Annotated in this window: 61 protein-coding genes and 1 tRNA gene (1 of these 62 only partly in view); 32 read left to right on the top strand and 30 right to left on the bottom strand. The window is 53.0% G+C overall.

All coding sequences use genetic code 11. The features are described from left to right. The 4 genes in view from grpE to rsgA are tightly spaced (at most 36 nt apart) and all read left to right on the top strand, a layout consistent with a single transcriptional unit that may run on beyond the window. On the top strand, positions 1-119 hold the 3' portion of the coding sequence (grpE, locus tag C7K08_RS02460; RefSeq protein WP_423218673.1) for a nucleotide exchange factor GrpE. 535 nt of this gene lie to the left of the window's left edge; 119 of the gene's 654 nt are visible here — the last part of the coding sequence; its start codon lies beyond the left edge, outside the window; its stop codon occupies positions 117-119. Then, positions 119-1,222, top strand: a complete 1,104-nt coding sequence (gene dnaJ, locus C7K08_RS02455) for a molecular chaperone DnaJ (RefSeq protein WP_106499061.1) — start codon at positions 119-121, stop codon at positions 1,220-1,222. Before grpE ends, dnaJ begins: the two co-directional genes overlap by 1 nt. 36 nt (positions 1,223-1,258) lie before the next feature. Next, entirely contained in the window at positions 1,259-1,483 is a 225-nt protein-coding gene (locus C7K08_RS02450; RefSeq protein WP_106499060.1) for a sulfurtransferase TusA family protein, read from the top strand. Further along, positions 1,476-2,351: a ribosome small subunit-dependent GTPase A gene (gene rsgA, locus C7K08_RS02445; RefSeq protein ID WP_241536974.1), complete on the top strand. Its 876-nt coding sequence runs from the start codon at positions 1,476-1,478 to the stop codon at positions 2,349-2,351. Before C7K08_RS02450 ends, rsgA begins: the two co-directional genes overlap by 8 nt. Here rsgA and C7K08_RS02440 read toward each other — a convergent pair whose 3' ends face one another. The 3 genes from C7K08_RS02440 to murC are packed head-to-tail and all read right to left on the bottom strand — an operon-like array spanning position 2,352 to position 4,990. Then, positions 2,352-2,693 (bottom strand): YbaB/EbfC family nucleoid-associated protein, encoded by a 342-nt coding sequence (locus C7K08_RS02440; RefSeq protein WP_106499059.1) that lies wholly within the window; start codon positions 2,691-2,693, stop codon positions 2,352-2,354. A 26-nt stretch (positions 2,694-2,719) separates the two neighbouring features. After that, on the bottom strand, positions 2,720-3,616 hold the full coding sequence (murB, locus tag C7K08_RS02435) for a UDP-N-acetylmuramate dehydrogenase (protein WP_106499058.1): 897 nt from the start codon (positions 3,614-3,616) through the stop codon (positions 2,720-2,722). 3 nt (positions 3,617-3,619) lie between these two features. Next, on the bottom strand, positions 3,620-4,990 hold the full coding sequence (murC, locus tag C7K08_RS02430) for a UDP-N-acetylmuramate--L-alanine ligase (protein WP_241536980.1): 1,371 nt from the start codon (positions 4,988-4,990) through the stop codon (positions 3,620-3,622). A 202-nt stretch (positions 4,991-5,192) separates the two neighbouring features. On the opposite strand from murC, the gene C7K08_RS02425 reads away from it, so the two are divergent. Further along, the gene (locus C7K08_RS02425) at positions 5,193-6,215 is read left to right on the top strand and encodes a type I glyceraldehyde-3-phosphate dehydrogenase (protein WP_106499056.1); all 1,023 of its coding nucleotides are present in this window, start codon (positions 5,193-5,195) and stop codon (positions 6,213-6,215) included. 1 nt (position 6,216) lies between these two features. On the opposite strand, the gene thiL is transcribed toward C7K08_RS02425, so the two are convergent. Both thiL and C7K08_RS02415 read right to left on the bottom strand, forming a co-directional pair. Beyond that, complete coding sequence (gene thiL, locus C7K08_RS02420; RefSeq protein ID WP_106499055.1) at positions 6,217-7,179, bottom strand: thiamine-phosphate kinase; 963 nt, start codon at positions 7,177-7,179, stop codon at positions 6,217-6,219. Further along, on the bottom strand, positions 7,172-8,227 hold the full coding sequence (locus C7K08_RS02415; RefSeq protein ID WP_106499054.1) for a peptidylprolyl isomerase: 1,056 nt from the start codon (positions 8,225-8,227) through the stop codon (positions 7,172-7,174). The genes thiL and C7K08_RS02415 overlap by 8 nt, the downstream gene beginning before the upstream one ends. Before the next feature lie 79 nt (positions 8,228-8,306). Here C7K08_RS02415 and efp point away from each other — a divergent pair, with 79 nt between their 5' ends. Both efp and accB read left to right on the top strand, forming a co-directional pair. Further along, positions 8,307-8,867 (top strand): elongation factor P, encoded by a 561-nt coding sequence (gene efp, locus C7K08_RS02410; protein ID WP_106499097.1) that lies wholly within the window; start codon positions 8,307-8,309, stop codon positions 8,865-8,867. A gap of 5 nt (positions 8,868-8,872) precedes the next feature. Further along, complete coding sequence (gene accB / locus C7K08_RS02405; RefSeq protein WP_106499053.1) at positions 8,873-9,340, top strand: acetyl-CoA carboxylase biotin carboxyl carrier protein; 468 nt, start codon at positions 8,873-8,875, stop codon at positions 9,338-9,340. Positions 9,341-9,374: 34 nt separating this feature from the next. On the opposite strand, the gene pdxA is transcribed toward accB, so the two are convergent. The 3 genes from pdxA to C7K08_RS02390 form a co-directional block, all read right to left on the bottom strand. Continuing rightward, complete coding sequence (gene pdxA / locus C7K08_RS02400) at positions 9,375-10,394, bottom strand: 4-hydroxythreonine-4-phosphate dehydrogenase PdxA (protein WP_106499052.1); 1,020 nt, start codon at positions 10,392-10,394, stop codon at positions 9,375-9,377. Next, entirely contained in the window at positions 10,376-10,705 is a 330-nt protein-coding gene (locus C7K08_RS02395) for a hypothetical protein (protein WP_106499051.1), read from the bottom strand. The genes pdxA and C7K08_RS02395 overlap by 19 nt, the downstream gene beginning before the upstream one ends. Before the next feature lie 199 nt (positions 10,706-10,904). Further along, on the bottom strand, positions 10,905-11,852 hold the full coding sequence (locus C7K08_RS02390; protein ID WP_106499050.1) for an SDR family oxidoreductase: 948 nt from the start codon (positions 11,850-11,852) through the stop codon (positions 10,905-10,907). 15 nt (positions 11,853-11,867) lie between these two features. Between C7K08_RS02390 and C7K08_RS02385 the strand changes: the two genes are divergently transcribed. Beyond that, the gene (locus C7K08_RS02385; RefSeq protein ID WP_106499049.1) at positions 11,868-12,056 is read left to right on the top strand and encodes a hypothetical protein; all 189 of its coding nucleotides are present in this window, start codon (positions 11,868-11,870) and stop codon (positions 12,054-12,056) included. 5 nt (positions 12,057-12,061) lie between these two features. Here C7K08_RS02385 and C7K08_RS02380 read toward each other — a convergent pair whose 3' ends face one another. Beyond that, positions 12,062-12,460 (bottom strand): HNH endonuclease, encoded by a 399-nt coding sequence (locus C7K08_RS02380; RefSeq protein ID WP_106499048.1) that lies wholly within the window; start codon positions 12,458-12,460, stop codon positions 12,062-12,064. A gap of 150 nt (positions 12,461-12,610) precedes the next feature. Between C7K08_RS02380 and C7K08_RS02375 the strand changes: the two genes are divergently transcribed. After that, positions 12,611-14,194, top strand: a complete 1,584-nt coding sequence (locus C7K08_RS02375) for an SNF2-related protein (protein WP_241536979.1) — start codon at positions 12,611-12,613, stop codon at positions 14,192-14,194. A gap of 27 nt (positions 14,195-14,221) precedes the next feature. Here C7K08_RS02375 and C7K08_RS02370 read toward each other — a convergent pair whose 3' ends face one another. Both C7K08_RS02370 and C7K08_RS02365 read right to left on the bottom strand, forming a co-directional pair. Beyond that, on the bottom strand, positions 14,222-14,626 hold the full coding sequence (locus C7K08_RS02370; protein WP_161955797.1) for a hypothetical protein: 405 nt from the start codon (positions 14,624-14,626) through the stop codon (positions 14,222-14,224). Further along, positions 14,559-14,954: a DUF6554 family protein gene (locus tag C7K08_RS02365; protein WP_106499046.1), complete on the bottom strand. Its 396-nt coding sequence runs from the start codon at positions 14,952-14,954 to the stop codon at positions 14,559-14,561. Before C7K08_RS02365 ends, C7K08_RS02370 begins: the two co-directional genes overlap by 68 nt. Positions 14,955-15,070: 116 nt before the next feature. Here C7K08_RS02365 and C7K08_RS02360 point away from each other — a divergent pair, with 116 nt between their 5' ends. From C7K08_RS02360 to C7K08_RS15845, 5 genes are all read left to right on the top strand, one after another. Beyond that, positions 15,071-15,379, top strand: coding sequence for a hypothetical protein (locus C7K08_RS02360; RefSeq protein WP_241536973.1), 309 nt, complete (start codon positions 15,071-15,073; stop codon positions 15,377-15,379). A 24-nt stretch (positions 15,380-15,403) separates the two neighbouring features. Further along, a complete protein-coding gene (locus tag C7K08_RS02355; RefSeq protein ID WP_106499045.1) occupies positions 15,404-15,763 on the top strand; it encodes a LexA family protein in 360 nt (119 codons plus the stop codon). Between the two features lie 4 nt (positions 15,764-15,767). Then, positions 15,768-17,045: a Y-family DNA polymerase gene (locus C7K08_RS02350; RefSeq protein ID WP_106499044.1), complete on the top strand. Its 1,278-nt coding sequence runs from the start codon at positions 15,768-15,770 to the stop codon at positions 17,043-17,045. Between the two features lie 47 nt (positions 17,046-17,092). After that, positions 17,093-17,296: a hypothetical protein gene (locus C7K08_RS02345; RefSeq protein ID WP_106499043.1), complete on the top strand. Its 204-nt coding sequence runs from the start codon at positions 17,093-17,095 to the stop codon at positions 17,294-17,296. Between the two features lie 72 nt (positions 17,297-17,368). Beyond that, a complete protein-coding gene (locus C7K08_RS15845) occupies positions 17,369-17,617 on the top strand; it encodes a hypothetical protein (RefSeq protein ID WP_106499042.1) in 249 nt (82 codons plus the stop codon). Positions 17,618-17,698: 81 nt separating this feature from the next. On the opposite strand, the gene C7K08_RS02335 is transcribed toward C7K08_RS15845, so the two are convergent. The 3 genes from C7K08_RS02335 to C7K08_RS02325 all read right to left on the bottom strand — a co-directional run bounded on the left by C7K08_RS02335 (position 17,699) and on the right by C7K08_RS02325 (position 19,411). Continuing rightward, positions 17,699-17,770, bottom strand: a tRNA-Gly gene (locus C7K08_RS02335). A 20-nt stretch (positions 17,771-17,790) separates the two neighbouring features. Beyond that, positions 17,791-18,231 carry a hypothetical protein gene (locus C7K08_RS02330; RefSeq protein WP_106499041.1) on the bottom strand — a complete coding sequence of 147 codons (441 nt, stop codon included), beginning with the start codon at positions 18,229-18,231 and terminating at the stop codon, positions 17,791-17,793. A 25-nt stretch (positions 18,232-18,256) separates the two neighbouring features. After that, a complete protein-coding gene (locus C7K08_RS02325; RefSeq protein ID WP_106499040.1) occupies positions 18,257-19,411 on the bottom strand; it encodes a pyridoxal-phosphate-dependent aminotransferase family protein in 1,155 nt (384 codons plus the stop codon). 83 nt (positions 19,412-19,494) lie between these two features. Between C7K08_RS02325 and cbiD the strand changes: the two genes are divergently transcribed. The 5 genes from cbiD (at position 19,495) to mrdA (ending at position 24,760) form a co-directional block, all read left to right on the top strand. Continuing rightward, the gene (gene cbiD / locus C7K08_RS02320; RefSeq protein WP_106499039.1) at positions 19,495-20,607 is read left to right on the top strand and encodes a cobalt-precorrin-5B (C(1))-methyltransferase CbiD; all 1,113 of its coding nucleotides are present in this window, start codon (positions 19,495-19,497) and stop codon (positions 20,605-20,607) included. 24 nt (positions 20,608-20,631) lie between these two features. Next, positions 20,632-21,957 carry a glutamine-hydrolyzing GMP synthase gene (guaA, locus tag C7K08_RS02315; protein ID WP_106499038.1) on the top strand — a complete coding sequence of 442 codons (1,326 nt, stop codon included), beginning with the start codon at positions 20,632-20,634 and terminating at the stop codon, positions 21,955-21,957. Positions 21,958-22,113: 156 nt separating this feature from the next. Further along, a complete protein-coding gene (locus C7K08_RS02310; protein WP_106499095.1) occupies positions 22,114-22,728 on the top strand; it encodes a hypothetical protein in 615 nt (204 codons plus the stop codon). 8 nt (positions 22,729-22,736) lie between these two features. Next, the gene (locus tag C7K08_RS02305) at positions 22,737-22,967 is read left to right on the top strand and encodes a hypothetical protein (protein WP_106499037.1); all 231 of its coding nucleotides are present in this window, start codon (positions 22,737-22,739) and stop codon (positions 22,965-22,967) included. Beyond that, positions 22,964-24,760 carry a penicillin-binding protein 2 gene (mrdA, locus tag C7K08_RS02300; protein ID WP_106499036.1) on the top strand — a complete coding sequence of 599 codons (1,797 nt, stop codon included), beginning with the start codon at positions 22,964-22,966 and terminating at the stop codon, positions 24,758-24,760. The genes C7K08_RS02305 and mrdA overlap by 4 nt, the downstream gene beginning before the upstream one ends. Here the strand turns inward: mrdA and C7K08_RS02295 are convergent. The 3 genes from C7K08_RS02295 to C7K08_RS02285 all read right to left on the bottom strand — a co-directional run bounded on the left by C7K08_RS02295 (position 24,712) and on the right by C7K08_RS02285 (position 27,956). Continuing rightward, positions 24,712-25,863 (bottom strand): glycosyltransferase family 4 protein, encoded by a 1,152-nt coding sequence (locus tag C7K08_RS02295; RefSeq protein WP_106499035.1) that lies wholly within the window; start codon positions 25,861-25,863, stop codon positions 24,712-24,714. The genes mrdA and C7K08_RS02295 overlap by 49 nt on opposite strands. Before the next feature lie 4 nt (positions 25,864-25,867). After that, entirely contained in the window at positions 25,868-27,061 is a 1,194-nt protein-coding gene (locus C7K08_RS02290; RefSeq protein ID WP_106499034.1) for an NAD-dependent epimerase/dehydratase family protein, read from the bottom strand. A 91-nt stretch (positions 27,062-27,152) separates the two neighbouring features. Continuing rightward, the gene (locus tag C7K08_RS02285; RefSeq protein WP_106499094.1) at positions 27,153-27,956 is read right to left on the bottom strand and encodes a thiazole synthase; all 804 of its coding nucleotides are present in this window, start codon (positions 27,954-27,956) and stop codon (positions 27,153-27,155) included. Between the two features lie 106 nt (positions 27,957-28,062). Here C7K08_RS02285 and C7K08_RS02280 point away from each other — a divergent pair, with 106 nt between their 5' ends. Next, positions 28,063-28,608, top strand: coding sequence for a hypothetical protein (locus tag C7K08_RS02280; protein WP_133165142.1), 546 nt, complete (start codon positions 28,063-28,065; stop codon positions 28,606-28,608). 29 nt (positions 28,609-28,637) lie between these two features. Here the strand turns inward: C7K08_RS02280 and C7K08_RS02275 are convergent, their stop codons facing one another. From C7K08_RS02275 to rpmI, 3 genes are read right to left on the bottom strand one after another with little or no spacing between them, the layout of a single operon-like run. Continuing rightward, a complete protein-coding gene (locus C7K08_RS02275) occupies positions 28,638-29,171 on the bottom strand; it encodes a tetratricopeptide repeat protein (RefSeq protein WP_106499032.1) in 534 nt (177 codons plus the stop codon). Continuing rightward, complete coding sequence (rplT, locus tag C7K08_RS02270; protein ID WP_106499031.1) at positions 29,171-29,518, bottom strand: 50S ribosomal protein L20; 348 nt, start codon at positions 29,516-29,518, stop codon at positions 29,171-29,173. The genes C7K08_RS02275 and rplT overlap by 1 nt, the downstream gene beginning before the upstream one ends. A 48-nt stretch (positions 29,519-29,566) precedes the next feature. Next, positions 29,567-29,767: a 50S ribosomal protein L35 gene (gene rpmI / locus C7K08_RS02265; RefSeq protein WP_106499030.1), complete on the bottom strand. Its 201-nt coding sequence runs from the start codon at positions 29,765-29,767 to the stop codon at positions 29,567-29,569. 61 nt (positions 29,768-29,828) lie between these two features. Here rpmI and C7K08_RS02260 point away from each other — a divergent pair, with 61 nt between their 5' ends. From C7K08_RS02260 to C7K08_RS02240, 5 genes are all read left to right on the top strand, one after another. Continuing rightward, a complete protein-coding gene (locus C7K08_RS02260) occupies positions 29,829-31,319 on the top strand; it encodes a SpoIID/LytB domain-containing protein (protein ID WP_241536972.1) in 1,491 nt (496 codons plus the stop codon). A gap of 41 nt (positions 31,320-31,360) precedes the next feature. Beyond that, entirely contained in the window at positions 31,361-32,671 is a 1,311-nt protein-coding gene (locus C7K08_RS02255) for a glycosyltransferase family 2 protein (protein ID WP_106499029.1), read from the top strand. After that, positions 32,641-33,366 carry a DUF998 domain-containing protein gene (locus C7K08_RS02250; RefSeq protein ID WP_106499028.1) on the top strand — a complete coding sequence of 242 codons (726 nt, stop codon included), beginning with the start codon at positions 32,641-32,643 and terminating at the stop codon, positions 33,364-33,366. Before C7K08_RS02255 ends, C7K08_RS02250 begins: the two co-directional genes overlap by 31 nt. 4 nt (positions 33,367-33,370) lie before the next feature. Beyond that, positions 33,371-33,889, top strand: coding sequence for a hypothetical protein (locus tag C7K08_RS02245; RefSeq protein WP_106499027.1), 519 nt, complete (start codon positions 33,371-33,373; stop codon positions 33,887-33,889). 83 nt (positions 33,890-33,972) lie between these two features. Continuing rightward, complete coding sequence (locus C7K08_RS02240) at positions 33,973-34,953, top strand: hypothetical protein (protein WP_106499026.1); 981 nt, start codon at positions 33,973-33,975, stop codon at positions 34,951-34,953. Here the strand turns inward: C7K08_RS02240 and C7K08_RS02235 are convergent. The 5 genes from C7K08_RS02235 to tig all read right to left on the bottom strand — a co-directional run bounded on the left by C7K08_RS02235 (position 34,922) and on the right by tig (position 40,606). Then, on the bottom strand, positions 34,922-36,625 hold the full coding sequence (locus C7K08_RS02235; RefSeq protein ID WP_106499025.1) for a DNA polymerase III subunit gamma/tau: 1,704 nt from the start codon (positions 36,623-36,625) through the stop codon (positions 34,922-34,924). The two genes, C7K08_RS02240 and C7K08_RS02235, sit on opposite strands and share 32 nt — an antisense overlap. Before the next feature lie 13 nt (positions 36,626-36,638). Further along, positions 36,639-37,166 (bottom strand): lecithin retinol acyltransferase family protein, encoded by a 528-nt coding sequence (locus tag C7K08_RS02230; RefSeq protein WP_106499024.1) that lies wholly within the window; start codon positions 37,164-37,166, stop codon positions 36,639-36,641. A 4-nt stretch (positions 37,167-37,170) separates the two neighbouring features. Next, entirely contained in the window at positions 37,171-38,520 is a 1,350-nt protein-coding gene (clpX, locus tag C7K08_RS02225) for an ATP-dependent protease ATP-binding subunit ClpX (protein ID WP_106499023.1), read from the bottom strand. 62 nt (positions 38,521-38,582) lie between these two features. Then, a complete protein-coding gene (gene clpP, locus C7K08_RS02220) occupies positions 38,583-39,206 on the bottom strand; it encodes an ATP-dependent Clp endopeptidase proteolytic subunit ClpP (RefSeq protein ID WP_106499092.1) in 624 nt (207 codons plus the stop codon). A gap of 20 nt (positions 39,207-39,226) precedes the next feature. After that, on the bottom strand, positions 39,227-40,606 hold the full coding sequence (gene tig, locus C7K08_RS02215) for a trigger factor (protein WP_106499091.1): 1,380 nt from the start codon (positions 40,604-40,606) through the stop codon (positions 39,227-39,229). 107 nt (positions 40,607-40,713) lie between these two features. Between tig and C7K08_RS02210 the strand changes: the two genes are divergently transcribed. From C7K08_RS02210 to C7K08_RS02200, 3 genes are all read left to right on the top strand, one after another. Beyond that, the gene (locus C7K08_RS02210; RefSeq protein ID WP_106499022.1) at positions 40,714-41,742 is read left to right on the top strand and encodes an aspartate-semialdehyde dehydrogenase; all 1,029 of its coding nucleotides are present in this window, start codon (positions 40,714-40,716) and stop codon (positions 41,740-41,742) included. Then, a complete protein-coding gene (dapA, locus tag C7K08_RS02205) occupies positions 41,739-42,629 on the top strand; it encodes a 4-hydroxy-tetrahydrodipicolinate synthase (protein WP_106499021.1) in 891 nt (296 codons plus the stop codon). The genes C7K08_RS02210 and dapA overlap by 4 nt, the downstream gene beginning before the upstream one ends. A 62-nt stretch (positions 42,630-42,691) precedes the next feature. Next, entirely contained in the window at positions 42,692-44,584 is a 1,893-nt protein-coding gene (locus C7K08_RS02200) for a ribonuclease J (protein WP_106499020.1), read from the top strand. Here the strand turns inward: C7K08_RS02200 and tilS are convergent. Continuing rightward, on the bottom strand, positions 44,502-45,548 hold the full coding sequence (tilS, locus tag C7K08_RS02195; protein WP_106499090.1) for a tRNA lysidine(34) synthetase TilS: 1,047 nt from the start codon (positions 45,546-45,548) through the stop codon (positions 44,502-44,504). The genes C7K08_RS02200 and tilS overlap by 83 nt on opposite strands. 41 nt (positions 45,549-45,589) lie before the next feature. On the opposite strand from tilS, the gene C7K08_RS02190 reads away from it, so the two are divergent. From C7K08_RS02190 to uvrB, 3 genes are read left to right on the top strand one after another with little or no spacing between them, the layout of a single operon-like run. Further along, entirely contained in the window at positions 45,590-46,339 is a 750-nt protein-coding gene (locus tag C7K08_RS02190) for a DUF561 domain-containing protein (protein WP_106499019.1), read from the top strand. A gap of 8 nt (positions 46,340-46,347) precedes the next feature. Then, complete coding sequence (locus tag C7K08_RS02185) at positions 46,348-46,731, top strand: phage holin family protein (protein WP_106499018.1); 384 nt, start codon at positions 46,348-46,350, stop codon at positions 46,729-46,731. Positions 46,732-46,740: 9 nt separating this feature from the next. Continuing rightward, positions 46,741-48,750, top strand: a complete 2,010-nt coding sequence (gene uvrB / locus C7K08_RS02180; RefSeq protein WP_106499089.1) for an excinuclease ABC subunit UvrB — start codon at positions 46,741-46,743, stop codon at positions 48,748-48,750. 31 nt (positions 48,751-48,781) lie between these two features. On the opposite strand, the gene C7K08_RS02175 is transcribed toward uvrB, so the two are convergent. Together C7K08_RS02175 and psbQ are read right to left on the bottom strand one after the other, a co-directional pair. Further along, positions 48,782-49,852, bottom strand: coding sequence for an NAD(P)/FAD-dependent oxidoreductase (locus C7K08_RS02175; RefSeq protein ID WP_272867420.1), 1,071 nt, complete (start codon positions 49,850-49,852; stop codon positions 48,782-48,784). 32 nt (positions 49,853-49,884) lie between these two features. Continuing rightward, positions 49,885-50,343: a photosystem II protein PsbQ gene (psbQ, locus tag C7K08_RS02170; protein ID WP_106499016.1), complete on the bottom strand. Its 459-nt coding sequence runs from the start codon at positions 50,341-50,343 to the stop codon at positions 49,885-49,887. Between the two features lie 60 nt (positions 50,344-50,403). On the opposite strand from psbQ, the gene C7K08_RS02165 reads away from it, so the two are divergent. Further along, positions 50,404-51,987 (top strand): GMC oxidoreductase, encoded by a 1,584-nt coding sequence (locus C7K08_RS02165; protein ID WP_106499015.1) that lies wholly within the window; start codon positions 50,404-50,406, stop codon positions 51,985-51,987. On the opposite strand, the gene C7K08_RS02160 is transcribed toward C7K08_RS02165, so the two are convergent. Further along, positions 51,971-53,002, bottom strand: a complete 1,032-nt coding sequence (locus tag C7K08_RS02160; RefSeq protein WP_161955795.1) for an acetate/propionate family kinase — start codon at positions 53,000-53,002, stop codon at positions 51,971-51,973. The two genes, C7K08_RS02165 and C7K08_RS02160, sit on opposite strands and share 17 nt — an antisense overlap. After that, the coding region (locus tag C7K08_RS02155; protein WP_106499013.1) for a phosphoketolase family protein at positions 52,987-55,101 on the bottom strand (2,115 nt) is incomplete at its 5' end. The genes C7K08_RS02155 and C7K08_RS02160, both read right to left, overlap by 16 nt.

Raw genomic sequence — 55,101 nt, 5'->3', positions numbered from 1 at the left:
TGCGTCACGCCATGGTGAAGGTATCGATGGGTCCGGGCGCTGCTGATGGCAACCCAAATAATGGCAACCCAATTGAAAATACTTCCGTTGAAACCAATGTTGAGGCTGAAGGTAACTGATGGCTGATTATTACGAGCTCCTCGGAGTTCCCAGGGATGCTGATGCTGAAAGCTTAAAACGCGCCTACAGGCGTTTGGCCCGTCAGTATCACCCTGATGTAAATAAAGATCCCGGAGCTGAAGATAAGTTCAAGGAGGTGGGCCGTGCCTATGAGGTGTTGGGTGATCCCAAAACCAGGGCCCGCTACGACCAATTCGGTGAAGCCGGTGTATCAGGTGCTGCCGGCGCTCCCGACATGGGCGACATGGGCGGTTTTGCTGATTTATTTGAAACCTTTTTTAGTGGTTTTGGTGGTGCCGCCGGCCAAGGCCAACGGCAGCGGGGACCTCGCCAAGGCGACGACCTGCGTTTCGACCTAAATATCAGTTTTAAAGAGGCGGTTTTTGGCCAAGAAAAAGAAATCCAAATTCGCCATTTAGAAACCTGTAACACCTGTAAAGGCAGTGGCGCAAAGGCTGGCAGTGGCCCTGTTAATTGCAGCACCTGTGGGGGCAGCGGCCAGGTGCGTAGGGCCACCCGCACCCCCTTTGGCACCTTCACCCAAGTGGCACCATGCCCAGCCTGCGAAGGCAATGGCCAGGTGATTGCTGATCCCTGTTCCGATTGCGCTGGCCAAGGGGTGCAACAGGTGCGCAAGAAATTGAGAATTAATATTCCCGCTGGTGTTGATTCAGGTACAAGGCTACGCGTTAATAATGAGGGCAATGCCGGCATGAGGGGCGGCCCCTCCGGTGATCTTTATGTGGTGTTATTTGTGCAGGCTGATGCCAAATTGCGGCGTGATGGAATTCATATAAATTCCGAATTGCCGATCAGTTATCTACAGGCGATTTTAGGTGATCGCCTGCAGGTGGAAACCGTTGATGGGCCAGAAGAATTTCAAATACCCCCCGGCACCCAACCCGGAACGGTGCTCACCCTTAAAGATCGCGGTGTGCCCCGCCTGGGTAATCCCGTGGCCCGCGGTAATCACATGTTCACCATAAAAGTAGTGGTGCCGCAAAAGTTAGAAGCAAAAGAGCGGGAACTATTGGAAGAGTTAACCACTATCGCTAGAAGCCATCCCAAGGGGAAAGGTTTATTTGGCGGTTTATTCCAATGACATTTATTTCAATGATAATTAATTTCAAACTTTGCCATCACCGTGCTTGATTTGCGTGGCACACCCTGCCCCTTAAATTTTATCCGCACCCGCCTTGCCCTTGAAGCATTAGCGCCGGGCAGCACCCTGCAGGTGTGGCTTGATGCTGGTGAACCGGATCGCCTGGTGGTGGAATCCCTGCAGGGTTCAGATCAGGTAAAGCAGTTAGAACGCATACCTCAAATCGATGGTTCGGTGCAGTTAAAGATCATCCGTGGCTGAATTGCTGCGGGCTCAGGTGATGGCCCTAGAGGCAAATTTTTGCAGAGTTAAATTGCAACAACCCGGCCCAGCCGGCCAACAAATATTGCTTTGCACCCGTCGTTCGCGCCTTGCTCACCAAGGCGAACAGGTAATGGTGGGCGATTGGGTGGGCCTTGATGGTGTTGATTGGCTTGACGGCCGCGCCGCCATTGCCGCCCTTGAGCCCCGCAGCAGCAGCCTGCAGCGGCCAGCCCTTGCCAACGCAGATCGGGTGGTGGTGGTGGTGGCTTTGGCCCAACCCAGCCTTGATGCCCAAGGGCTCAGCAGATTTTTGCTCAGCGCTGAAGCCACTGGCCTTGAGGTGCTGCCTGTGCTCAGCAAGGCCGATTTAGTTAGCAGCGAGCAGTGTTTGGAATGGCTTGAGCGCCTGCGCAGTTGGGGTTATGAACCCCACAGCATCGCCCATGGCAACGTTCAGGCCCTCGAGGGCTTGCGTTTGCGGTTATGCCCTGGCATCTCAGTGCTCTGCGGCCCCAGTGGTGTGGGTAAAACCAGCTTGCTGAATGCTTTGCTGCCCGATTTGCAACTGCGAACCGCTGCAGTTTCTGGAAAGTTGCAACGGGGCCGCCATACCACCCGCCATGTGGAACTCTTTCCGCTAGCGCCAAACGCTTTGCTCGCTGATACTCCGGGTTTTAATCGACCTGAATTGCCCCCTAATCCAGGGGAATTTGCTTCTTTATTTCCTGAAATTCGCCAGCAGCTCAGGGCTGGTAGGCGCTGTCGTTTTAATGATTGCCGCCACCTACAGGAACCGGGCTGTGGGCTTGAGCGCAGCTGGGAGCGTTATGGGTTGTATCAAAGCCTGATGCAGGATCAGCTGTGATCAACCGTTAAACCCAGGCAGATTGAGGTTTAAACCGCCAGTGAGCTCCTCCATTTTTCCCTTCATGGTGGCGCTGGATTGGGCGTAGGCATTTTGCAAAGCTTCCAGGGTGGCCGCTTCCGTTGCTTCCTTACCTTCTGTGAGCAATTCGGCTGCTAACTGCACCCGCAAAGGCTGCTGGTTGCCCGATAACCAGATGCTGGCAAGGCCATTAACACTGGTGCCTTCAATTTCCATGGCATCCAGTTCTTCCTGGAGCTTTTGGGCATCTTGCTGAATCTGCTGCGCTTTCTTGAAGGCTTCGGTTAGTTGACCGAAGTTGGGTAGTCCGAAACCGGCCATGGCCCCTTTGAACAAGTGAAATCAGGTTAAGCCGCCGCCTGCAGGCTTTCACTAAACACCCCTAAACGAATCACTTCTGGATGCAGCCAGAAGCCATGGGATTTATGCACAACAGTTTGCACATGGCTAATCAGCGCCTGGATATCGGCGGCCTTAGCGCCTCCGTTATTAACAATGAAATTTGCATGGATTTCCGATACCTCAGCAGCGCCAATGCGATATCCCTTCAGGTTTAGGGCTTCGATCAAGCGGCCAGCTTTTTGTGGTTCAGGATTACGAAATACACTGCCGCAACTTGGCAGGTGGTATGGCTGGCTGCTGGTGCGGCTTTGCAGATTTGCACTGGTTTGAGCGCTCAGCAGGCTGGGGTTTTGACCCGGAGTTAACTGAAATCGGGCTGAAAGCACCACTAACTTTTCAGTTTGGAGGCGGCTATGGCGATAGCTGTAATCCATCTCTTGATTGCTTAAAACAAATGCTTCGCCGCCATGGGGATCAATCACGGTGGCATCGATTAAGCGTTCGGCCAGGCAGCCCCCTTGGGCGCCGGCATTCATAACAACTGCGCCACCAACGGTGCCTGGAATCCCCACCGACCATTCCAAACCGCTCAGGCCTGCCTTGGCGGCGCGGCGGGCCAGGGTGGGCAATGGTTCCCCCGCCAGGGCCTCCACCAGCCCACTGCTGCCATCTAGTTGGGCCCCCTGAAGCCGCCGGGTGCAAATCACTAAGCCAGGCAAACCCTGGTCGCTAATTAATAAATTGGAACCGGCCCCAATAATTTGTAGTGGCCTGCCTGTTTGTTTATGGGCTGCCAATATTTCCAGCAGGGCTGTTAGTGAATCCGGTTCGGCTAGATATTCAGCTGGGCCCCCCACTTTCCATGTTGTGTAGCCCCCTAGGGGTATGGACTGCTGCAGCACGGTTTAAGCGGCCGCGGCCAGGGTTTGGTTTTGCAAACGCCCCCAGATTTGATTCACATCACCTGCTCCCATCACCAGCACTAAATCCCCGGGACTTGTTTCAGTTTCAAGGGCGCTTGCCAGTTCATCAAGGCAGCCATAGGCATTCACATCAGCGCCCAGATTTTGCATCGCTTTCGCTAGGGCAGCGCTGCTGATGCCAGGGAGGGGGGATTCACCGGCGCCGTAGAGGGGCGCCAGCAGGGTTTTGGGCGCGGTGGTTAGGGCTTCGGCAAAACGGTTGAGAAATTCCGCTGTGCGCGTGTAGCGATGGGGCTGGAATACGGCCACCACCCGTTTGGGCACCCACGGCAGGGTGCTGCGCCCGGAGCTAACCATCAATTGGGCCATGCTCAGGGTGGCGGCCACCTCACTGGGGTGGTGGGCGTAGTCGTCTACCACTAAACGGCCCTGCCACTCGCCCCGCAGATCGAAGCGACGGCCAGGGGGCACCAAGCCGGTTAAGGCCTGTTGCAGGTCGTGGAAGGGGGCTCCCATCAGCCTGCAGGCACTGATGGCCGCGAGGGCATTGCTGAGGTTGTGGCGACCGGCTAAGGGAAGGCTGAGCTCCCCCAAGCGATGGCCGTTTTCGAGGTAATCCGCCCTGCTGCCGTCCCCCGCCATGCTGAGGGGTATGGCCCGGAAATAGGCTTCTTGGCCAGGGCCTTCTTCAGCCAGGCTCCAGCGGTGGTGGGCTTTGATGTGCTCTTGAAGCACTGGGCAATCGGCATTTGCGAGCACTTCGCTGCAATTGCCAGCAAAGCGCTGCATGGTTTGCACCAATGCTTCGAGGTTTGGATAAAAATCGGTGTGATCAAGCTCCAGATTTGTGATTACGCCAAGGGCAGGGTGAAATTGCACCAGGGAGCCATCGGATTCATCGGCTTCTGCCACCAACAGATTGCTGGCACCGGTGCGGGCATTGCTACCAAAAGCTGGCACCACACCACCGATGATTGCTGTGGGGTCCATGCCCACGGCGCTTAGCAAACTGGCGATCAGGCTGCTGGTGGTGGTTTTGCCATGGCTGCCGGCAACGGCAATGCTGCGTTGCTCAGCGATTAACCAAGCGAGAAGGGCGGCCCGGTGGCATATTTCAAGCCCCGCGGCTTTTGCGGCAAGCAACTCTGGATTGTTAGCTGGAATCGCGCTGCTGATTACCACCAATGGTGAGCAGGAAACACCACTGCGGATTGCATCAACCGTGGCCTTGTTTTGATCCCTAAAAATGCGGGCACCCCGTTTGCGCAACCCCTGGGATAAATCCGATTGACGCGGATCTGAACCGCTTACGGCATAGCCGCGGTCGGCCAGGATCCCAGCAAGGGCAGACATGCCAATGCCCCCAACACCAATGAAGTGCACAGGGCGCTCAGGGGGGAGGGAGAGTTGGCTGCTCAATGCTGAGGAAAGGGTGAGCAGAACTTAAACCCTCTGGGTGGAATGGCAAAAAACTTTGACTAGTTTCAAAACACGTTTGGGTCTGTATGATTCGCAGCCAAATTCCCTTTTTTACTGGGATTCCCTCTGAGCTGCCATGACCCTTCGTGTTGCCATTAACGGATTCGGCCGTATCGGGCGCAATTTCATGCGCTGCTGGCTGAGCCGCGGTGCCAACACGGGCATCGAAGTTGTTGGTTTAAACGACACTTCCGATCCCAAAACCAATGCCCACCTGCTCACCTACGACTCAATGCTGGGCAGGATTCGCGACACTGAAGTGGGCTACACCGACGACACCATCACGGTGAATGGCAGGCCGATCAAATGCTTTTCAGATCGCAACCCCCTCAACCTGCCTTGGAAGGAATGGGAAGTTGATTTAGTTATTGAAGCCACGGGTGTTTTTGTTGATAAAGCAGGAGCTGGTAAGCACATTCAGGCCGGTGCCAAAAAAGTATTGATCACAGCCCCTGGCAAAGGTGAAGGGGTGGGTACTTTTGTGGTGGGAGTAAACGCTGATCAATATCGCCATGAAGATTTCGACATCATCAGCAATGCCAGCTGCACCACCAATTGCATGGCGCCATTGGTGAAGGTGCTCGATCAAACCTTCGGCATCGTGAAGGGCACGATGACCACCACCCACAGCTACACAGGCGACCAACGCATCCTGGATGCCTCCCACCGCGACCTGCGCCGGGCCCGGGCAGCCGCCATCAACATCGTTCCCACCTCCACTGGTGCTGCAAGCGCCGTTGCCTTGGTTTACCCACCCATGAAGGGCAAATTGAGCGGCATTGCCATGCGGGTACCCACCCCAAATGTGTCGGTGGTGGACATGGTGCTTGAAGTGGCGCGCGCCACCAATAAAGACGAAGTGAATGCTGCCCTTAAGGCCGCCTCTGAGGGTTCGATGAAAGGGATCATTAAATATTCCGACCTGCCGCTTGTTTCCTCCGACCATGCCGGCACCGATGAATCAACCATCGTTGATTCAGAGCTCACCCTGGTGATGGGCGACAACATGGTGAAAGTTATTTCCTGGTACGACAACGAATGGGGTTACAGCCAGCGGGTGGTTGATCTAGCTGAAGTGGTGGCACGCAACTGGGCCTGAACTAATTGCCTTTGAAATGTTCATAACCCCTGCCCACCGGTAGGGGTTTTTTATTGCTTAACCAACAGGGTGGCCCGGGCTTATCCCCAAGCCAACCAATGCATTGGGCCCCAGGCAGCTGGGCAACAAAGTTATCTGCCCAAAGGGGATCAAGGGCTAAAACCAACTCAAAATCCTCACCACCATCAAGGCACCAGGGTTCCAATGGGCCCATGTTCAGATCCAGCATTGGTTGGTGGCCGCAGGCGTTGCCCAGCAATTCCAGGCTGCGGCGTAGGCCATCGCTGCTATCGGTGCCTGCCACCCGCCAGGGGCATGCTGCCGGCTGGCTCTGATGCAAAGCCGCCACCGCATCAAAGCGGGGTATTGGTTGTTGATGGGCCTTGATCGCTGCTTGTTTCAGGCTTTCACTTAGATGGCTTGTGGCTGGATCGTTGGGGTTTTGCAGCAGCTGTAGCCCTAGGCCACTCAGGCCATGGGGTCCACTAACCACCAAGCGATCACCAGCCCTGCCGGCCCCGCGCCGAATCAAGCGATCGGCAGCCACCTTGCCGATGGCAGTGATAGCAAGCATCACCACCGGTGCGCTGCTGCAATCACCACCCAATAGCTGGCAGTTATGGCGTTTTAGCAATGCTGAGAGGCCCCCATAAACCGCCTCAACCCAGGCCAGGGGTGTGTGGCCAGGGGCAGCGAGGGCAACGGTTATTCCCTCGGCCTCAAGGCAGCCCATCGCAGCTAAATCAGAGAGATTCGCAGCGGCAGCACGCCAACCAACACTGAAAGCTGGGGTGGTGTTAGCTGAAAAATGAACCCCTTCCACCATGGCATCGGTGCTAATTACCCGCTGCAGCTGTTGATCAGGCGCCAGAAGGGCCGCATCATCATCAAATTGACCCGCTGCAGCAAAACAACTGAGCTTGGCGATTAGTTCTGCTTCGCCAAGCTCAGCTAATTCAGCCATGGGCTTGCAGATTTTCAGCTCCACTAAGCAGGGTGATTGTTTCAATTTTGTCGTCTACGCCAAGATTTTCCAACACATCAAATCCATCCACCACATAGCCGAACACGGCGTAGCGACCATCCACCAAATTCAAGCCAGCAGGTGTTAATTCAGCTTCGTAGAGAAAAAAGAAAAATTGTGAGGATCCATCGCCTAGGGCTTCGTCTGAATGGGCCCAACCCATGGTGCCGAGGGTGGCAAAAGGTAGTACTGGGGTGGTTTTAAATAAACCCAGATCCTCAAATGTTTTGTTGTATTGCGGTTGCTTTTCGCCCGGCACCATGATTTCCAATGGCACCTGGCGTTCGCCCTTGCTGCCATCGGGGATGTAGCCCGTGGCAGCTCCTACGGGGTCACCGGTTTGCAGAACGTAGAAATCTTCAGCGCGGTTGAAGGGCAGGTTGTTGTAGAAGCCGCGCTGCACTAAATCCACAAATGCGCCTGCGGTTAGGGGGGCGTTGTAGCCATCAACCACGGCGGTGAGGTTGCCTTTATTGGTGCGAATTTCCACGCTTGCCCGGCCCAGCAGTCGCGGCAGGTTGTTGAACTCCTCAGGGATTTCATAGGGAAAACTTTCAATGGCAAGCTCTTCTAAACGGCCCACCGCCGCTAGCACCTCTCGCCTTTGCTCGAGGAATTCATCACGGTTTTGGCTTTCGCTGCTGCTGCATAGGTTGATTAGGTTTTGTTGCAAATTTTCTATTTCTTGCTTTGCCGTTTCCTGCTGCTGGGGTGGCAGATCGCCAATGATGCGCCCCTGCCTTTGATTGAGCAGTTTTGAGGAGCGTTCGCAGGCCTGTTGGATGCTGCTCCAGCGGCGGGCCCGCAGGTCGTTGCTGGTGCCTTCGAGGCGATGTTGCAATTCCCGCAGGTCGGGTTGCTGTACCGGCAGGGAATCCCTCAGGATCGCCGCAGGGTCGGTTATTGCGTTGCCGGGGGGCAGGGCAGCCAAAACCTCCCCAGGATTTGAGATGCTGAACCCCAAGGCCAAGGCGAGGGCCAACAGCATTGAATAAATGGTGCTGGGCACGGCCGCTGCTTCGGTAGCGCAGACCACCGTACAATCCGCCTCAATCCTTTCTGCCGGAATGATCTCTAGCAACGACTTCCGCACCGGCACCACAATCGAGCTTGATGGTCAGGTATGGCGCGTGGTGGAGTTCCTCCACGTGAAGCCGGGCAAGGGTTCTGCCTTTGTGCGCACGAAACTGAAATCAGCCCAAAGCGGCAGCGTGGTGGAAAAAACCTTCAGGGCCGGCGAGATGGTTGCCTCCGCCCTGTTGGAAAAATCCACCCTTCAGCACACCTACATGGAGGCTGAGGAATATGTGTTTATGGACATGGCCAGTTTTGAGGAAACCCGCCTCACCGCAAAGCAAATCGGTGATGGCAAGAAATACCTGAAAGAAGGCATGGAGGTGAGTGTGGTGGCTTGGAATGGCAAGCCGATCGAGGTGGAACTGCCAAATTCGGTGGTGCTTGAAGTAACCCAAACCGACCCTGGCGTTAAGGGCGACACCGCCACCGGTGGCACCAAGCCAGCGATTGTGGAAACCGGCGCCCAGGTGATGGTGCCCCTTTTCATCACCATTGGTGAGAAAATCAAAATTGATACCCGTTCCGACAGTTACCTAGGTCGGGAGTCCTGAGGGAGATGGAGATGGACCAAAAGGAATTGCGTTCGCTACTGGATTTCCTTTCCACCAGCGACATTCAGGAATTCAAGCTCGAAGGCGATGATTTTCGCCTTGAGGTGCGTCGCAATTTGCCGGCCCCACTGGCACCGCCGCCGGCAGCGCCAGTGGCTATCGCGCCTGCACCGGCTCAAGCCGCAGCAGCTCCGCCAACGCCCCCCCCTGCAGCTGCAGCCAGCCGCAGTGATTTAATTGAAATCAAGGCGCCAATGGTGGGTACTTTTTATAGCTCTCCAGCCCCTGGAGAGGATGCTTTTGTGCAAATAGGTAGCAAGGTAAGCATCGGCCAAACCATTTGCATCCTTGAAGCAATGAAGTTGATGAATGAACTAGAAGCTGAACAATCGGGTGAAGTTGTTGAGATTTTAGTTACAAATGGCACGCCAGTGGAATACAACCAAGTATTGATGCTTTTGAGGCCTGTTTAGGGCTCTATTAATTATTTAGCCAAGCTCAAGGGATTTAACCAAGCTCAATGGCAGTATTAATTGCAGCCACCATGCTTTCAGCCCTAGCAATACCTTTGCCTGCCAAATTAAAGGCGGTGCCGTGGTCGGGGGAGGTGCGTAAAAACGGTAGGCCAAGGGTTGTGTTAACAGCCTGATCAAAGGCTAATAACTTCGTTGGGATCAGGCCTTGGTCGTGATACAAGGCCAAATAACCATCCATCGCTTTTTGATTAGGGCCTGCGGCAGCAGGCTGGTGCCACGCTTCACTTGCCCCAAGCCAACAGCTATCTGGTGCTATTGGCCCCTCTAGATTGAGGCCAGCTTGCCCATTATTTGCGGGGCAGCGAAGCTTATTTAGCAATGGTGTGATCCATTCAATTTCCTCTGTTCCCAATTCCCCTTCTTCACCAGCATGGGGATTTAAACCGGCTATTGCTAGCTTTGGTGCAGGGTTAAAACGTAGGCAAAAGTTGTTTAGTTGTTCGATCCTTTTCTCTAATAGTGCGGGGGTGAGGCTTTCCGAAACCTTGCTGAGGGGAATGTGGGTGGTGGCAAGCAATGTATTAAAACGCCAGCCGTTATGGGGTGAGCAAGCGGTGAATAACATCGCCGCAGCTTTTGCGTTGCAAAGTTCAGCCAAGCGCTCTGTTTGTCCTGGATAGTGGTGGCCGGCGGCATGCCACCAATGTTTTGCAATCGGAGCTGTGCATAGGGCAGTGCAATCGCCTGCTAGCACTGCTTCGGTGGCGGCAGTGAGCCAAGCAAAACCAGCGCTGCCGCTAGCAGCGCTGCCCTGGCCGGGGCTAATCGAATGGTTTAGCGGCAAATGCAGCAGCTCAAGTTCAGCAGGCGAACAAAGGCCACCGATCCCTTGGGCTTGCAGCTGGGCGAAGCTAGTTTCCAGCCAGTGGCGACAACCCACCAATAGGGGATTGAAATTTGGCTGCAGTTCACGAATTTGTTGGATGGCTTTGAGTACCACCTCTGCCCCGATCCCGGCGGGATCACCAAGGGCTATTGCAATACGGGGCAATCCACCTCCACTCCCTGCAGGCTATTAAGTGTGTTGATTAGGGTTTGAAAAGCAGCGAGGCAAGGGTTGTGTTTGCTGGTGGCAATCGCTTCATTGCTCACAACGCATTGCAGTTCGTTGTTTGGGGTTTGGTCCATTTGAACCAGTACGCGGTCCCTCAGCCGCTGCACGGGAGCTGTTTCGATCAAACTGATTGAACCTTCAGCGCTCGAGCGCACCTTGAAACCGATCTGCTCAAGTGCTTTGGTGGCAGGGGTTATCAGAGAATCTCCTTCCTGCTTAGATCTGGTGAAGCACTCGTACCTTGCCATCTAATTATTGTTTACATTTCAGTTTAAGAACACCATAAGCCGCTTTAATTCACAGTCTTTTTAGGCACACTTTCCAAGCCGGCCGCCATGCTTCGTTTGCTGCTAATAGCTGGGTTGCTGCTGGGGCTAGGCATTGGCCTGCAGCGCGGTTGGCTTGAAATTCGCTGGGACCGCCTCGGCCATGATTTGCAGCGGCAAATCAATCCAGCTGATGGGGGTTCAAAAAACCCTCCTCGTTGAAACAGGCCCGTAAGCCCTCTCGGTAGGTGGGATATCTGAGTTGATAGGCGAGCTCAACGCACAAAAGCCGGTTGCTTACCCTGCGGTTTTCCTGCCAAAAACTTTTTGCCATCGGGCTTAATTCAGCCTCGATACTGGCGTAGCTTTGAAAAGCTGGCAGCTCACAACCCAAGAGATGGGCGGCATAGCTCCAGGTGTTGCTGCTGGGGGCTGGCAAGTTGTCGATCACGTTTAGCAAAGCAGGCCGTTGCGCTGGAGCCAGGGCAATGCAATGGAGCAGGGCGCCAACAATGTCGTCTACATGAATGCGGCCAAACACTTGGCCTGGTTTATGCACCAACCTGCCCAGCCCACGGCTCAGGGCCGCCAAAGGATTGCGACCTGGTCCATAAATTCCAGGCAGGCGAAATATTTGTAGGGGCAAGCCTTGATCTGCCCAGGCCCGCTCACAGGCGAGGCGGGCGGCGCTGCGTGCTTGTAGTGGTTCATTGGGGGCAGTTTGTTCATCCACCCAGCGCCCTTGGCTATCGCCATAAACGCCCGTGCTTGATAGGTAGCCCACCCAGCGCAGGGGTAATTCCTGCAGCAATGGCCCGAGGCAACGCAGGCAGGGATCAGTGCCGCTTAATTCCGGCGGGGCAGTGCTGAGCAGGTGGGTGGTGCCGGCTAGGGCCTCCAGGGGCGGCAGTTCACCGGTTTCACTGTTGAACAGCAGCTGGAAATCAGCGTTTTGGTGTTGCCGCTTGGTGATCAGCACCTTGCCACCGCGGCGTTGCACTTCAGCAGCCAGCCTTTTGCCGCTGTAGCCCCCACCGATTATCAGCAACTGAAAATCGGCTGGCAGGGGCTCCAGCAGCCCCGCCTTGACAAAATTCAACTCCGCGGGTACATCTGTACTCGTATTCATTGGTACGTGCGTTCCATGGCTCAGTCTTCCTTGCGGGTTCGTGCTTGGGTTCGCCCTTGCGCTCTTAGGGCTAAGCGCTGTGTTGCCCCTTCCATCCTCACTGCCGTGGTGGCCATGGCTGGACTAATCCTGCCGGAGCAACCACAGCTGCAAGAGCAGATCTGTTTGCAATACAGCAGTGCAACCGCTTGCAAAGTGTGGTGAGCTAACTAAGCGGCTTGCAAATTTAGGTTGGCTTGCGGCGTTGTTGCTTCGGAGTTTTGGTCTGGGGTAGCCCATTGCAAGAGGCGAATCGCCAATCTGAGGTCGCCATCAAGCCAGGCGCGGATCGCCATGGCCCGGCGTGGATCGTAGAAACGCTGGCGGCGATACCACTGAAAAGCATCGGAATCGCTTTTGTGGCCGTTGCAGGAAAGGCAAGAGGGCACGCAATTCTCGGTAACGCTTAAACCGCCGCGGCTGCGGGGCAACACATGATCTATGGATTCGGAGGGTTTACCGCAGTAGATGCAGCACCTTTGCGTGTGTTCGTGAAGCGATTGACGCCAATGGCGCACTCGGAGCTTGGGACACAGTTCCTCAAGGAACACCGCATCGCTTGCATGCATCCGAAACCCCCCGGATATGCCTCAAGTGTGGGGTCTGTAAGCCCAGTGTCAATGTGTTTAAGGCTGCACTTTTGGCTCTTTTTTCTGGTTTAGCTCCAACCCTTGTGCTGCGTTTAAAAAGCTTTAAATTTATTCTTGGCTCCGTTGGTTGTGGTTAACGGTTTTTCGCTTACCGCCGCCGGGGACGTTTTATTTCGTTGCCCTTTTGATCCCGTTACGGTGGCGCAATTGCGTCGGATTCGGCCCCGGGGTTTTTGGCATTCCCGCCATCAAGGTTGGTTATTTCCCTTTGAGGCAGCCCAGCTGCTCAAAAACCAGTTTGGTGCGCATTTCCCCATAGATCCAGCCCTGCAGCAATGGCTTGAGGCGGTAGATCATCCCCTTCCCCCCTTGCCAACCCACGCCAATTTGGTGGCAGCGGCCGATTTAAACGCGCCCCTTAGCGATGGCCGGCAGCTGTTGCGCCATCAAAGGGCAGGGGTGCGTTGGCTGTTGGCCCGGCGGGGGGCAGTGCTGGCCGATGAAATGGGCCTAGGCAAAACGATCACGGCCCTAGCCGCCGCCCGTTCCTTGCTGCGCTGCAGCGACTCGCGCCTGTTAGTGGTTGCCCCTGTGGCGTTGCATCAGCACTGGCAGCGGGAAGCTTTAAGCCTTGAATTAGCGCCCCAGTTGCTCAGTTGGGCCCGCTTGCCCCAGGAGCCCCCCCCTGCTGGGGTGGTGTTGCTGGTGGATGAGGCCCACTTCGCCCAAAACATTGATGCCAAGCGCACCCAGGCCCTGTTGCGTTTGGCCCGTCATCCACGGATGCGGGCCGTGTGGTTGCTGAGCGGCACACCGCTTAAAAATGGCCGGCCAGTGCAGTTGCTTCCCTTGTTGATGGCGATTGGCCATCCTTTGGCCCGCGATCGGCGCGCCTACGAGGAATTGTTTTGCAATGGCCATTGGCGCCAGGCCGGTGCCCGCATGGTGTGGGATTGCCAAGGCGCCAGCCGGCTGGAGGAACTACAGCGGTTGCTGCGGCCGCAACTGTTGTTTCGCCGCAAAGCCGATTGTTTGGATCTACCGCCAAAGCTGCGTTGTTTCCGGCCTGTGCTTCTGGCTGCTTCCCAGCAGAAACGCCTTGATCTCGCCCTGCAACAACGGCTGGAAAACTATCGCCAACGGGCTACTGCTGGTTTAGTGCGATCCGACGCAGAAACCCTTGCCCTGCTAACGGCAATGCGTCGTTTATGCGCTTTGCAGAAATTGCCAGCCGCCATCAGCCTTGTGCAGCAGCTGCGCGCCGCTGGCGAAGCGGTGGTGTTATTCAGCAGTTTTGTGGCACCACTGGCCCAACTGCAGCGTTTTTTAGGGGGCGAGTTGCTAACGGGACAGGTGCCCCTGCTGCAAAGGCAGCAACGGCTATTGCGCTTTCAAGCTGGCAGCAGCGATCTGTTGCTTGCCACCTATGGGGTTGGTGGCATTGGGCTCGGTTTAGAACGGGCTTCCCAGGTGGTGTTGCTGGAGCGCCCCTGGACCCCAGGTGATGCCGAACAGGCGGAAGATCGTTGCCATCGCCTCGGCAGCAAAAGCACGGTTACCAGCCATTGGTTGCAGCTTGGCAGCGCTGATGCTCTTATCGATGCACTGATTCTTAGTAAGGCCGATCGCATCGAAGTGGTGCTTGCCGGCAGGCGGCGTTTATTGCAGCGTCAGCCCCTCGCCAAGATGCTTAATGAAATACTGCAGGAATAAATTAACCACTACAGAAATAGTGATTTTTTAGGGAATTCGGCAACTATCGAGGCGCACTTCAATTTCATCTTTTAGATCGCCTTTTGTTTTCACCATCGCCGCTGCTTTGCTGATGTCTGCGCAGGCGGCCGCTTTATTTTGCAGCAGGGTATGCAATAGGAAACGATCGTTTAGGGGCCTGGGATCATTTAGGTGGGCTGCCACCACGCGATTACAGCGCTCTAGGGCTTGGGGCAGGGCATTGGCATCCACATCTTTTAGGCAACTATCAACCTCAGGTTTTACCTGCCGGCAAGCCGCCACCATGAGCAGCCCCAGGCCAACGGCAGCAACGTTGGCCCAAAAACCCTTTGCCATTACTAATTCAGTAGTTGTAGCGGCTGGTGTCTGAGCTTTTGCTGGGATTTGCACTTGCACCTGGAATACTGTCAACACCCACTTCCTCACGGCCTGAATAGAGGGCACCGAGGAATTTCGCACAGCTGCTGTATTTATCTTTATTGGTAACCACCGTTTCTGTGATCAGCACAGCGGCGTGTTCCGGTGAGGTTTTAAATAGGCCACTGCTTTGACGTTTGATGCGGGCATAGGCCGCGTCCCAGCTCACCCCATGGGGATTGCCCGCCTGACGCATGAAGCAATAGATCTCGGCCCCTTTATTGCCTGCTTCCTCTGCAGCAGCTGGTTTGCCGTAGCTAATGCTGCCAAGAGCGAGGGCCAATGCCAACAGTTTTAAAGCCGAACCTTGAAAATGCGCCATTGCTACGCCGATCAACTGGGCCCAAGGTATCGATTGCTTGGCGTCTGTCTAGGGTTTTTCTGTGGTTCTCGATACGGTTTATGGGGCTTCCCTTGAGTTGAGGGCTGCTTTGTGTTGTGATCGCAGCAACCATTGCCGATTCCGTGCCGGAACCAATTTCGTTTCGCATCAGTCGCAGCACTGAAGGGTTGGCGGAAACCCTCGCCACCCTTTCCCACCGGCTTGTGAAGTTGGAACAGCGGCTGGCGGCCATGGAGCTGCAGTTGCAGCATGAGATCTCGCCCCATCCCCAGGAATTGGCCTCCTTGCAAACGGTGGAAGCTCTTTTGGCCGATTGCCGCTCCCTATTGGCCCAGCCTGCAGCGGAAACCCCTGAGGTGGTTTGGGAAGACTGGTCCCAGGCAGAAACCCCAGAACAGGGCTAAGATCAGTACAGATGTATTGCTTCCATGGTGGTGGGTGGCTTTCCCAGCCCTGCCGACGACTACATCGAGGCGGGATTGGATCTCAACTCGCTGTTGATTCCCCATCCGATTAGCACCTTCCTTTGGCGGGTGAGTGGTGAAGCGATGCAGGGGGCTGGCATTTTTGATGGCGACCTGCTGCTGGTGGATCGCAGCCTGCAACCGCGGCCGGGGCGGGTGGTGGTGGCTGTGTTTGAAGGGGCCTTCACCTTGAAGCGGTTGGAGCGTTTCCGCGGTGGTTTGCGTTTACAGGCCGCCCATCCCGCCTATCCCCCGATCGATCTAACAAGTGCCATGGAGCTGCAGATCTGGGGGGTTGCCACCCATGTAATCCATCCGCTTTGAGCCAGTGGCTAGCACCTTGGCTTTGATTGATTGCAACAACTTCTATGCCGCCTGCGAGCAGGCCTTTGATCCCTTGTTGCAGGGGCGGCCGGTGGTGGTGTTGTCGAATAACGATGGTTGCATCGTTGCCCGCAGCCGTGAGGCGCGCCAGCTGGGCATTGGCATGGGCACCCCTTATTTCAAGGTGGCGCAACAGTTGCAAGGCCTTGGGGTGGTGGTGCGCAGTTCTAACTACGCCCTCTATGGCGACATGAGTGCACGGGTGATGGCTTGTTTAGGGGCGCGGGTGCCGGAGTTGGAGGTGTATTCCGTGGATGAAGCCTTTGCCCGCACACCAGCTTTGGAAGCTGGGGCTTTGTTGGCTTGGGGGGCGGAATTGCGGGTGCTGGTGAAGCAACAACTCGGCCTATCGATTGCGGTTGGCATGGCGCCATCCAAGGTGCTTGCAAAATTGGCTAACCGTTTGGCCAAGGTGGATCCGGCTCGAGCTGGGGTATTTCGCTTTCCAACGGCAGCTGCTTTGGAACCCTGGCTTGAGGCGGTGCCGGTGGAGGAGATTTGGGGAGTGGGGCAACGGTTGGCCCGTTGGTGCCGCTTGCGGGGATTAACTACGGCCTGGGCCTTGAGCCAAGCCAACCCTGCCCTAGTGAAGCGTCAATGGGGGGTGGTGGGTTTGCGGCTGCAGCAGGAGCTGCGCGGCATTAGTTGCTTGCCCCTGGTGCAGGGGCCCACCCCCAAGCGGGAAACCTGCGTGAGCCGTAGTTTCAGCCAACCAATTGAGGATCTACGGCAATTGCGTGAGGCGGTAGCCACCTATGTGGTGCGGGCGGCTGAGAAGTTGCGGCGCCAACGCCAACTAACCGCTTGCCTCACGGTATTTATTCGCACCAGCCCATTCCAATCGGGTTTCTATGGCAACAGTGCCACCGTTAAGTTGCCCCTAGCTACTAACGACACCACGGTGTTGTTGCAGGCGGCTTTACCCCTGGTGGCACAGCTATTTCGCAGGGGTTACCGCTTCCATAAGGCGGGGGTGCTGTTGCAGGAACTGCAGCCCCTAGGCCAATTGCAGCAGCATTTATTTGTGTCTTTATCTCCGCAGCAACAGCAAAGGCGGGAAGCTTTGATGCAATTGGTGGATCAGCTCAATGGTCGCTTTGGTGCCGGCACCTTGCAGTGGGCGGTAACGGGCTTGCAGCCCCCTTGGTTTATGCGCCGCGGCCATCTATCACCCAGCTACACCACCAGGTTGAAGGAGTTGCCCCTAGTTCAAGCCCGTTGAGCCTCCGAAAGCTTGCGCAACGTGTCAAAATGAAAAGAAAGCGAACCATGGGCACCTTCACCCAGGCTCAATACCAAAAATCCATCAATCCCGGTTGTGAGCAACGGGGCTATGTGGAGAGTGGTCATCTGCTTGAAAAACTTGAATTCGCCTTGGCCGTAGCTGTAGGTAGTGGTGATCAAACTCGTATTCAGGAATTGCGCACAAGGATTGAAGCTTTAGGAGATAACCGTGAGGAACCGGGTACCTGAAGATTTGGATTTGCTTTTGGCGCAGAAATTTGTCAATGTAGGTTTAATTGGAATAAGGGCAACATCACTGCCATGGTCACGGCAACAAAGCTAAAACTACCTCTAAAACCATCTTTAGTAGCTACGCCCGCAACAGATGGCGGTTTAGAAAGGCAAAAACTATTGCAGCAGGCTGAAACTTTGCACCAACAGGCGCAAGTTCTTGCGGCTAAAGGTGAATTGCAAGAGGCTGGTTTATTGATTCTTAAAGGGCTTGATTGCGAACGCAGGGCAAAAGCGCGTGGCCCCCAGGTGCTAGGGCTAATTAAAAAGCGCGAGTGAATTGAAGATTATCTAAACCCAGAAAAGCATTTTTATAGTTAATAAACGTCTAAATTATTAATTTATGTTATGAAAAGAGCAAGCGGGTGACCGGATTCGAACCGGCGACGTTCAGCTTGGGAAGCTGACATTCTACCACTGAATTACACCCGCATTGCTCAAAGTTAGCAAACCTATGGTTTGGTGGCTGGCTCCTCGATGCAATCCACTTCGGCCAGGGCCCGTTGACGGGCAGCAATCAAAGGCTGGGCTTTGGTGCGTAGTTCTTGGGCCGCTTGCTCAAGGGTGAGTTTTTTCTGTTTGGAAACCTTTTCCACATCAGCGTTAAAGGCTTTCAATTGATCGCGCAGATCGCGTACACGGGCTTTTTCTAGGGCATCCTCTGATTTTTCTAGGTTGGTAATTGCTGTGAATAGGCTTTTTTGTGCCTTCACCGCATCACCCACCGTGGAGGTGGGTGTTAGAGCTTGCACGTTTTCAACGGCATCACCAACGGCGGCGAGGTTCTCGCAAATCGCCACCTCCGCCTTTTTTTCTGCTTTTTCTGGATTTTGTTGGCAGGCAACAAGGCTTAGGGCCATGAGGCCGCTAGCAAAGATCAGTGCAAAACGCATTGGGAAAGGGTCTGGCGGTTGCAGGTTAAACAGATTGGAGTGCAGCGGCAGCAGCTGCTACACCAGCTCCCATTGGATTGGGGGCAGCATCTAGCTCCTGTAGGGCTGCTTCGATCGCAGCAACGGCGCAAAGAATGTCGCGATCGCAAACAAAACCGAGGTGGCCAATTCGAAATACATGGCCCTTGAGGTGGTCTTGGCCGCCAGCCAAAAGAATGTTGAAACGCTTTTTCACCACCTTGCGGATCAGCTCAGCATCGATGCCCTGGGGGGCAACCGCTGTGATCGCAGGGCTGCCACAGCCTGCAGCTGCATATAGGGGCAAGCCGATCGCCTGCATGGCAGCGGTGGTGGCATGGCGATGGCGATGGTGGCGCTTAAAGATCGCTTCTAGCCCTTCGGTTTGCATCATTTCCAAAGCAGCTTCAAGGGCGAAATAGAGATTTATCGCTGGGGTGAAGGGATTGCTGTTATCAGCCGCTGATTTGCGATATTTACCAAGATCTAAATAGAACTTGGGAAGGTTAGAAGTTTTATGGGCAGCCCAGGCCCTATCGCCCATGGCCACAAAACCAAGGCCAGGGGGAATCATGTAACCCTTTTGGGAGCCGGAACAAACCACATCTAAACCCCATTGATCAATGGGCACATCGGTGGCACCAAGGCTGGTAACAGCATCAACAATGATCAGTGCTTCAGCGTGGGCTTTCACATGCTTATTGATGCTTTCAAGGTCATTAATCACCCCTGTGGATGTTTCTGAATGGGTGATAATTACCGCCTTGATTTGTTTAGCGCCATCGGCTTCTAAAGCTTCGCGGAAATCCTCAGGATTTAGGGGTTGTCCCCATTCGGCTTTGATCACTTGCACATCAAGGCCGTAGGCCTGGGCCACCTTTACCCAGCGTTCGCCAAATTTGCCGTTATCACCGCAAAGCACCCGATCACCCTTGCTGAGCACATTGATGATTCCGGCTTCCATGGCTGCGGTGCCGCTGCCAGCCAGCACCAAAACGTTGTTTTTGGTTTGGTGCAACCACTGCAATTGTTCGGTGGTGCGGGCCACAATCGTTTGAAATTCAGCGCTGCGGTGGCCGATTGGGTGGCGTGCCATCGCTAGCAATACCCGCTCAGGCACAGGCGTTGGGCCGGGGATCATCAGGCTGAGCTTGTCCTGCATGGCTGCGGGGGGCGGAGGCAATAGATCAGGATAAAAAATGATCCTCCATAAGTCGATTTCCCCCCTGAAGCTTTCGTTTCTGTATGGCTGAGCTCGGTGCCTCTGGTTACACCCTGCCGGTGTGGGTGGCGGCCGCGGCTAGGGCAGCCCTGCAGCAATTGCTAGGTGAACCCTTCTGCGATGAACAGCCATTGCTGCTTGAGCGAGGTGCGCAGCAGCCTGAATTGTTGCCAGTGCAGGCGGTGGCACCCCTGGGGGAGGGTCGCTGTTTGGCGATGGCTGTGTGTGAAGGGGGTGCGGCCCTGGATCTCACCAGGGGCCTAATGATTTGGGTTGAGGCCCATTGGGGTGCTGGCGAGCAGAGGCTGCAGCTGATGGCCGGAGAAGGCCTTGGCGTATTTGCTGATTCTGGTGAGCTCTGTTTATCCAGCTATGCCCGTGAGTTGTTGGAAATCAACTTGCTGCCGCTGCTGCCAGCGCAAGCCAAGTTGGTTTTGCAATTGATTATTCCCAGGGGCAGGGTTCTGGCGGAACGCACCAGCAATGCCGCTTTCGGTGTGGTGGAAGGTTTGGCTTTGATTGGTAACCAGGCCAAGGTGCAGCAAAGTGCTGGCCCAGATGCTTTGCAACAGGCATTAGCTGAATTGCAACGCCGGCTGGAAACCCCTGAGGGTTGCAAAGAATTGGTGTTGGTGGTGGGTGAAAACGGCTTAAACCTGGCGCCCCAGCTGGGTATCTCAGAAGCGAAATTACTCAAGGTTGGCAATTGGCTTGGGCCCCTTTTGGCGGCGGCAGCGGCGGCTGGGGTGGAGCGGCTGTTGTTGTTTGGCTACCACGGCAAATTATTGAAATTAGCGGGGGGTATTTTTCACACCCATCACCATCTGGCCGATGGTCGTGCGGAGGTGCTTACAGCCCTTGCCGCCCTTGAGGGTTTGCAGGGGGAAGCGCTGCACAAATTATGGGAGGCCGCCACGGTGGAGCAGGCCATGGTGCAGTTGGAACTGCAGCAACCATTGCTTGCTCAGCGCCTGCGGCGGCGCATTGCCACCAGCATTGAACAGCGCTGCAGCACCTATCTGCGGGAAACGGTGGGTTCTAGCCTCAAGCCGGGGGCGGCCCTATTTGATCGCTCCAGACGGCTATGGGCCGTTGGTTCCCAGGCTGAATTTTGGTTTCCACCCCCTTGCCCCTAGGCTAGAGCGAATGCCTTTTTGCTGATGTCCGCTGCTCTGGCCGGCCTAGAGGGGGCGGAGGGGCGTCGCCCAGCCATCGTGATCCTCGATTTCGGCTCCCAGTATTCGGAGTTGATCGCCCGCAGGGTGAGGGAAACCGAGGTGTATTCCCTGGTGTTAAGCCACACCACCACATTGGAGCAGCTGCGGGAGTTGGCGCCAAAGGGGATCATCCTCAGCGGTGGCCCGAATTCCGTTTATGCAGATGGCGCACCAGTAAGCGATCCGGGCCTCTGGGAATTGGGAATACCAGTGCTTGGTGTGTGCTACGGCATGCAGTTGATGGTGCAGCAATTGGGGGGCCGGGTGGAGGCCTCGGAGCGGGGTGAATACGGCAAAGCACCGCTTTGGGTTGATGATCCCACCGATCTACTAACCAATGTGGACGATGGTTCCACCATGTGGATGAGCCATGGGGATTCGGTGGTGGCCCTGCCAGAGGGTTTTAGTCGATTAGCCCACACCGATAACACTCCAGAGGCAGTTGTTGCCAACCACCAGCGCAGGCTTTACGGCGTGCAATTTCACCCAGAGGTGGTGCATTCAAGTTGTGGCATGGCGCTATTGCGCAATTTTGTTTATCACATTTGTGGCTGTGCCCCCGATTGGACCACCGATGTATTTATTGATGAGGCAATCGCCTCAGTGCGAGCTCAGGTGGGAGATAAGCGAGTGCTACTAGGTAAAAAATTAGGGCCTTTTGATTACTTAGCCCAGGGCACTCTCTACCCTGATGTGATCGAAAGTGCTGGCACTAATGTTGATCCAAAAACCGGCGAAAGGGTGGCAGTAAAAATAAAAAGTCACCATAATGTTGGAGGCTTGCCAAAGGATTTGCAGTTTAAACTTGTTGAGCCTTTGCGGCGTTTATTTAAAGATGAAGTGCGTAAAGTTGGCCGTAGTTTAGGTTTACCAGAGGAGATAGTTAGGCGCCATCCTTTCCCCGGACCCGGCCTTGCTATTCGTATTTTGGGTGAGGTGAATGAGGAGAAATTACAAATCCTTAGGGATGCAGATCTAATCGTGCGGGAGGAGGTGCGTGATGCGGGGCTCTATCACGAAATTTGGCAGGCCTTTGCCGTGCTTTTGCCCGTGCGCAGTGTGGGGGTAATGGGTGATAAACGCACCTATGCCTACCCAATCGTGTTGCGTTGTGTTGGCAGTGAAGATGGCATGACCGCCGATTGGTCGCGCTTGCCCTACGAGGTGATGGAACGCATCTCAAACCGCATTGTTAATGAGGTGGAGGGTGTTAACCGAGTTGTATACGACATCACCAGTAAACCCCCAGGCACCATTGAATGGGAATAGTTGAGCTTGTAATAGTTGCCCGGTGGTCTTGTGTCACCGGGACTTGGCCATGGATGGCGTTGACAGGCAGGGGTGGCCCAGCCCAAGGTTCGCGGATCTGTCAAGACTGGTGCGCCCTTGCCAGCAGCGATAAAATTAGGCCCCTTACCTAAACCTGTGGGCGCCACCGCTTCGCTTCAGCAGGATCCCCAGCTGCAACGCAGGTTGCAGCAAGACAGCATCGAGATTGCTGGTAAAACCATCTATCTGAATCCATTCCTCTATTGGCGTCGCTTTGATGCCAACACCGACCGCTGGCTGCGGGAACCGGGCCAGATGGAAGAGGAGCAAATTCTAAAAAATCGACTGCGTTTCTATCCCGAGGTGGTGTGGGACGGCCTCAGTGAAGAAGAAAGGGCTATCAAGGCAGGGGCAGTGGAAATGTTCCTTAAAAGCCTTGAATTGATCAGTACCTTTAATCCTGAGCTCACCGCTGGCCAGTTGCTGGAACTGGAGCGCAAGATGGCGGTTACAAAAAAACGGGCCTTTGAGCGCTGGGTGGCTAAGTCGCTTAAGCGCCGCAGCCAAGCCCAACGGGCCGAGAAGCGGCGTTTCTCCCGCGACCGTTGGCTTAAGGAATGGCAGGAGTGGAGCCTTGACCCCGTTACCCGCAATGCCCTGCTGCCAATCAGTGGTTTGGTGTTGCTTGCTGGTTTAGGCGGTTGGTTTATGGGCGCCCAACAGTTTTGCCGTCCGTTAATCTTGCAACCCGGTGTGCAACAGCTGCGTTAACGCAACTCATGAGCCAATCCCCAACCTCGAATCCGCTTTTGAACTTGGGGTTGCAGGCGGCCCAACGGCTTGTGCAGGAGGCCTTGGCAAAGTTTCAAGGTGCACCTGTTGATAGCAACGATTTAGTAACGGTGCAGGTAACCGTTTCAGAACCACCTGCAGAAACAGTTGATTTAAGTGAGCGCTTAGCTGCTATTTCAAAGCGTTTAAGTGCATTGCAAAAACTATTGATTAAATGACCCCGTCCATGGGGCGCCGAGGCCAGCGTTTTAGCGGCATGGATCAACAGCCGGCTTTGCTGCTGATTTTTATTATTGCCCTATTAACTGCAATGGCAGGCCGATTGGCCTGGTTGCAATTGGCCCATGGCAGCGAAAATCGCGTATTGGCCGATGAAAACCGGGTGCGCCTAGTGCCCCGTTCGCCAATGCGGGGCAGGTTATTGGATCGCCGCGGCCGGTTGATGGCCGGTAATCGCCTCACCTATAACCTTTATTTATTACCTAAGGAGCTCAATGATGCCCGCTGGCAGCAACTGCAACCGCGTTTAGCTAATTTGCTGCAAATACCGGCTGATCGTTTAAATCATCAGCGCCAAAGTGGCCTTAACCCCGATGGTTATCGCATTGAATTAATCGCTGATTTAAAACCTGATCAGGTGCTGCGTTTAAAGGAACAACAGGCGAATTTACAGGGTTTACAAGTGGATCAGGATTATCGCCGCTCCTATACCTACGGCGCCCTCGGTGCCCATGTGTTGGGTTACACCAGCCCAATTACTGATGCTGAATATCAGTATTTAGAAGAGAAGGGTTACCGCATCCAAGATCGCATTGGCCGCATCGGCATAGAAGCTGTATATGAAAATCACCTAAGGGGCGAATGGGGAGGCCAGCAATTGGAGGTTAATGCTGCCGGTGAGGTGCAAAGGGTATTGGGTGATAAGCAGGCAAAAGCAGGAAAAGATCTCACCCTCACCTTGGATTTGGATCTACAACGGGCTGCAGATGAGGCCTTGGGAACCGTTGCAAAAGGAGCGATCGTTGCCTTAGATCCTCGCACCGGAGCGGTGCGAGCAATGGCAAGTAAACCTAATTATGATCCAAATATATTTTCGCGTAATATCAACACAGCCGAGTGGAAATTTCTTAATCGAACTGAGGCTCCATTATTAAATAGGGCGCTGCAGGGATTTCCACCGGCCAGCACCTTCAAGATTGTTACCACCGCCGCAGGTATTGAATCTGGCTTGATGAATGCTAAATCAACATTGCCAACCTTTAATTCATTTTGCTATGCGGGGATGTGCTACGGCGACCACGGTAGTTTTGGGGCGATTGGCTTTCCCTTGGCCCTAGCAGTTAGTAGTAATAGTTTCTATTACCAGGTTGGTTTAAAGGTGGGTGAGGCGGAATTATTTAAGGCGGCTAGGCGTTTTGGTTATGGCAGTTATACGGGTATTGAATTAAAAACGGAAGAATCACCTGGTTTGCTAGGTGATGCCGCCTGGAAAAAGCAGGTATTGAAAGAAGCTTGGACGCCCGTAGACACAATTACCTCTGCAATTGGCCAGGGAGCATTGCAGGTAACACCATTACAAATGGCTCGTTTATATGCAGCGGTAGCAAATGGTGGCAATTTGGTAACACCCCATTTGGTGGAGGGTAAGCATGTGCCAAAACCGCAAGGAATGGGTTTAAAAGCAGACACAATCAAGATGTTGCATCAAGGCCTGCGCCGCGCCGTAACGGAAGGTACGGCAAAGGTGCTAGCCGATCCAAATCTGCCGGCAGTGGCAGGTAAAACCGGCACTGGCGAGGATCCACCCAGGCCAGACCATGCCTGGTTTGGTGGCTATGCCCCAGCCGAAAAGCCGCAGCTTGTGATCGTTGCGTTTGCCGAAAATAGCGGTGGTTATGGCGGTACGGTTTCAGCGCCGATGGTGAAAAAACTAATGGAGGTATTTTTTAAAAAAATGCCAGCTCAAGCTGCTTTAACTAATTCAGGCGCTAAACCCACCACCTGGCCGTAGTAATTGCGCAGTTGAGCGGTGGCGCCAGCCCAACCCCAGCGTTCCGCTTCCGCCCTGGCCTGCTGCCGCAGTTGCTGCCGCTCATTGTGGTTACCCAGTAGCCGTTTAGTGGCAGCAATCAAGCTGGCAGCCCCATCGCTCGGGCCATCCGGTTCGTATAGGCAGCCATTAACACCATCGGTAACGATGTCGGGGATGCCGCCGCGGCGGGCGGCCACCACCGGGCTGCCGGCGGCCATAGCTTCCAGTAGCACCAGGCCTAGGGTTTCAGTGCTGGAGGGGAACAGGAAGGCATCAGCGCTGGCATAGGCGCCAGCCAGTTCCTCCCCCCCTAGGTAACCCACAAAGGTGGTGGCGGTGCCGGCAAATACTTTTTCCAACTGCTGCCGATGGGGTCCATCACCCACCAAAGCCAAACGGGCTTGGGGAAGGGCATCAAGCACGGGCCGAATCCGTTCAATTTGTTTTTCAGCTGATAGGCGGCCCACATAAAGCAAAAGGGCATCGCTGTTGCTGTGGTTGCCAAGCAAGCGGTTGCGAATTTCAGGCCGAGCCCGTTCCGGTTGAAATAGATCGGTATCAACACCCCGTTGCCAAAGGGCGGTGTGTTGAATGCCATGGCTGCGCAATTCAGCCACCATGGCCGTTGAAGTGCAGAGATTCAGCTGAGCTTGGTTGTGGGCCGCCTTGAGCAATTCCCAAAGCAGCGGCTCCAACATGCCCATGCCGTAGTGCTCGAGGTATTTGGGCAGATGGGTGTGATAGCTGGCCACCAGTGGTAATTCACGGGTTTTTGCCAGCCAAATGCCCCCTAAACCCAACACGGCTGGGTTAACAACATGCACCAGATCAGGTTGAAATTGATCGAGGGCATCAGATACCGCTGGCCGTGGCAGGGCCAATTTGAGCTCGGGGTATAGGGGCAGCGGCATCGCTGGCACCCCAACGATGCGGGCACCGGCAAAACTGCTGGGTGCCCCCTCTGGGCAAAAAACCAACACCTCATCGCCAGCAATTACCAGTTGCTCAACCGTGCGGGTGAGCCTGGTAACAATCCCATCCACCTTGGGCAGAAAGGTTTCGGTGAAGAAGGCAATTTTCAAAGCCTTAGCCCTGGTTTAAGGCCTGGGCCTGGGTTTGGGTCCAGGCAGACACACATGGGATCCGGCTGCGGTTGCAGCGATCGGCATAGCGTTTGGCCACATCCACCACCTCATTCATCAAACCGTTATCGAGGGTGGTGGGTTCAAGGCCAAGCTCGATAAAACAGCGGTTGTCAACGATCAGATCATTCTCAATCGCTTCTTTGCGGGGATTGGGCAGATAGTTGATGCTCGCTCCAGTGAGGGCAGCTACTTTTTCAGCTAGGGCACCAACCTGATGGCTTTCGGTCATCTGGTTGAAGATTTTTACCTTTTCAGCTGCGCTGGGGGGATGTTCAAGGGCAAGTTGCACGCAGCGCACGGAATCACGGATGTGGATAAAGGCGCGGGTTTGACCGCCGGTGCCGTGCACGGTGAGGGGATAGCCGATGGCCGCCTGCATTAAGAAGCGATTTAAAACGGTGCCGTAGTCGCCGTCGTAATCAAAACGGTTGGTTAAGCGCGGGTCGCGGCTGGTTTGTTCTGTATTGGTGCCCCACACGATGCCCTGGTGCAGGTCGGTGATGCGGATGCCGTCGTTTTTGTTGTAGTAATGAAAAAGCAGTTGATCAAGCGTTTTTGTCATGTGATAAACGCTGCCTGGATCCGATGGATGCAGGATTTTTTCCACAAAACGGCTGCCGTCTGGTTGGGGCACCTCAACGGTGAGGTAACCCTCGGGGATGGTGGCACCGCGATGGGAGCCATAGCCATAAACCCCCATGGTGCCCAGGTGCACTATGTGCACATCCAGGCCGCTTTCAACGATGGCGCAGAGCAGGTTGTGGGTGCCGTTTACGTTGTTATCAACGGTGTAGCGCTTTGTAACACTGCTTTTCATCGAGTAGGGAGCAGCCCGCTGTTCAGCGAAATGCACCACCGCTTGCGGTTGCTCCTGGCGCAGCAGTTCCACTAAGCGGTCGTAATCCTGGGCAATATCAAGGTTGATAAACCGCATTGGTTTACCGCCCACTTCCTCCCATACCCGCAACCTCTCGCCGATGCTGCTGATGGGGGTGAGGGACTCAACCTCCAGATCGATGTCGATCTTGCGGCGACTGAGGTTGTCTACCACCACCACATCGTGGCCACCATCTGCGAGGTTCACGGCACAGGGCCAGCCGCAGAAGCCGTCACCACCGAGCACCAAGACCTTCACGCATGTCTCCTGTCGATTGGAGCCCGGCTCCATCAGGGCAAGCTACTACAGGGATCCCGGTAGGAATTGCAAAGGGCCCCAGATGCTTGGATCAACTGCCCACCAAGCCGGTTGTTGGTGAGCTGGCACTTGCTTCCCTGCGGCGGGGCATTGCACCGGCCAGCAGGGCCTCGCGGCCTGCGGTGGTGGCCAAAGCCATGGCCCTGGCCATGCGGGCGGGGTTGGCGCTCAGGGCAATGGCGCTATTGATCAAAACGGCATCAGCGCCCATTTCCATCGCGAGGGCAGCGTCGCTGGGTATGCCGATGCCGGCATCAACCACCACGGGAACCTGGGCTGCTTCGATGATCAAACGGATATTGGCCAAGTTGGCTAGGCCTTGGCCACTGCCGATCGGTGAGGCCAGCGGCATCACCGTTACGCAACCAACCTGCTCCAGCCTTTGGGCAAGCACTGGGTCGGCATGGATATAAGGCAGCACGGCAAAGCCTTCCTTCACAAGGGTTTCAGCGGCCTCCAGGGTGCCGATTGGATCCGGCAGCAGGTGGGGCCCTGGGGGAATCACCTCAAGCTTCACAAAATTGTTATCCGATTGGCCGGCTAGGGCCGCTAGTTCCCGTCCTAGGTGGGCCACCCTGATCGCCTCTGCGGCGGTGGCACAACCTGCGGTGTTGGGCAGCATCCAGATTTTCGACCAATCGATTGCTTCCATCAGGCCGCCATGGCCTTGGGCATTGCTTTGCACACGCCTTACGGCAACCGTAACGATTTCACAGGCACTGGCGGTAATGCTTTGCTGCAAGGCATCGATGCTTGGATATTTGCCGGTGCCGGTGATCAAACGGCTGCTGAACTCTCGGCCGCCAATTAGCAGTGGATCTGCAGTGGTAATCATGTTGTTGTTTTGCATGGCTGGGGGGCAGAACGGATCAAGAGCTGGCGGGGCGAAAGCCATTTATGGGGGTTAACCCCCTACGGTTTGGGCAGAGCTCCATCCTGTGATGCCGCTGTTGCTTACCTTGCCCCTGCTAGCGGCAACACCGCCGGCTTTTGTGCCATTTAAACCACCCGCTGGGGTGGATTCTGGTTTGCTCAGATTGGAGCCCTTGGATCCCCTTAATGCAGATCGCATTCAAGTTGATAATTTCGATCCAGAGGCCTATGCCCAATATTTAGTTGGCACCATGCCGCGCCAGTGGCGCGGTGCCCTGAGTACAAAAAATGCCCCCCGTTCCATAGTTGCTGAATTAAATATCAATCGCCTTGTGGCAATTGGCCAGCGTTTAGATTTATTTGGTGTGCTCACTTTAGGCGGCCAATCGGTGCCGGTGCAGGCAAATATAAATGCTAAAAGCGATCAAATGGAGATGTTATTACTAGGTGATAAATTGCCAGTTGGCTTGGAGCCCGGTGGTGAATTCCAAGGTTTGGAAATGTTGAAATTAAGTAGTTGGGAGGGCCCGCGGCTCACCAGTGCTGGTGCAATCCTTGAGCTAGCACCTGTTGCAAATAGCGCCCCAGCCCCTGCGGTGCGCGGCCTTTGGTAAGTTGATTGTAGCTATTATATAACTTTTATTTACTTGTTTGGTATTGCCTCTGGCTTAAGTAATTTTAAGCGTTTGATTGCTGTTGGGTTCGTTGGCTCTAGTTCCAGCACTTGAACATAGGTATTGATTGCATCACTGAGTTTTTGCTGCTTCTCTAGGGAATAGGCCATATTATTTAGGGCCACAGGATATTCAGCCTTTGCCCTTAAGGCGAGCCGGTAATGACGAATCGCATCGTTATGGTTTTGCTGAGCAGCTAATGCAAAACCAAGGGCATTTTGCACAAGGGCCTGGGCTTCTTCCGGTTCATTGTCAAGTTGTTTAACCGCTTTTTTTAAAGTGGTAACAGCTTGAGCAAATAAGCGTTTATCCAATTGCACCGAACCAAGTTCATAGAGGCTGGCGGCTTCCGCCTTGGTGTTGCCACTGCACTGCAGCTCCAACTTGGCCAGGCGAGCCTCATCTTTCCTCACCCTCAATACCTGCCGGGCTACCACCACTGCCACCAGGCCAAGCAGGCCAATCAAGCCCAGTAGATAGGCCTGGGGCAGTGTTATTTCCATCAAGCCTTAGCGGCACCCACCACCTTTTCAAAACTGGTGGGATCGAGGATTGCAATTTGAGAGAGCATCTTGCGGTTAATGCGCACATCAGCTTTTTTCAAACCGCCCATCAGACGGCTGTAGCTGAGGCCATTGATGCGGGCAGCGGCATTGATGCGAGCAATCCAAAGGCGGCGGAAATCGCGCTTACGGCGGCGACGGTCGCGATAGGCATTGCATAGGGCCTTCATGACCCGCTGATTAGCGGTGCGGAACAAGCTGCCGTTGCCACCACGGAAACCGCGGGCTATGCGAAGAATCTTGTTACGACGTTTACGGGCAACGTTGCCCCTCTTAACGCGGGCCATGGTTCAGAAATAAATGCAGGTAGGAATAAAAAATGAAGCAGCCGGCGATCAGCTGGCGTAGGGAAGCATGAGGCTTACGCGGTCGTGGTCGGTTTCATCCACCACTGCCATGGTGCCCAAAAAGCGTTTGCGCTTAGGGCTTTTATGGTCTAGCAGGTGGTTGTGAAATGCATGACGACGCATGAATTTGCCGCTGCCCGTAATGCGGAAACGCTTGGCGGCGGCCCGGCGGGTTTTGAGCTTCGGCATCTCTAACGTATGGCGCGCAAACAACCAAACTAGCTTCTCAACCTCCCTTTTGCCTAGCTGCGTGCGTTTAGTTCCATTCGCCTTATTTGTGCCCTTGGCCTTAATGGCCGCCTGTAGAAGCGAATTGCAGGCCGCTGATCTGCCCCTGCACTGGCCCACTAAGGCGCCGCCAGCCATAGCCGGCAGTAACCCCGTGGTGTGGGTGGGCATTGCTGAGCGCTTGCCGGCCGCCGCTGCACCCCTGGAATTAAGGGCAGCAGCAGGGTTGCTCACCCTGCGGGATAGCAAGGGGGTTCAACGCCAGGCGGATCGCTTTGAAATCCATTGGGTGCGCCAGCCTTTGGCTCGGCCGCTGCTGGTGGAGCGGCGGGTGTTGGGACCTTTCCCCAGCTATGAATCGGCATATGAGCAGGCTCGCCTTTGGCGTTTAAAGGGTGCCCAGCCCCTGTTGGCGCGGCCGGGGGATTGGGAGGTGTGGGCCCCCCTTGAAAGCCCAGCCCCTGATGGAATTAGCAGCGAGGTGCGTTTGAATAATCGCCTGCACTGGCAGCCGCAGTTAAGGCAAGCCGGCCAGGTTTTAAATCTTGATGGACCGATTCAATTGAAAGCACCCCGGGGGTTGCTTTGGAATGGCGGCGTTTATGGCGGACCCTTCCGCTTGCAACGGGATGCCTATGGCACCTGGGCCCTAGTTGAGCAGGTGCCTTTGGAAACCTATCTGCAGGGGGTGGTACCCCATGAGATTGGTGCTTCTGCCCCCGCCGCTGCCCAGGCTGCCCAAGCGGTGTTGGCCCGCACCTGGGCCCTGGCTAACCAACAGCGCTTTCATATCGATGGTTATCACCTTTGCGCCGATAGCCAATGCCAGGTTTACGGCGACCCAAGCCAGGTGGGCAGCAAATTGCGGCTGGCCCTTGATGCCAGCAAAGGTTTATTGCTCACCTGGAAGGGAAAACCGGTCCATGGGGTTTACAGCGCCTCTAATGGCGGGGTTTCAGCTGGGTTTGAGGAGGGTTGGGGGGGTGGTTCCCTGCCCTATCTAAAGGCCCAGCTGGATGGCCCAGGTAGCGAGAAAAAACGTTTTCCCTTGCCAATCATCGAAGGGGTTGGGCTCAATAAATTGCTGGAAGATGGTGCCAACCTGCATGGTGCAGCCCATCCGCGCCACCGCTGGCAGCGGCGGATCAGCAGCCAAGAGCTTGCCGCCCTTGCCGCTTCAGCGAAATTGGGCAATGTTCAAAACTTGTTGGTGCAGCAGCGGGGCCCCAGCGGCCGGGTGGTGGACCTTTTAGTGCAGGGCAGTGAGGGTTCATTGAATTTGCGTAGGGATCAAATCCGCAGGCGCCTGCGCCAATTACCAAGCACACTTTTTGTGGTTGTAAAAGAAGAGCCTGGGGTTTGGCGGTTTGATGGCGCTGGTTTTGGCCATGGGGTTGGCCTTTCCCAAGCCGGTGCCATCGAATTGGCCCAAAAGGGCTGGAGCAGTGCTCAAATCCTCAAGTACTACTTCCCGGGCACGGTTTTGGAAAAGTTGAAAAGCTTGCCCAGGTAGCTATTCCCTTAAAGTTGGTGCCATTGGGGAGGAAACGCCATATGGCTGAAGGCGATTCCACTCAATTGTGTTGGCCCGAAGGCCGTAGGCGCAAGGCCCTAATTTTTGTTTTGGCTTGTTTAGGTGCTGGGGCAGCACCCCATTGGCTGGGTCCCTTGCGGGGCCTGCTGCCGGCATTAGGCGCAGCGTTACTGCTGTGCGGCTATGGCTTGCGCACGATGTTTAGCAGCAGCGTTGATATGGAGCCTTGTTTGCCTGTGGATGGGGCCAACCAGCTGCCCCGGGTTGATGTGCTGGTGGCCGCCAGGGACGAGGAGGCCGTAATTGGCCGTTTGGTGCAGGCGGTGGCGGATTTGGATTACCCCAAGGATCAGCTCAACCTTTGGGTAATGAATGACGGCAGCTTGGATAACACCGCCAAGATCCTGGAAGGCCTTAAACAACATTTTCCTTTCCTTCACGTGCAGCATCGCCTGCGGGATTCAGGTGGTGGCAAGAGCGCAGCCCTCAATGCCCTATTGCCCCAGCTCAAAGCTGATTGGTTGATGGTGTTAGACGCAGATGCCAGCTTTGCTCCAGATCTGTTGATGCGTTTGCTGCCGCATTTGCAACGGCGCCAATGGGGTGCCCTGCAATTGCGCAAGGCTGTGGATAAGGCTGAAACCAGTTGGCTAACCCGCTCCCAAGCCCTTGAGATGGCCTTTGATGCGGTGATGCAAGAGGGTCGGATTTGTTCTGGGGGTATTGGTGAATTACGGGGTAATGGACAACTACTGCGGCGCGAGGTGTTGCTTGCCTGCGGTGGATTTAATGAAGACACAGTTACCGATGATTTAGATCTGAGCTTTCGTTTGCTTTTAGCTGGAGAAGCGATTGGTGTGATCTGGAATCCACCGGTGCAAGAGGAACCAGTTACCCGTTGGGGTGCCCTGTTGCGCCAAAGGCAGCGCTGGGCTGAGGGTGGTTTGCAGCGTTACCTTGATTACTGGCCTGCTCTGATATCAAACAAGCTGAGCATTAAACAAAGGCTTGATTTATTAGTGTTTTTCCTTCTCCAATATGCATTACCAGTGGCAATTTATGGTGATTTATTTGCTGCATTAGCCTGGCGTGAGTTTCCACTGCTCTGGCCTTTATCAATATCAACGGTAGGTTTCAGCGCCCTTGCGATTAAACGTGCCGGCAGCCGCTTTAGCGAAGGCCCGGCCCTACCTTCCAGCTCAGGATTAACTTTATTAATTGCCAACACATATCTTATGCATTGGTTTTTAGTGATCCCTTGGGTTAGTTTAAAGATGGCTTTTAAACCAAAAAGATTGGTATGGGCAAAAACCGCACATGTGGGCTTGTAGGCAATGGGGTTGCCTTGAAACTTGGAGCAATCGTCTGGATAGTTTCCATTCAAAGCTTCTTGATGCAGTGGTGGATTGCAAGTACGTGGCCAAAACCCTATAGCCCAAGCATAAATTTTATTAGTGATCTTGGTGCTACAAGTTGTGGCATCTTGCTCGGCAATATTCAACATGCTGCACGTTATGTGTGCTCACCAGAGCACCATTGGATGAATTCAAGTTTCGTGTTGTCTGGAATTACTATAGGCATAGGAGCAATTCTGCTTCGTGCTCGCTTAATGCCAGGAGCACTTGGCTTTATGGCAACCTCATTGTTTATCACTAGTGGCATTGGTGTTGCAATGGTGGGTCTAAATCCCGAGAATATGCAAATTGCTAGGCATATTGTGGGCGCATATTTAAATGCTTATGGAGCATCTTTTGCATTTATTCTGATGGGAATTAGTCTAGCAAAGCAGCGTTTAAATAGAAGGCTTGGATTTTTTATACTAGGATTTGGAATTTTATTTTTATTGTTTAATATTCTATACACCATAGGTTTTTATGGTAATCTTCCTTTTCTGAGCCTTGGCCTTGGTGATGGTGGGATGGAAAAATTATGTAACTATCCCATTGGGATATTGTTAATTTTAATTGGATTTTATGCCCTATTCCAAAAGATTCATCCTAATATACCTTTAACTTTAGAGGCTTGATTCAATGCTATTCAAACGTTTGCTTTTAATGAGTTCAGCTGCTCTAGGTGTCATAATTTTTGGATTGCTTTTATTGGGCGAATTCCGCACTTGGCAGGTGCAGAGCTCTCCTCAGCAGAAAAAATATTTGACTGGAGGTTTGCCTCATTTAGCGCCAAAAGGATTTTACGCAGGCTATGTTCCTAGCCTTTCGGGATCACCCTGGCAGGGCAAGAGATTTGATCCGATTAATGACCGGGGTGTAAATATATTTGTTAATCAAGGAAAAGCATCAGCAAAATATCCTTTTTATTCATCCATTGGGGCTTCGTCAAGGGATGGGAATCTGCAGGTGTTTAGAATTAATTACAATAATTCAGCTAATCCTTGGTGGGTGAGATTATTTTTGGATGAGTTGGTTGTTGTTAGGCCTGGTTTTTTTCTAGGTAAATTAAGCTTAAAGATAATTCCAGGCCGCCCGTATCAAATTACTTTTTTTGATTTGCAGCAGGATAATAATCGCTTTCGGAGTGAGCCTAAATAATTTTGACCTCGTAATTTTTATTACAAGGTGCGTTTTAGGGCGTTTACTTTTTGCTAAATTAATGCAAGTTAATTTTTCATTTAATGGACAATGTGCCCGCCCCTGCGAGATGGCTAAGCTGGCGTTCAGCCCTTTATCTTTATGTGGGGTTAGTTGTTTTAGATATTTGGATGCTTCTGGTTACTCCAACTTTAAGCCCATGGCATTGGGTGGGTTTTGCTGGCTTTGTAATTATGCCTTTAGCCCTTGTGGCAATGAGGCAGGCGGGTAATCATGAAAACACCAATATTCAGCCAATATTATTGGTTTTCATGGGTTTTGCTGGGTATGCAAATACAATTTTCATACCCTCAATTAAAGAATGGTTTTTTACAAGTACTTGGGGTGTAGGCAATTATTACGTGCCATCCCGTATGGTTTATCCCATGGGCTTTGCAATTAATAGTGAGCATATGATAACTTTGCACGCATCAAGTGCCCTTTTATTGGCTGGATTGATTACATATCAGTGGATCGTAATGTTGAGAAAGCGTCGATCGGTTGATACGGTTAAACTTCATAGGTTGATCGGATCGTTTACTGCTTTTCTCGTATTACCTGTGATGGTTGCCTCTGGCATCTTAAGTTCTATATATGTTTTAAGAACACCTTTTAACCAGGTTACTTATGCGGCTTTGCCAATTATCATTGCTGGTTGTTTAATTGCTTCAATAAGAAGTGCTATCGCTGGTAACTTTGCCCAACACGTGGATTATGGCTACTCTGCTTTTATCGTGCTTTGCTCCGCTGCACTTTATCGATTTGCTTGCTTGTTTATTTGGTTGGATCGTGGTTCTTATACTAATGCTACTCAAGCTCCAGTTGATGGAGCTGCCATTCTCACGTACTTGATACTGATTGGATTTATTGTTATTCCTTTTGCTGTTGTTCGTAGGCTAAAGCAAAATATTTTCCCGATTATTACCCTGGCATCAGTATTGATATTATCTATGATTTTTGTTCCTTGGCAATTCTTTGGCGCTCCGGCATCTGCTAATTTTCTATCTCATTATTGGCCGCTATAACCTCGCCGTTAAAAAATTCAGCTAAGCGTTTAGCTTCCACTTCAATGCCATTACTTGGGCTTGGTTGTTTTGTTTCTTGTTGAAATTCTTGTTTGCTTTCAACAGCTGCTTTGCTCTCAATAACTGGCTTGGTTTCAATAACTGGATTGTTTTGAATAATTTTAACTGGTGTTAGCGGTGCAGCTACTTCAATAGGTGCATGAGTTTGGGCACTACCTGTTTCCAGCATTAGCTGCCGCGGCGAGCCCAGGGCCCGCTCAGTGGCTTGCTCCAATAGGGGCAGGCGGCTTTGCACCATCGCCAGCCAATTTGGCGCTACTCGCACCACAGCTTTTGATTTATCAAGCCGCACTAGTTCGCCCTGTTGTGATAGCAACATGCGGGTAGAAGGTAATTCCAAACTTGCCAAGATCTGTTGCCAAATGGCTGTTAAATCGGGTCCGTTTTGATTTTCTACTGGCGAAGCTGTAGCTGTAGTTGGGGGATTTGGAATTGCAGCTGGAATTTGACTATGAGTAGAAGTTTGCGCTGGAGTGGTGGTTGTAGTTGGTGTTGAAACTGCTGTTGGCGCGCTGATAGTGCTCTGTTCCGCCAGTAATCCCAGCATTAAAACCTCAAGCCATAAACGCGGTTGGGCGCTCTGGCGTAGTTGGGCCTCACTACCTTTTAAACCCTGTTGCCAAGCCAGTAATTTTTGCAGGCCAGCTTGGTTTGCTAACTCCGGTAATTCAGCCCTATTAGCTGGAGAAAAGCTGCTTAATTCCGGTTGCTCCGGTGCAGCTAAAGCCAGCACTAAATCCCGCAATAAACCCGCAATACCCTGAAGCACTGCGGTGGCTTCCCTACCGCGATCCAGAAGGCCGCGGCAATTTTCCAATAGGCCAACGGGATCAGTTGCAACCAATGCCCTCGCCAGGCTCAATAATTCCTGTTCTGGCACCGCCCCAAGTAGTTCCCAAACCGCCTCTGGTTCCACCGGCGGCGGCAGCAAACTGAGTTGATCCAGCAGGCTTTCCGCATCCCTTAGGCCCCCTTGGGCCAATTGGGCCACTAGGTGCAAGGCTGCTGCATTGATTTGGATTTGTTCTTCTTTGGCAATCCAAGCCAAATGACTTTCCATCGACCCCAAGGGAATACGGCGAAAATCAAACCGCTGGCAGCGGCTCAAGATCGTTGGTAACACCCGTTGGGGATCAGTGGTGGCGAGCACAAACACCACCCTTGGTGGTGGTTCCTCCAGGGTTTTTAGTAGGGCATTAAAAGCTGCCGTTGAAAGCATGTGGCATTCATCCACCACATAAACCTTCCAGCGCGCCTGCACCGGTGCAAAGCGGGAGCGTTCGATTAAATCGCGGATGTTGTCTACGCCTGTATTAGATGCGGCATCTATTTCGATCACATCAAGGGCGCTGCCGGCTGCGATCGAGCGGCACAATTCGCAGCTACCGCAGGGTTCTGGCGTGGGGCCATCACTGGCAATGCAATTAAGCGATCGAGCCAGAATGCGAGCGCTGGAGGTTTTGCCCGTTCCCCTCGGGCCGCTAAATAAGTAGGCCGGTGCAATGCGACCAGTGCGTAATGCATTGCTAAGGGTGGCTGCAATTGCCTCCTGGCCCACTAGCTGATCAAACCGCTGGGGCCTGTATTTATGGTGCAGCGGTTCGTAAGCCATGGCTAGAGGCTACTCAGGCTTGGGGTTTTCCCCTCAGTAAATCTTGGAGCTGGCTTTTTAGGGTTTCCACCGCCTGCAATTGATCTGCAAAGGTTTGTTCACTGAGTTGTTGGCGCTTTTGTTCCAATTTTTTTAGGCCATTTTTAAGTTCTTTTAGGCCATGGCTAATATTTAGTTCTTGATTGATATTTAGGCCCTGTTCTAATAACATTTGACCGTAACCCAAGGCCTTTTCCACTTGGCTGCTGCGGTGGCAACCGGTTTTACACCAAACTGCAAAGTGTTCGCAGTTATTTAATAACAGGTTGTAGCGTTCTTCCCCCAAGCGTCCCATCGCTCGCCGCAGGGTTACACCAACGGGATCAGCATCAGCATGGGGCACTATTTTTAGCGGTTCACCTAGGCTGAATTCTTCTACGCTGCTGCGCAGAATTTGTTTTCCCTCTAGATAATGCACCACGGTTCCATCGCCAAGATCGATGCCATGGTGCATAAATAAACCATGGCCCCTAGGTACCTCTAGGTGATCGGCCGCGGCCATTGGCTCAGGCCGTTTCCTGTTGATCCAGGCTGGTGGGATGGGCTAGAACCTTGGCACCATGGCGTTCTTCCACTAATTCTTGGGTAATAACAAATTTGGGTACATCATCCCGGCCAGGTAGGTCGTACATCAAATCAAGCATCAGCTCTTCCACAATTCCGCGCAGGGCCCGGGCGCCAGTTTTTCTGCGGTTGGCTTCAATCGCAATTGCCCTAATCGCCCCTGGTTCAAATTCCAAACGCACACTATCCATAGAAAGCAGGGTTTGAAATTGCTTCACTAGGGCATCGCGCGGTTCGGTGAGAATTGCCTCTAGGGCATCCTCATCTAGTGGTTCGAGCACGGCGCTAACCGGCATGCGACCAATGAATTCAGGGATTAGGCCATATTTCACAAGATCATCGGGTTCCAGGTGGCGCAATACCTTGGCGGCATCCAATTCCTTATTGCGATTGCGGCCCCTGTTGTCGGTTTGCACAAATCCGATCGCATTGCGGCCCAAACGCCTTTGGATCACATCCTCGAGGCCAACAAATGCCCCGCCGCAGATGAATAGGATCTGGCTGGTATCTATTTGAATGCAGTCTTGATAGGGATGTTTGCGGCCGCCTTGGGGTGGCACATTCGCCACTGTGCCCTCAAGCATTTTTAGTAGTGCTTGCTGAACACCTTCACCGGATACATCGCGGGTGATCGATGGATTTTCACTTTTACGGGCAATTTTATCGATCTCATCAATATAAATAATGCCCCTTTGGGCTTGTTCCACATCTAAATCCGCCTTTTGCAGTAAGCGCAGCAGGATATTTTCCACATCCTCTCCCACATAGCCGGCTTCCGTGAGGGTGGTGGCATCAGCCACGGCAAAAGGCACCTCAAGCAATTCAGCTAGGGTTTGGGCGAGCAGGGTTTTACCGCAGCCCGTGGGACCGATTAAAAGGATGTTTGATTTGCTTAAACGGGTGGCACTCTCCTCCCGTTCACCACTGCCATCCCCCTGCCAGGCCAAGCGTTTGTAGTGGTTATAAACAGCAACGGAAAGCACTTTTTTTGCTTCCTCTTGGCCCACCACCTGGCGATCAAGGAAACTTTTTATCTCCCGTGGTTTCGGGATGCTGGCAAGGGTGGGAACAGGTTTAGTTGCTTTTTTGCTTGGAACCGTTTTACGACTGTTCTCCTGGTGGGCATGGCGGCTACCTCCTTGGGCTTCCACCAGCTCCTCATCAAGGATTTCGTTGCATAGGTCGATGCATTCGTCGCAGATATAAACGCCGGGCCCGGCAATCAACTTGCGCACTTGCTCCTGCGATTTACCGCAGAACGAGCACTTCAGGTGGGCATCGAATTTGGCCATCGCCTGTTGCTGGTTACCTTCCTAGAAAACAGGATCAACCCCAAAAGGGCTCGCGTCAATCGTCAATCAACTACTACTTTGTCGATAAGGCCATATTCCACAGCCTCATGGGGTGAAAGAAAGTAGTCCCTGTCTGTATCCTCGGCAACTTTTTCGATTGGTTGGCCCGTGTGTTCGGCCATTAAGCCATTGAGCGTTTCTTTGAGAAACAGAATTTCTTTGGCTTGGATTTCAATATCAACGGCCTGTCCCTGGGCGCCACCAAGGGGTTGGTGGATCATTATCCGGGCATTGGGCAGGGCTAAGCGCTTGCCTTTGCGGCCGCCGCAAAGCAGAAAGGCACCCATGCTGGCGGCAAGGCCGTAACAGATCGTTACCACATCTGGGCTCACCTGCTGCATGGTGTCGTAGATGGCGAGGCCAGCCGTAACGGAGCCGCCGGGGGAATTCAAATAGATCTGAATATCTTTCTCAGGGTCTTCCGCTTCCAGGAAAAGCAGCTGGGCAACGATTGCATCAGCCACCGCATCATTAATCGGTGTGCCGAGGAAGATGATCCTTTCCCGCAGGAGCCTTGAATAGATATCAAAGGCCCGCTCACCTCGCCCGGATTGCTCCACCACGGTGGGAACCAGGGTGTTTTGCCAATGGCTATGAACCGGATGGTGGCTTAAAGCGTTGAGCACGGGCCGCTGCTGGATTCCATTCAATCTATGGCTTTAGCCTTTGCCTTGGGCTTGGCTTTTGATTTAGGGCTTTCAGCGGGCTTTTCAGCACCAACAATGGTGATGCTGGCATTGGCTTCCAGCCAAGCAAAAACCGCTTCCTTGAGTAGGTCTTCCGACACCGCAGCCCGCAAGCGGTTTTGATCGATCCGGTTGGTGTCGCTTAAACCACGGATCACCTCCTTCATTTTTGCTTCCAATACCGCCGCATCCACACTGATGGCCTCCGCCTTGGCAAGGGCTTGCAGGGCAAGGCTGCTTTGCAGGCGTTCGGTGGCTTCTGGCCGAGATTTACTCGCCAAATTGCGCACCACCTCAGGGGTAAATAGCTTTTTGATATCCAGCCCCTGTTGGGCCATCTCAGCAGCGGTTTCCTGCAACATCGCGTTTATCTCCTCTTTAACCAAACTCTCTGGTATTTCAACTTCAAGTTCCGCCACTAAAGCCTTGAGTAAGGCCTGCTCGCGGTTTTGTTTTTGGCGTTTTTCGGCATCTGCTTTTAGGCGGGTTTCCAATTCGGCCCGCAGCTCCTCCAGGGTTTCCTTATCGCTTGCCTGTTGAGCAAAGGCATCATCAAGCGTGGGAAGTTCCTTGGCCTTGAGGTCGTTGAGGCTGATTTTGAACTTTGCAGCGCGGCCGCGGCAGGTTTCATCTTGATAGTCGCTGGGGAATTCACAGTTCACCTCGGTTTCAGCGCCGAGTTTTAGCCCCACAATCCCTTCTACAAATCCGGGAATCATTCGACCCTCCTCCAATTCCACCTCAAGGCTTTCGGCGCTGCCACCACTGATCGGTTCATTGGTATCGCTAAAGCTGCCACTGAAACTCACCACTGCCACATCACCCATGGCGGCAGCCCGATCACTAATCGGCACCAAGGTGGCCAGTTGCTTGCGGGATTGCTCTAGCAATTCATCGATGCGCTCAGGGTTGTAGAGCACCTCCTGGGCCTCTGCCTTAAGCCCTTTTGTGGTTTTTAACTTTGGAGTGGGTGGCACATCCATCTCGAGCTTCAGCAGCAGCTCCTTACCGGGCTCAAATTGCTCCAAAAGCGTGTCGAAGCCACCGCTTAATTCCGGTTGGCCCAGGGCTTCTAGGTTTTCTTGGCTTAGGGCATCGCGCAGCACCGCATCAACCAATTCTTCAAGGGCGGTGGCCTTCACCCGCAGTGGGCCAATTTGTTGCAACAGCACCGAGCGCGGCACCTTGCCCTGGCGGAAGCCAGCCAACTTCACCGTGCGACCTAATTTCAGCAGGGCAGCTTCGTAGGAGGCTTGGCAGCGGCTGCCTGGTACCCCCACCTCAAGGGCTAAACGACTGCCGGGGAGGGGAGAAGTGCTGACCTTAAGGGTGCTGCTCATGGGTGGGCCAAATGGAACCAAGCCCGTGATCCTAGAAACAGGCCGGTGCACACCCCCCAAGCGCCTATTGTTTCTTCTCAGGTTTCGCTTGATTTCATCCACCACCGTTGACTCCCGTAGCCGCGGCAAATCCGCAAACAGTTGCCATCCTTGGAGCCACCGGAGCTGTGGGCCAAGAGCTGCTTGCTTTATTGAAGGAACGCGCCTTTCCAATTAAGGAATTAAGGCTGCTGGCCTCCCCCCGCTCAGCCGGAGCTTTGTTGCCATGGCAGGGGCAAAACCTAGAGGTGCAGCCCGTTAGTGCAGCAGCTTTGCAAGGGGTTGATCTGTTGCTGGCATCAGCTGGGGGTTCGGTGTCGCGCCAGTGGGCGCCATTGGCGGTGGAGCAGGGGGCTGTAGTTATCGATAACTCAAGCGCCTTTCGGCTTGATCCAGAGGTGCCTTTGGTGGTGCCGGAAGTTAATCCGCAGGCGGCCCTGCAGCACAAGGGAATAATCGCCAATCCAAATTGCACCACGATCCTGCTCAGTTTGGTGTTAGCCCCCTTAGCAGCGCGGCGGCCTTTGAAAAGGGTGATAGTGAGCACCTACCAATCCGCCAGTGGTGCAGGCGCGAGGGCCATGGAAGAGTTGCGGGAATTGAGCAGCACGGTGCTAGCTGGCGGCGAACCGGTAAGTGAGGTTTTGCCCTATTCCTTGGCCTTCAATTTGTTTTTGCATAATTCCGCTCTGCAGGCCAATGGCTATTGCGAAGAGGAGTTGAAAATGCTTAACGAAACCCGCAAAATAATGGGCCTAAGCAATCTTTGTTTAAGTGCCACCTGCGTGCGGGTGCCGGTATTGCGGGCCCATTCGGAGGCGGTGAATTTGGAATTTGAACAACCCTTTCCGGTGCAGGAAGCGCGGGAGCTATTGGCGGCAGCGCCAGGGTTGGAATTGATCGAAGATTTTGCCGCTAACCGCTTCCCAATGCCCAGTGATGTAACCGGTCGCGATGCTGTGGCGGTGGGTCGTATTCGCCAGGATTTAAGCAATCCAAATGCCCTTGAACTATGGCTTTGTGGTGATCAAATCCGTAAGGGAGCGGCTTTGAATGCCATTCAGATCGCTGAATTACTGCAGGGGATAGGGCGATGAGTAGTGCTGTATTTGGTCGTTTGGTAACGGCGATGGTTACCCCATTCGATGCTGATGGGGCCGTTGACCTCGGTTTGGCTGGCCGCTTGGCCCATCACCTGGTGGAGCATGGTTCCGACGCCCTGGTGGTGTGTGGCACCACTGGTGAATCACCCACCCTTTCCTGGGATGAACAACATGCCCTGTTGCAGGCAGTGCACTTGGCGGTTGCTGGAAAGGCCAAGGTTTTAGCCGGCACAGGCAGTAATTGCACCGCCGAAGCGGTGGAAGCAACCCGGCAGGCCGCAGCCCTTGGCGCCGATGGTGCCCTTGTGGTGGTGCCTTATTACAACAAGCCACCCCAGGAGGGTATGGAAGCCCATTTCGCCGCGGTGGCGGAAGCGGCAGCTGATTTGCCTTTGATGCTCTACAACATTCCCGGCAGAACAGGTGCCAGCCTGGCGCCTGAAACAACGGCTCGTTTGCTGCGTTATTCCAATGTGGTTGCCTACAAAGCAGCCAGTGGCAGTGTTGATGAGGTGAGCCAGCTGCGGGCTGTTTGCGGAGATCGGTTGGCTATTTACAGCGGCGACGACTCATTAACTTTGCCCATGTTGGCCCTCGGAGCCGTTGGTGTTGTGAGTGTGGCAAGCCACTTGGTGGGCGAGGAATTGCAACAGATGATCCAAGCGTTTCTTGCCGGGGAAGTGCAAAAGGCCCTCGCCATCCATGAGCGTCTATTACCATTGATGAAAGGTTTGTTTTGCAGCAGTAATCCAATTCCTCTTAAAGCGGCCCTAGAGCTGGAGGGCTGGCCAGTTGGCTCCGCCCGATTGCCATTGCTACCCGCCTCTAATGCCGTGCGGGAATCCTTAGCTGTTTTACTTGCCGCCCTGCGTCCTACCTGACCTCAAGGCGATGGGCAGCTGCTCATTATCTTTTCAACCAACTAATTTTTTAAAAGGTTTCTATGGCTACTTCCGCAACATCTGCAACCAAAACCCCCGCCCTACGGGTGATTCCCTTAGGTGGATTGCATGAGATTGGTAAAAACACCTGCGTATTTGAATACGGCGATGATTTGATGATGGTGGATGCGGGCCTCGCCTTTCCAAGCGATGGCATGCATGGCGTTAATGTGGTGATGCCAGATACAAGTTATTTAAGAGAAAATCAAAAACGTATCCGTGGCATGATTGTTACCCACGGCCACGAAGATCACATCGGCGGCATATCCCATCACCTCAAGCATTTTAATATTCCTATTATTTATGGGCCCCGCTTAGCCCTTTCGCTGCTCGAGGGCAAGATGGCAGAAGCCGGTGTGGCAGATCGCACCACACTGCAAACAGTTGCACCACGGGATGTGGTGAAAGTTGGTCAACATTTTAAGGTTGAATTCATCCGCAACACCCACTCAATTGCCGATAGTTTTTCATTGGCGATCACAACCCCAGTGGGTGTTGTTGTATTCACGGGCGATTTCAAATTTGATCACACCCCTGTGGATGGTGAGTATTTCGATATTCAGCGCATGGCCCAATACGGCGAGCAGGGTGTGCTCTGCATGTTTAGTGATTCCACCAATGCTGAACTGCCTGGTTTTACCCCTTCTGAGCGGGCCGTATTCCCCAATCTCGATCGCCATGTGGGCAGTGCAGAAGGCCGCGTGTTGATCACAACATTTGCTAGTTCAGTGCATCGGGTATCGATGATTCTTGAGCTGGCGCTTAAGCATGGCCGCAAGGTTAGTTTGCTTGGCCGTTCGATGCTCAACGTGATTGCTAAGGCCCGGGAATTGGGTTATATCCGCTGCCCAGATGATCTATTTGTGCCAATTAAGCAAATACGCGATCTGCCCGATCGTGAAACCCTTTTATTGATGACAGGTAGCCAAGGTGAAACCCTCGCTGCCCTCAGCCGCATCTCCCGTTGTGAGCACCCCCAGGTGCAGGTTAAATCCACCGATAAAATCATCTTTTCAGCCAGCCCAATTCCAGGTAACACGATCTCTGTTGTTAACACGATCGATCGCTTGATGATGCTCGGTGCCAAGGTGGTTTATGGCAAAGGCGAAGGTATTCACGTTTCAGGTCACGGCAGCCAAGAGGATCAAAAGTTGATGCTTGCCCTAACAAGGCCCCGCTTCTTTGTGCCTGTGCATGGTGAACATCGCATGTTGATGTGCCATTCCCGCACCGCTCAATCTATGGGTGTGCCAGAGGAAAATATATTAATCATCGATAACGGTGATGTGGTTGAGCTCACCCCAGATTCAATTCGTAAGGGTGATCCAGTGAAGGCTGGTATCGAATTGCTTGATAATTCCCGCAACGGTATTGTTGATGCGCGCGTTTTAAAAGAACGCCAGCAATTAGCAGGTGATGGTGTGATCACCCTTCTTGTTGCCATCAGCACTGAAGGTTTGATGGTGGCTCCACCACGGGTGAACCTTCGCGGTGTGGTTACCACTGCTGATCCCCGCAAGATGTCGATGTGGGCTGAGCGGGAAGTGGGCTGGGTATTGGAAAACCGTTGGAATCAGTTATCACGCAACACCGGTGGTAATGCCCCCGATGTGGATTGGGTGGGTGTGCAACGGGAAATCGAGGTTGGTTTACAGCGGCGCATGAGGCGTGAATTGCAGGTGGAGCCAATGATTATTTGTTTGGTGCAGCCAGCCCCAGCTGGTACCCCTGCTTATAAATCTAAAAATCCTGTAGAAGATCGCACCCCCGTAACTCGGGCGGCAAGGGAGGAACGGGATCGTCCCCAGCAAGCTAAGCCTGAAGCTCAGGTAGTTGCTCAAACTGAGGAAGATAATCGCCAGCGCCGCCGTCGCCCCAGCGCAACGGTGGGTTGATAAGCCATAGATAGTGTTTGTTCCAACTCAGAATTTGCTGTTTTGCCAATTCCATTTGATTGGCACCACGGCTGATTTCAAGTTGCGGCCAAAGCTGATTTAACTGCTCAACGCCAAGGGGTTCAACCCCCTGGCGTTGCAACCAGTTCAACAAAAGTAGTTCGCGATTTACCTGGCCGATGGCCATAAGTTCTCTTCGCTTCAGTTTTTGATCCGCCCCAAGTAAAGTTTGTAGGGCAAGATCTAGTAATTGCTGCTGGCTTTCTTCTTCTGCCTCAAATCGTTCTGCCATTGCAGCGATCCGCCTGCTGGCACCTGGATGTAGTTGCTCTAGCACCGGTAATACTTCAGTGCGGATGCGATTACGGCTAAAGCGCGGATCTGTGTTGCTTGGATCTAGCCAGATTGGCAGCCCTAATTCTGCGCAGATGCGGCTGGTGTCCGATCTAGAAAAGCAGAGTAAGGGCCTTACCAAAGTTATATTTTCAACCAGAGTTCTTGCGCTACTAAGGCTTGCTAAGCCTTTGCGGTGGCTGCCCCGGGCCAGATGCAACAGCACGGTTTCGCTGCGGTCGGTGGCGGTGTGGGCTGTGAGCACATGGCTGCAAGCCAATGCCTTGGCTTGTTTTTCAAGGCAGCTGTAGCGCCATTCACGGGCGGCGGCTTCAGTGTGAATCGGTGTTTGCCAACTATCGCAATGGCTTTCTATTTCTTGGCTTTCTGCCCATTGCAATAGTTGTTCTGCCTGTTGATTTGCTTCCTGCCGCCAGCGGTGGTTGCCATGCCAAATATGTAAACACCAGTGGTGCAGCCGTTTTAGATCCAGCAGCAAGCCTGCTAGTGCCATTGAATCCTGGCCGCCGGACACGGCCAGCAGCAGCCGCGCCCCTTGGGGTAGCAGCAGCGGCTGCCGTAATAGCTGTTGATGCAGCCGCAAATGATCGGCACTCCAGCGGGGTGCCATAGCTTGCGTGGGAGAATTAATGATCTGCATCTAACACCTGCATGTTGCTTCCTAACTTGCTTAAAGCTGCCCTAAACGAGCAACGCCTGCTCAAAGTGATAGCTGGCCTCGCCAATTTTGATCCAGCTTCTGTGGCAATGGTGGCTAGGGCGGCGGCTGCAGGTGGGGCGGATTTAATTGATGTGGCCTGTGATCCAGCCATCGTTCAGCTGGCTGCAGCCGAATCAGGCTTACCAATCTGTGTTTCGGCGGTGGATCCTGAACTATTCCCTGCGGCGGTAGCAGCGGGGGCAACGCTGCTGGAAATCGGCAACTACGACAGCTTCTATGCCCAGGGCCGTGTATTCAGCGGCGCTGAAGTGCTTGAACTCACCAGGCGCACAAAGGCTTTGCTACCCCAGCTCAGCCTTTCGGTAACGGTGCCCCACACCATGGCCCTTGATCAACAGGAGCAGTTGGCCATTGAGTTGGTGGCGGCAGGAGCTGACCTAATCCAAACAGAAGGTGGCACCAGTGCTCGGCCATATAGCGCTGGCATCCAAGGCTTAATTGAAAAAGCAGCACCCACCCTGGCTGCAGCCCATTGCATCAGCCGGGCGGTGCAGGTGCCAGTGCTTTGTGCATCTGGCTTATCAGCCACAACCTTGCCCATGGCCCAGGCCGCTGGTGCCGCAGGCGTTGGTGTGGGATCGGCAGTTAATCGCCTGAGCGATGAAATTGCCATGCTGGCGGTGGTGCGTGGTTTACGGGAGGCGCTCGTGGCTAGGGTTTCACTTACACATCAACGCTGAGCTAACAGGTGACTGGCTTTGACTGGTTGTTGCAGTGGCCGATTCGCGCATTAGTGCTGCTTTTAATTGCCAGTTTGCCCCTTGGGGTGGAATTCGAAGGCTTTGGCGCTGCGCTGCTATCAGCTGGCGCCATTGGTTTATTGGGTAGTTTGTTAACTTTGCCATTAAAAGCATTATTTTTATTGCCATGGGCTGTAACAAGCTTAGGTGGTTTAATTCAACCGATCAGTTTGTTGTTTAATTGGCTTATTACGGCAATTCTATTTGGTTTAGCAGCTGGTTTTGTGGATGGTTTCCGCCTGAAAAATGGTGTATTTAGCGCAATTCTTGGTTCTTTGGCTTACAGCATCATCAGCATGGTTGTTTTGTCTTTAGTATTTGGTGCCATCTGATTGGCCCCGGTGGATTTCCGCCTACAAGCTCCCTATAGCCCCAATGGCGATCAGCCCACTGCCATTGAAACCTTGGTTAAGGGCATGGATGATGGCGAGCGATATCAAACATTGCTTGGTGCCACTGGCACCGGCAAAACTTTTTCAATTGCCAATGTGATCCAGCGCACCGGCCGGCCGGCTTTGGTGTTAGCCCATAACAAAACCCTTGCGGCACAGCTATGTAATGAATTGCGGGAGTTTTTCCCGCAAAATGCAGTTGAATATTTTATTTCTTACTATGATTATTATCAGCCTGAGGCGTATGTGCCTGTTTCTGATACATATATTGCAAAAACAGCATCAATAAATGAAGAGATTGATATGTTGCGCCACTCGGCAACGCGTTCGTTATTTGAGCGGCGCGATGTGATAGTAGTGGCATCAATTAGTTGTATATATGGTTTGGGCATTCCCTCTGAATATTTAAAAGCTGCGGTTCCATTTAAGGTGGGAGATAATTTAAATCTACGTTCTTCATTGCGGGAATTGGTTAATAATCAATACACCCGTAACGACACTGAAATTGCCCGCGGTCGCTTTCGCGTTAAGGGTGATGTGTTGGAAATTGGCCCTGCCTATGAAGATCGTTTGGTGCGGATTGAACTATTTGGCGATGAGGTGGAAGCGATCCGTTATGTGGATCCAACAACTGGTGAGATTCTACAAAGTTTAGAAGCAATTAATATCTATCCAGCCAAACACTTTGTAACACCAAAAGATCGTTTAGATGGTGCGATTGCTGAAATTCGCGCTGAGTTGCGCATGCGTTTAGATGAATTGCAAGGCCAGGGCAAATTACTAGAAGCGCAGCGGCTTGAACAACGCACCACCTACGACCTTGAAATGCTGCAACAGGTGGGTTATTGCAATGGTGTGGAAAATTATGCTCGGCATCTAGCTGGTAGGCAGGCCGGTACACCACCTGAATGTTTGATTGATTACTTCCCTAAGGATTGGCTTTTAGTTGTGGATGAAAGCCATGTTACCTGCTCGCAATTACATGCCATGTATAACGGTGATAGGGCCCGCAAACAGGTATTGATAGACCATGGCTTTCGTTTACCTAGTGCCGCTGATAATCGCCCCTTAAAAGCAGAGGAATTTTGGCAAAAAGCGCAGCAAACAATATTTGTTAGTGCAACGCCAGGCAATTGGGAATTAGAGATTTCTAACGGCAATGTGGCAGAACAGGTAATCCGCCCCACGGGTGTGCTTGATCCGATTGTTGAAGTGAGGCCAACCGGCGGCCAGGTGGATGATTTATTAGGTGAAATACGTGTGCGCGCTGATCGCAAGGAAAGGGTACTAATAACAACCCTAACGAAACGAATGGCAGAAGATTTAACAGATTATTTAGCTGAAAACCAGGTAAAAGTGCGTTATTTGCATTCTGAAATCCATTCGATTGAACGGATTGAAATCATTCAAGATTTGCGTAATGGTGAATATGATGTGTTGGTGGGTGTGAACTTATTGAGGGAGGGTTTAGACCTGCCTGAAGTTTCTTTAGTGGCCATATTAGATGCTGATAAGGAAGGCTTTTTGCGGGCTGAGCGCTCATTAATTCAAACCATTGGTAGGGCAGCTCGCCATGTGGATGGCAAGGCACTGCTATATGCAGATAATCTCACTGATTCGATGGCTAAGGCAATTACTGTTACTGAACAACGGCGGGCTGTTCAACATGCATACAACCTTAAACATGGTATAACGCCAACGGCAGCGGGCAAAAGATCGATTGGTAATAATCCAATCCTTGCTTTTCTTGAGATGTCGCGCAAATTAAATGATGATCAACTTACAGAGGCGGTTGAAGTTGCCCAACACAATGGAGTGCCTTTGGAAGCATTACCTGAGTTGATTACACAATTAGAGGAAAAAATGAAAACAGCAGCTGCAAAACTTGATTTCGAAGCAGCAGCTAGTTTGCGTGATCAAATCAAAAAGCTGCGCCAAAAGTTAGTGGGGAGAAGTTAACTTTAAATGGCTGAAGTTGCAAGGAAAGCAATTAGTTATCCTTGCTGTCTTCATTAATGATTGTGGCCGCCCACATTGCACTAGCGGGGCCAAGCAAAATTCCATTGCGGTAGTGGCCTGCCATTAGGCATAAACCCGGCAGTAATTGTTCAAGCACCGGCGCTGGTTGCGCTAAAGGTTGGGCCCTAACCCCTTGCCAATGGCGTATTACTTTTGCTTGATTTAGCCATTCTGGAGCAGCCCCATTCAGCTGCTGCATATCTTTTAATGCATCGATAGATCCTGCTTGATTTTGATTTAAGCCCGGCTCTAGGGTGGCACCAAGCCAAAGATGATTATCCGGCCGTGGTACCAAATTAATGCCATCCCAATTGATGCTTTGCTGTAAATTTATTCCAGCCGGAAGTTTTAATTCAAGCGCCTGGCCCAACACCGGTTGCATCGCAAGATTATTTGTATTACTTAAACCCAGCGGCGCTAATAACGCAATGCTTTCAAGCCCTGCGCAAACCATTAGCCAATCATATATTTCATTATCTTTGTTGTTTGCCTCCAAGCTAAGTTGCCAGCTCCCATCAATTTGAGTTAACTGGCTAACTTTGCTATTAATATATTTCAAGCCTTTATTTTGGCCATCTAGTAGTAATTCTTTCATCCATTCAGTTGGATCTAATTGGCCATCTCTACTGCTCCAGATCCCTCCAATCAGCCCCTCTGATAGGGGTGGCAGCACACCTAATTCCACCTGCTCCTTGAGGGCAGCTGCATTGAATATCTCCATGCCAATGCCCTGCTTGCTGCGCTCTTCGGCCAGCATTTGATATTTCTGCCATTGATTGCTGTTATTTGTTAATAGCCATAGGCCGCGATTGATTTTTGCTTGATGGCCGGCGCCTTGCAAATGTTGTTGCCACTCGCCAAATAGCTGCATTGATTGTTGCCTAAGCCTCCAGCTGCGGCCGCTGCTGCGCTGAAATACATCGGCCATCAAAAGCCCTAAGGCTGCAGAACTGCCACTTGAATTAGTAGATATCAAAGTTACATTATGGCCCTGTTTTGTTAGCAGCCAGGCTGTGCAACAGCCAACGAAGCCAGCGCCAATAACAGCAACCTTTTTTTGTTTATTAATTAAATTCAGTTGAGCGCTGCGCTTGGGATTACTTCGGCGTAGGCGCCAAAACCACTGGCAACACGGATGTAGTTCTTGCTGAGGCTATTGCCATCTTGCAAGCGTGCTGATTCGTCTAATTCCGCTAATGATTCTTTCAATGCGTTAGCTCTTTTGATTGCTTCGGCGCGATCTGCTGGCAGTAGCCGTTGGTTGATGTAGCTCATTTCACGGCTCACCTCTTGCATGGGGCCATGGATCAAATTACGGGTAAACACCCAATTCTTTTCATTCACCAAAGTTGCCAGCTCCGGCAGGCGCTCCTTAGCAGCTAGGAAACCTTTGGCCTGGCGGCCGATGGTGGCCATATCCTCAGGGCTGATCGTGGCTGCTGCCTTGGCATTAGCGCCATCACAGGCGCTTAAACCAATGCTGAGCACAAACGCAAGGCCCCATAGGGCAAGGCGACGCAGGGCAGACACCATTATTAGAAGGCTGGATGGGAGCGAGTTTACCGGCCCCTTCCCTCAGTTCTCACCGTAGATATGAAATTTGACCCCCACCATTGCTACGACGCCCTTGTGGTGGGTAGTGGTGCCACCGGTGCCGTTGCCGCCCAAACCCTGGCCCAACAGGGTTTAAGTGTGCTGGTGCTGGAGGCCGGCGCTGATAAATCCGTGGGCGATGCCCTTGGGGCAGAACCGTTAAATAGCCTGCGCCGTGTGGCACACCTCAGTGCTGGCCACCATTTGCTGCAAGGCCAGCACCCTGGCTATTGGAAAAACAACCCCAACCTCTATGTAAACGAACAGCAAAACCCATACACCACCCCCGCTGATCAGCCTTTTCTTTGGACCCGTGGCCGCCAGGTGGGCGGTAAAAGCCTTAGTTGGGGTGGCATCACCCTGCGGCTTTCCGATAATGAATTCAACCAGGCCTGGCCCTTAAACCACAGCGAACTAAGCCCCCACTACAGCGCCCTGGAGCAACAGCTGGGGGTATGGGGTGGCCGCGATGGTTTGGAACTGTTGCCCGATGGTGAATTCGCCCCGCCAGCTGCCTTCACACCGGGGGAATTGCATTTGCAAAGCGCCTGCAAGCAATTGGGTTTGCCCTTTATTGCGTCCCGCGGTTTTCCGCGCCACCAAGCCAAACGGGATGGGTGTTGGCCCCGCTACAGCGCCCAGGGTGGTGCCCTTGCTGCTGCCCTGGCCACCGGTTTAGTAACCCTGCGCAGTGGTGCGGTTGTTGCCGAGCTGTTGCTATCGCCAAGCCAAGATCAACTTGAGGGGGTGTTGTTTATTGATGCCACCAGCGGTGCCATGCATCGCGCCAAGGCAAAGCTGGTTGTGCTTTGCGCTTCCACAATCGAAAGCCTGCGCTTGCTGTTGCTTTCTCGGGATGATCGCTGCAGCAACGGTTTGATCGATCCCCATGGCCTGATCGGTTTGGGCTTGATGGATCATGTGTCTGTTGCCCGTTTTTTTGCTTTGCCAGCCCAGGCGCCAGCGCCTTTGGGAACAGGTTTATCGGGGGCTGAAAGCGCTTTCATTCCCAATACCGGCGAGGGCTATGGCCTGTGGTGTGGCGTGCAGCGCTTTGATCCACCTGCTTTATTGCGCCGTGATCCAAAGGCGGCAATTGGTTTTTTGATTGGCCATGGGGAGGTGCAGCCAAATCCCAGCAACCGCGTTTGCCTTGATCATGGCCGTTGTGATGCATGGGGTTTACCGGTGGCCCATATCGCCATGGCTTGGGGCATGGCAGAACAAACCCTGGTGAATTTGATGCTCAGCCGCATGCAAACGGTGGTGCAGGCGGCGGGCGGTGAGATCAAACCCATCGAAGATTTGTTCCGCTTGGCATTGATCGAACCATGGCTAACGGCTAGTGCCGCCGGCTCCCAGGCGGTGCCACCACCCGGCTACTACATCCATGAATTAGGTGGTGCACCCATGGGCGATAACCCTGAGCGATCAGTGCTGGATCGTTGGAATCGTTTTCACACCTGCAGCAACCTGTTGGTTACCGATGGCAGTTGTTGGCCTAGATCCGGTTGGCAAAGCCCAACGCTCACCTCAATGGCACTCACCAGGCGGGCTTGCTTGGCTGCTATCTCAAGGCAGTGATCTGTTGGTAGATCTCCAACTCCTCATTAGCGCTAATGATCGCTATCTGGGCTGTTCCTAGTAGCTGTAGCCGCCCTCTTAACCACTGCCGCAGAACCTGGTCGTGTTCACCGATGCCACCTGTTAGTGCCAACACATCAAGGCCCCCCAATAGGGCAAAGCCAGCGCCAATTGCCTTGAGCAGTTGCTGTTGGAACACGGCAATTGCCAAATTGGCATCGGCATTACCAGCCATTGCTAGTTGACGTAATTCCTGCATATCGCCGCTGCGGCCTGAAAGCCCCAGCAGTCCGCTGCGTTTTTGTAATCCCTCTTCTAATTCAGCTGCAGTTACACCTTGCGCCAATAATTCCAGCAGGATTCCCGGGTCTACGCTGCCGCTGCGGCTAGCCATCACCAAACCATCGAGGGGGGTGTAGCCCATCGTGGTGTCGATGCAGTGGCCGTTTTTAATTACAGCCAAGGAACAACCCGCCCCCAGGTGGGCACTGATCAATTTATGTTTTGGAAAACGGCGGGCAATGGCGCCATGGCTGAGGCCATGGAAACCAAAACGATGCAAACCACGTTCACGCCATTCCAGCGGTAGGGCATAGGTGCTTGCTTCTACGGGTAAGTTGCGATGAAAGCTGGTGTCGAAGGCCGCCGCTTGCCACACACCAGGCAATAGGAGTTCAAGGGCTTCAATTACATTTAAGGCGGCGCCGTTATGCAATGGCGCTAAGCGCCTTAATTGCAGCAGTTCTGTTTTTACCCTGGCATCAATAACAACGGCTCCATTGAAATTATCGCCGCCGTGAACAATCCGATGCCCCACGGCATCGATTTGGTTTATTGCTATGGGTGCTCCTAATTCTTTAGTTAATTGTTCTGCAAATAGCTTTTGCAAATCCCCAATAGTTTGGGTTTGGGGGCTCCAGTTAATTGAGCTTTTCCAAAAAGATTCAGCTTCTTGGTTGAATAACTGTAATTTAAGGCTACTGCTGCCGGCATTAACTATTAAGGTGATGTCCACTGCCAATCACTTACTAATGGATCATCCATTCCGTGTTCATAGGCATAGGCCCTTTGACGTAGAATTTGATCTTGCATACTTTGCTTTAGGTGGGCGGCGCGGCAACCTAAAATTTCAACCCTATCAATTACATCAATAACCAAATTAAAGCGATCGATCTGATTGATAATTGCTAATTCCAAAGGGGTGTTGATATTGCCATTTTCTTTGTAGCCACGCACATGAATATTTGCATGATTATGGCGCTTATAGGTGAGGCGATGAATAAGCCATGGATAGCCATGGAAGTTGAATATCACAGGGCAATCAGTGGTAAATAAATCATCAAAATCGCGGTTGTTGATACCGTGGGGATGTTCGCTTGGCAAGGTGAGGCTAAATAATTTCACTACATTGATATAACGAATTTTTAGCATCGGTAATTCCCTTCTTAGGATTTCAATCGCCGCTAGGGTTTCTTTGGTTGGCACATCACCGGCGGAAGCCATCACCACATCGGGATGGTCGATGCTGCCATTGCAATTATCGTTACATGCCCATGGCCACATCCCCATACCCCTTGACACATGGCGGCGAGCATCTTCTAAATTTAAGTATTGCAAATGTTTCTGTTTATCAGAAACAATTATATTTACCACATTTGTTTCCTGCAGGGCCTCTTCTGCCACCGCCAATAAACAATTGGCATCAGCGGGTAGGTAAACCCTGGTAACACTACCTTTCTTATTGCCTGCAAGGTCGATAAAACCTGGATCTTGGTGGGTAAATCCGTTGTGATCTTGGCGCCATACGGTGGAAGAAATCAGGCAGTTCCACGACCCTATCGGTGCTCTCCAGGGCACGGTTTGGCACACATCCAGCCATTTGCAATGCTGGTTAAACATCGATGCAATTACATGGGCAAAGGCTTCATAGGTGTGGAAAAATCCATATCTGCCGGTAAGTAGATAACCCTCCATCATTCCCACTAAAGTGTGCTCGGAAAGCATCTCCACCACAAAGCCATCACTACTTAATTCACTGCCATTTAGGTCCTCTGGAAGATATTGGCCCATCCATACTTTTTTGGTGGTTTCATATACAGCTTGCAATCGATTGGAATGGGTTTCATCGGGGCCAAATAAACGATAACGGCCTGGATTTTTTTTGATTAGATCGCGAATTAATTCACCCAGGGGATAGGTATTCTCCGCTTTCCGCTGGCCTGGGCTTTCCACCCTTACCGCTAGGGCTTCCACATTGGGCCAATGCAATTTTTTACGTAGTAAACCACCGTTGGCATTTGGATTAGATCCCATCCGCTGGTTTCCCTTTGGCGACAGCTTTCTTAATTCAGCATGCAATCTGCCGTCGTTATCAAATAACTCCTCAGGTTTATAACTTTTAAGCCAAGTTTCTAATGCTGCTAATTGTTCTGGATCTTTGCGGGGGTTATTTAGGGGCACCTGGTGGGAGCGCCAAAACCCCTCTAATTTTTGGCCGTTGAAATCAGTTGGGCCTGTCCATCCCTTGGGTGAGCGCAGCACGATCATTGGCCATAGGGGGCGGAAGGTTTCAGCGCTGCTACGTGCTTTTTCTTGGGCGGCACGTATTTGCTTAACCGACTGCTCCATCGCTTCAGCCATTGCTTGATGCATGGCCATCGGTTCACTGCCTTCAACCGTTATTGGCTCCCAGCCATAACCCCTAAGCAGATTGTCTAGCTCCCAGTGGGGAATGCGGGCCAGGATTGTGGGGTTTGCAATTTTGTAGCCGTTTAAATGCAACACCGGCAGAACGGCACCATCACGGCTTGGATTAATAAATTTATTTATGTGCCAGGCTGTTGCCAATGGACCGGTTTCAGCTTCTCCATCACCAACACAGGCAAGGGCAATCAGCTCTGGGTTATCAAAAATTGCTCCGCAGGCATGGGAGAGCACATAACCCAATTCACCGCCTTCATGGATTGACCCAGGTGTTTCAGGCGTGCAGTGGCTACCGATTTGGCCAGGGAAGGAGAATTGTTTGAAAAATCGCTGTAGGCCTTCAATATTCTCACTTTTATCTGGATAGATTTCACTATAACTACCATCTAAATAAACAGGGCCAAGCATTCC

The organism is Synechococcus lacustris str. Tous (assembly GCF_003011125.1).
GTDB classification, from domain to species: Bacteria; Cyanobacteriota; Cyanobacteriia; order PCC-6307; family Cyanobiaceae; genus Synechococcus_D; species Synechococcus_D lacustris.
Note: the sequence above shows the minus strand (reverse complement) of the source record. Positions and strands in the feature narration are given on the sequence as shown.

Bases quoted from the DNA above. Each gene is read 5' to 3' on its own strand.
- C7K08_RS02275 (WP_106499032.1), bottom strand. From the start codon at position 29,171: ATGGAAATAACACTGCCCCAGGCCTATCTACTGGGCTTGATTGGCCTG.
- cbiD (WP_106499039.1), top strand. From the start codon at position 19,495: ATGGCTGAGCTCGGTGCCTCTGGTTACACCCTGCCGGTGTGGGTGGCG.
- C7K08_RS02255 (WP_106499029.1), top strand. From the start codon at position 31,361: ATGGCTGAAGGCGATTCCACTCAATTGTGTTGGCCCGAAGGCCGTAGG.
- C7K08_RS02240 (WP_106499026.1), top strand. From the start codon at position 33,973: ATGGACAATGTGCCCGCCCCTGCGAGATGGCTAAGCTGGCGTTCAGCC.
- C7K08_RS02190 (WP_106499019.1), top strand. From the start codon at position 45,590: ATGTTGCTTCCTAACTTGCTTAAAGCTGCCCTAAACGAGCAACGCCTG.
- C7K08_RS02425 (WP_106499056.1), top strand. From the start codon at position 5,193: ATGACCCTTCGTGTTGCCATTAACGGATTCGGCCGTATCGGGCGCAAT.
- clpX (WP_106499023.1), bottom strand. From the start codon at position 38,520: ATGGCCAAATTCGATGCCCACCTGAAGTGCTCGTTCTGCGGTAAATCG.
- psbQ (WP_106499016.1), bottom strand. From the start codon at position 50,343: ATGGTGTCTGCCCTGCGTCGCCTTGCCCTATGGGGCCTTGCGTTTGTG.
- guaA (WP_106499038.1), top strand. From the start codon at position 20,632: ATGTCCGCTGCTCTGGCCGGCCTAGAGGGGGCGGAGGGGCGTCGCCCA.
- C7K08_RS02305 (WP_106499037.1), top strand. From the start codon at position 22,737: ATGAGCCAATCCCCAACCTCGAATCCGCTTTTGAACTTGGGGTTGCAG.
- murC (WP_241536980.1), bottom strand. From the start codon at position 4,990: ATGTCTGCCCTTGCTGGGATCCTGGCCGACCGCGGCTATGCCGTAAGC.
- dapA (WP_106499021.1), top strand. From the start codon at position 41,739: ATGAGTAGTGCTGTATTTGGTCGTTTGGTAACGGCGATGGTTACCCCA.
- tilS (WP_106499090.1), bottom strand. From the start codon at position 45,548: ATGGCACCCCGCTGGAGTGCCGATCATTTGCGGCTGCATCAACAGCTA.
- rpmI (WP_106499030.1), bottom strand. From the start codon at position 29,767: ATGCCGAAGCTCAAAACCCGCCGGGCCGCCGCCAAGCGTTTCCGCATT.
- C7K08_RS02245 (WP_106499027.1), top strand. From the start codon at position 33,371: ATGCTATTCAAACGTTTGCTTTTAATGAGTTCAGCTGCTCTAGGTGTC.
- accB (WP_106499053.1), top strand. From the start codon at position 8,873: ATGGAGATGGACCAAAAGGAATTGCGTTCGCTACTGGATTTCCTTTCC.
- C7K08_RS02200 (WP_106499020.1), top strand. From the start codon at position 42,692: ATGGCTACTTCCGCAACATCTGCAACCAAAACCCCCGCCCTACGGGTG.
- dnaJ (WP_106499061.1), top strand. From the start codon at position 119: ATGGCTGATTATTACGAGCTCCTCGGAGTTCCCAGGGATGCTGATGCT.
- tig (WP_106499091.1), bottom strand. From the start codon at position 40,606: ATGAGCAGCACCCTTAAGGTCAGCACTTCTCCCCTCCCCGGCAGTCGT.
- C7K08_RS02440 (WP_106499059.1), bottom strand. From the start codon at position 2,693: ATGGCCGGTTTCGGACTACCCAACTTCGGTCAACTAACCGAAGCCTTC.
- C7K08_RS02385 (WP_106499049.1), top strand. From the start codon at position 11,868: ATGGCTCAGTCTTCCTTGCGGGTTCGTGCTTGGGTTCGCCCTTGCGCT.
- C7K08_RS02345 (WP_106499043.1), top strand. From the start codon at position 17,093: ATGGGCACCTTCACCCAGGCTCAATACCAAAAATCCATCAATCCCGGT.
- C7K08_RS02415 (WP_106499054.1), bottom strand. From the start codon at position 8,227: ATGCTGTTGGCCCTCGCCTTGGCCTTGGGGTTCAGCATCTCAAATCCT.
- C7K08_RS02235 (WP_106499025.1), bottom strand. From the start codon at position 36,625: ATGGCTTACGAACCGCTGCACCATAAATACAGGCCCCAGCGGTTTGAT.
- C7K08_RS15845 (WP_106499042.1), top strand. From the start codon at position 17,369: ATGGTCACGGCAACAAAGCTAAAACTACCTCTAAAACCATCTTTAGTA.
- C7K08_RS02365 (WP_106499046.1), bottom strand. From the start codon at position 14,954: ATGGCGCATTTTCAAGGTTCGGCTTTAAAACTGTTGGCATTGGCCCTC.
- rplT (WP_106499031.1), bottom strand. From the start codon at position 29,518: ATGGCCCGCGTTAAGAGGGGCAACGTTGCCCGTAAACGTCGTAACAAG.
- C7K08_RS02250 (WP_106499028.1), top strand. From the start codon at position 32,641: ATGGGCAAAAACCGCACATGTGGGCTTGTAGGCAATGGGGTTGCCTTG.
- efp (WP_106499097.1), top strand. From the start codon at position 8,307: ATGATCTCTAGCAACGACTTCCGCACCGGCACCACAATCGAGCTTGAT.
- mrdA (WP_106499036.1), top strand. From the start codon at position 22,964: ATGACCCCGTCCATGGGGCGCCGAGGCCAGCGTTTTAGCGGCATGGAT.
- thiL (WP_106499055.1), bottom strand. From the start codon at position 7,179: ATGGCTGAATTAGCTGAGCTTGGCGAAGCAGAACTAATCGCCAAGCTC.
- C7K08_RS02395 (WP_106499051.1), bottom strand. From the start codon at position 10,705: ATGGCAAGGTACGAGTGCTTCACCAGATCTAAGCAGGAAGGAGATTCT.
- C7K08_RS02380 (WP_106499048.1), bottom strand. From the start codon at position 12,460: ATGCATGCAAGCGATGCGGTGTTCCTTGAGGAACTGTGTCCCAAGCTC.
- C7K08_RS02330 (WP_106499041.1), bottom strand. From the start codon at position 18,231: ATGCGTTTTGCACTGATCTTTGCTAGCGGCCTCATGGCCCTAAGCCTT.
- C7K08_RS02285 (WP_106499094.1), bottom strand. From the start codon at position 27,956: ATGATTACCACTGCAGATCCACTGCTAATTGGCGGCCGAGAGTTCAGC.
- C7K08_RS02390 (WP_106499050.1), bottom strand. From the start codon at position 11,852: ATGAATACGAGTACAGATGTACCCGCGGAGTTGAATTTTGTCAAGGCG.
- C7K08_RS02165 (WP_106499015.1), top strand. From the start codon at position 50,404: ATGAAATTTGACCCCCACCATTGCTACGACGCCCTTGTGGTGGGTAGT.
- C7K08_RS02280 (WP_133165142.1), top strand. From the start codon at position 28,063: ATGCCGCTGTTGCTTACCTTGCCCCTGCTAGCGGCAACACCGCCGGCT.
- C7K08_RS02230 (WP_106499024.1), bottom strand. From the start codon at position 37,166: ATGGCCGCGGCCGATCACCTAGAGGTACCTAGGGGCCATGGTTTATTT.
- C7K08_RS02355 (WP_106499045.1), top strand. From the start codon at position 15,404: ATGGTGGTGGGTGGCTTTCCCAGCCCTGCCGACGACTACATCGAGGCG.
- C7K08_RS02325 (WP_106499040.1), bottom strand. From the start codon at position 19,411: ATGCAGGACAAGCTCAGCCTGATGATCCCCGGCCCAACGCCTGTGCCT.